We start from the raw sequence: 57671 nt of genomic DNA on the forward strand, positions 1-57671 counted from the left end.
GAGGCGACCTACGAAGGCACCACGATCGCCGGCCCCACGCCCATGACGTTCGATGCCGAAGGCAAGCTGCTCACGCCCTCGCCGGCAAGCATTACCACGGCGGCCCAGACCATCAACGGCGCCGAACTCAGCGAGCTTGAGATCAGCATCGGCGGTTCCAGCCAGCTCGCCTCCCCGTTTGACGTGTCCAACGGCAAGATCAACGGCAATGGCGCCAGCAAGGTCACCGGCTACGAGATCAGCGAGGATGGTGTCGTTTCGCTGAAATATGACAACGGGCAGCTGACGCCGAAATTCCGGATCGCGATGGCATCCGTGCAGAGCCCGGACAACCTGAAGCCGCTGCCGGGCAACATCTATGCGCAGAGCAACGACTCGGGCGTCGTCGTCATGGGCTACGCCGGCACCAACGGTTATGGAGCGATCGTTTCCGGCGCGCTGGAGGACTCCAACGTCGACATCGCGGAAGAACTGACGAGCATGATCGAGTCGCAGCGCAACTACACGGCCAACTCGAAGGTCTTTCAGACCGGTTCCGAGCTGATGGAAGTCCTCGTCAATCTGAAGAGATAAGCCGGCATGACGCCGCGCGTGCATTCGAGAATTAGGTAGATCCGATGTCGCTTTCAGCAGCAATGAAGACTGCTCAGTCCAGTTTCTCCAACGTCGGCCTTCAATCGGCCGTCACGTCGAAGAACATTGCCAATGCAAGCAACCCGAACTACGCGCGCCGCGCCGCGATCCTCGCGACGGCTACCTCCGGTGCCACGGTGGTGGAAACGCAGCGTGCCCAGAACGAGGCCCTGCTGAAGCAGAACCTGCTCTCGATCTCCAAGTCGAGCGGCCAGGACACGCTCCTGGCCGGCCTGACGCAGATGAAGATGATGATGGGCGGCGAGGACTATGAGATCTCCCCCTCCACCTATCTGGCGAAGCTGCGCGACAATCTCCAGACCTTCGCCGACAAGCCGAGCGAGATCTCGCTCGCCGAAACGGTGGTGTCGGACGCGATCGACGTCGCCAATTCGCTGAACAGCACGTCGAATGCCCTGCAGAAGCTGAGGGCCGAGGCGGACGCCGACATCGACACGGCGGTGACGGAACTCAACCGCCTGCTCAGCGAATTCAAGACCTACAACGACAAGGTCCGCCTGGGCACGGCCGCCGGAACGGACGTCAACGACGCGCTCGACCAGCGCGACAAGCTGCTGACCGAGATTTCGGGGATCGTCGGCGTCACCGCGGTCAACCGCACGCACAACGACCTGGCGCTTTACACCAGCGACGGCACGGTGCTGTTCGAGACCGTGCCGCGCACCGTCAGCTTCCAGCCCACGACCACCTTCACCGCTGCCGTCGACGGCAACCAGGTGCTCATCGACGGCGTGCCCGTCCAGGCAGGGGCCGGCGGCAATACCAGCGCGCAAGGCACGATCGCGGCCCTCCTGCAGATCCGCGACTACGTCGCGCCGACCTTCCAGAAGCAGCTCGACGAGGTCGCCCGTGGCGTCATCGAGGTGTTCTCCGAAGGCGGGGTCGAAGGCCTCTTCATCAGCAACGGCCTGCCCGCCGTCACGGATCCGGGCCTCGCTGCGGTCATCAGGGTCAACCCCGACGTCATATCGAGCGAAGGCGGCAGCCCGACGAAGCTGCGGGACGGGATCAACGCCGTCTACAACACGGGCAACAATGCCAGCTTCTCGGATCTTCTGAACGGCTATACGTCCGCCTTCGAGGCGCCGATGTCCTTCGACCCGGACGCATCCATCGAAACGACGACGACGCTCCTTTCCTTCTCGACCAGCTCGGTCGGCTGGCTGGAGGAGATCCGCAGGGCCGCGACGACGGCGGGCGACGACAAGGCCGCGCTGCTCGGGCGTACCCAGGAGGCCCTTCTCAACGTGACGGCCGTCAGCCTCGACGAGGAACTCGCCCTGCTGCTCGACCTCGAGCAGTCCTACAAGGCGTCGGCCAAGCTCGTGGCGGCGGTCGATGAAATGATCGCGGCCCTCCTTCAGGCGGCGGGGTAAGTTATGAAGACTTCTTTCGTTTCCAACATGTCCCTTCAAAATGCGATGCGGCTCACCGTGGCCAGCGCGCAGAAGGAGATGTTGCAGCTTCAGGAGGAAACGGTCACCGGCCGCCATGCGGATGTCGGCGCCGTGCTCGGCGCCAAGACGGCGCGCACGCTGAACCTGCACCGCGATCTCCAGCGCATGGAATCGCTGAAGAGCACCAACGCGCTGACGACGCAGCGCCTCGCCGCCTCGCAGGAGGCGCTCGGCCAGATGTCGACGGCGGCGAACGATGCGATGGGCGTGCTGATCGCGCTTTCCGGCATCACCTCGCAGGACCAGCTGGACCTCGCGAAGGAAAATCTCGGCAACGCGTTCTCGGCCTTCACCTCGGCCGCCAACACCTCGTTCAGCGGCGAATACCTCTTTGCCGGCATCAACACGGACGTGATGCCGCTCAAGGAATATTCCCAGGACCTGCCGCCGCCTGAACAGAATCCGAAGGACGTGTTCGACGATACGTTCTTCGCGCATTTCGGTTTTCAGAAGACGGACGCCGCGGTCTCCGACATCACGGCGTCGGACATGCAGGCCTTCGTCGAGAAGCTCGAAGCTGAATTTGTCGGCCCGACCTCGAGCTGGCAGACGAACTGGTCGAATGCGTCGGACGAGAACATGCAGAGCCGCATCAGCGCCGCGGAGACCGTCCAGAGCTCGACCAACACCAATGTGGACGGCATGCGCTACATGGCGCTTGGTCTCGTCCTGGGGCAGGAGCTGATGGCTCTCGGCATCAGCGAGCAGACCCGCAAGACGGTCAGCGACGCAGCGATCGACTATATGGGCCGGGCGATCTCCGGCATCGACGGCGAACGTTCCAAGCTCGGCATTTCCGAGGCCCGCGTCAGCCAGGCGAACACCTCGCTCAATGCCCAGGTCGCCATCCTGAGCACCAGCATCAAGGACATGGAAAGCATCGATACCTACGAGGCGGCGACCCGCGTCACCACGCTCGAATCGCAGCTTTCGCTCGCCTACACGCTCACGTCGAGGATCCAGAACCTGAGCCTATTGAACTACCTCTGATGAACCAGAGGGTACGGACACACATGAAGGATGTCTGAATGTACCAGTTTTCATATGCCGAGATCATGGAGGAAGGCGTCGCCGTCTCGAAGGATCGGGAACGGCAGGTCCTCGATCGGTCGATTGCGCTCCTGAAAGCGGCAATGGCCAGCGACGGCGGAAACCAGAGCCGGGAGGCGGTGGAGGCGATCTACTTCACCCGCCGCGTCTGGATCCGCTTCATCGAAGATCTCGGAGATCCGGAAAACCAGCTCGAGGCCGAGCTTCGGGCCAACCTCATCTCGATCGCCATTTGGATTCTCAAGGAAATCGAGAAGATCCGCAAACGCGAATCCTCGAATTTCCAGGGCATCATCGACATCACCACCATCATCAAGGATGGCATCAAATGAAAAGTACACTGCGTATATCGCTGAAGTCCGGTGAGCGCATCTTCGTCAACGGCGCAGTCCTGAGGGTCGACCGCAAGGTTGCGATCGAGTTCCTGAACGATGTCACGTTCCTTCTGGAAAACCACGTCCTGCAGCCCGAGCAGGCCACGACGCCGCTTCGCCAACTCTATTTCATCGCGCAGATGTCGCTGATCAATCCGGAGGGCGCCGAGCAGTCGATCGCCATGTTCCGCAAGTCGGTCATCATGCTGCTCTCCTGCTTCAAGAACGAGGAGGTGCTCGCCGAGCTGAAGCGCGTCGACGCCCTCGTCACCCAGGGCCGTGCCTTCGAAGCGCTGAAGGCGATCCGCGCGCTCTATCCGATCGAGGATCGCATCCTCAACAACCAGGAAATGGCACCGGCCACGGTCGAACAGATCCGCAGGGAGATCGCCCCATGGTAACGCCCGTCGGCGCCGCGGGCGCCTCCCAGTCCTATGTGCCGACCGTCACCGGCGCCGAATCCACCACCGACGAGAAGTCGGCGACGATCAACTACGAGAGCTTCCTGAAGCTGCTCGTGGCGCAGATGAAGAACCAGGATCCGACCGAGCCGATGGACGCGACCCAGCAGATGGCGCAGCTTGCGACCTTCTCCCAGGTCGAGCAGACCATCAAGACGAACAAGAACCTGGAAAGCCTGTTGCAGCGCACCTCGCTGCAGGAAGCCAACTCCGTCATCGGCCGCACCGTCACCAGTGAGGACGGCAAGATTTCTGGCGTCGTCACGGACGTCACGCTATATAATGACGGTATCGTCGCGACGCTTGATTCGGGCAAGACGCTCGTCATCGGCCCCGGCGTGAAGGTCAGCGAAACCAAGGCGAGTGAAACCGAAACGTGAATGAGGCAGACGCCCTCGACATCGCGCAGGCCGCCATCTGGACAGTGGTGGTGGCCTCCGGCCCGGCTGTGCTTGCCGCAATGATCGTCGGCGTCGCCATTGCCTTCGTGCAGGCGCTGACCCAGGTGCAGGAAATGACCCTCACCTTCGTGCCGAAAATCCTCGCGATCTTCGTGACGATCGCCATATCGGCGCCCTTCATCGGCGCGCAGATCTCCATCTTCACCAATATCGTCTTCTCCCGGATAGAGAGCGGCTTCTAAGGCCGGCGCCTGGGGCGTGGTTCCTCGGGTCGAGCCCGAGGATGACGACAAAAGGGATGTGGTTCGGTCGTCGGCACCGTCCCGCATGCCGCACCATTTCGTGGTGCCGAGCCTCTCCTCCCCGTCATCCTCGGGCTCGTCCCGAGGTTCCACAGTTCCCAAGCGCCCGAAGCCGCGGGAACCCGCTGCCACCCTCGCGCAAGCTTCGCCGGGTAGGTCATGGGGTGAAATGGGCGACGCGTGTGACGCGCCGCCGCCTCTCATGATGAGACGGGACGCATCCAGATGGCGCAAGTACCGGCAATAAACCTTCCGAAGGTCAGCCCCAGCGGCCGCGATATCGCATTCGCCGTGGGCATCCTGACGATCCTGTCGATCCTCTTCCTGCCGATCCCGGCCTTCATGATCGACATCGGGCTGGCGTTCTCCATCGCCTTCTCGGTGCTGATCCTGATGGTGGCGCTGTGGATCCAGCGCCCGCTCGACTTCTCGTCCTTCCCGACGGTCCTCCTCATCGCGACCATGGTGCGCCTCGCGCTCAACATCGCGACGACGCGCGTCATCCTCTCGCACGGCAATGAGGGGCACGACGCGGCGGGCGGCGTGATCGCCGGCTTTGCCAGCCTCGTCATGTCCGGCGACTTCGTCATCGGTATCATCGTCTTCATGATCCTCATCGTGGTGAACTTCATCGTCATCACCAAGGGTGCGACGCGTATCGCCGAAGTCGGCGCGCGCTTCACCCTCGATGCCATTCCCGGCAAGCAGATGTCGATCGACGCCGACCTTTCCGCCGGCCTCATCGACGAGAAGCAGGCGCAGCTGCGCCGCCGCGAGCTGGAAGAGGAGAGCTCGTTCTTCGGTTCGATGGACGGTGCCTCGAAGTTCGTGCGCGGCGACGCCATTGCGGGTCTCATCATCACCGCCATCAATGTCTTCGGCGGCATCATCATCGGCTACTTCCGTCACGGCATGGAACTGGGCGAAGCTGCCGACGTCTTCGTGAAACTGTCGGTCGGCGACGGGCTCGTCTCGCAGATCCCGGCCCTCATCGTCTCGCTCGCCGCCGGCCTCATCGTCTCGCGCGGCGGAACCGCCGGTTCCACCGACCAGGCGGTCATCAACCAGCTCTCCGGCTATCCGCGTGCGCTCTTCGTCGCCGCCGGCCTGATGATCCTGCTCGCCATCATGCCGGGCCTGCCCTTCCTTCCCTTCATGGTGCTCGGCAGCGTCATGGCCTTCAGCGCCTGGATCATCCCGCGGCGCATCGCGGAGGAAAACCGCGTCAAGCGCGAGCAGGAGGCCCAGCAGGTCCAGCAGAGCCGCGACCAGGAGAAGGATTCGGTCAAGTCGGTGCTCAAGACCGCCGAGATCGAGCTTCTCCTCGGCAAGCAGGTCTCCACCCGCCTTCTCGGCGCGCATCAGGAGCTTGCCTTCCGTGTCGGCAAGATGCGCAAGAAGTTCGCCGGACAATACGGTTTCGTCGTGCCGGAAATCAAGGTTTCGGACGACATCTCCATTCCGGACAAGTCCTACCAGATCCGCATCCACGGCACGACGATCGCCTCCAACATCGTGCGTGTCGGCGAGGTTCTGGTCGTCACCGGCGGCGGGCGCAAGCCGAGCGTGCCGGGCGACGACATCCGCGAACCGGCCTTCGGCATGCCGGCGGTCTCGATCCTCGAAACCTTCGCGGACGACCTGCGTCGCGAGGGCTTCCACCCGATCGACAACGTCTCGGTGGTTCTCACGCACCTGTCCGAGGTCATCCGCAACAACCTGCCGCAGCTTCTGTCCTACAAGGACGTGAAGGCGCTTATCGAGCGGCTTGATCCGGAATACCGCAAGCTGGCCGACGAGATCTGCTCCTCGCACATGTCCTATTCCGGCCTCCAGGCCGTGCTGAAGCTGCTGCTTGCAGAGCGCGTCTCCATCCGCAACCTGCACCTCATCCTCGAAGCGGTCGCCGAACTCGCCCCGCATGTGCGCAAGACCGAGCAGATCGTCGAGCATGTGCGCATCCGCATGTCGCAGCAGATCTGCGGCGACCTGGCGGAGAACGGCGTGCTGCCGGTGCTGCGCCTCGGCAACAAGTGGGACATGGTCTTCCACCAGGCGCTCAAGCGCGACAGCAAGGGCGAAATCGTCGAATTCGACATCGATCCGCGCCAGCTCGAGGAGTTTTCCGAACAGGCGACCCGGGTTATCCGCGAGTTTCTCGATCGCGGCACGCCCTTTGTGCTGGTCACCTCGCCCGAATCCCGCTCTTATGTGCGCATGATCATCGAGCGCCTCTTCGCCACATTGCCGGTTCTCTCGCATGTCGAGCTCGCCAAGGGCATCGAGATCAAGATCCTCGGCTCCATTTCATGATTGCGGACCCGCAGGGCACGGTGCTGGCGCTGTTCGCCGCCTTCTGCCGTGTCGGCGGGTGCTTCATGCTGCTGCCGGGGTTTTCGTCCGCGCGCCTGACGATCCAGATCCGTCTGTTCCTGGCGGTGGCGATCTCCATGGCGGTGCTGCCGATCCTGTGGGATACGATCTACCCGCGCACCTCCGGCACGCTCGACAGCTATCTCACGCTCATCATCTTCGAGACGCTGACCGGCGCCGTCATCGGCCTCATCGCCCGCTACTACGTGCTCGGCCTGCAATTCGCCGGTACGGTGCTGACGATGATGATGGGCTTCAACGCGCCGCCGACGCCCGACGTGCTGGAAGACACGGCGGAGAACCAGCTGACGAATCTTCTCTCCTTCGCCGGCCTGCTGGTGCTCTTCATGCTGGATTTCCACCATGTCGTGATGCGGGCGCTGGTCGAATCCTACAATGTCATGCCGATCGGCGCGGGCTTCAACCCGCAGGGTGCGCTGATCACGCTCACCGACACGCTGAGCCAGACCTTCATGATCATGCTGAGGCTCGCGAGCCCCTTCATCCTCTACGGCCTGGTCTTCAACGTCTCCGTCGGCCTCATCAACAAGCTGGCGCCGCAGATCCCCATCTACTTCGTCTCGCTGCCTTTCATCATCATGGGCGGGCTGCTCCTTCTCTATTTCGGCGTCTCCTCGCTGCTTGAGATCTTTGCGGCCGGCTTCACTCCGGTCTTCCGGGGGGAGTAGCGATGGCGCAAAACCGTTCGGACAAGCTGAAGCGCCTCGTCAGCGTGCAGCGTCATCTGGAGAAGATGGCGGAGCTCGACCTTGCCAACACCACGCGCCAGCGGGAGGAGATCGCCGAGACGATGGAGGTCGTCGCCGGCGCGATCAACTCGCTCGATCCGATCCACCGCAGTTTTTCGCGGCACTATTCCGGCCAGTACAGCAAGTTGCAGCAGCAGGACCAGATGCTGGCCAATGTGCAGCAGATGCACGAGATGCGCGTGGTGCGCGAGCGCACCAAGGGCGACCGCATGGAGGAGCACCGCAAGGAAGCCCGCAGTGCCGAGGAGCGCGAGGCGGCCGACAATTCGATCTACGACCTCATCGACCAGCACATTGCCTACAAGGGCACTGAAGAATAGGCGCTGATGGAATAAGCCGCTGTAACGAAAGGCGATTTACCGCGGCCTTATCAAGCTTGCGTCAAAGTGGAGTGCCTATGCGCCCGCCTCGCGCCTCCATCATCCGCCACCAGCCTCCCGTAAGGTTGAGCAGCGATAGTCGCGTCAGGACGATGACGAGGTTTGTCGAAGCAGCCGCAAGCGCGGCGCGGATGGATCCGATGTCCTGAAAGGTCAGAGGCCGGCGAACCGCCATGAAGACGGGTTCGGCCACGAGGATCACCTGAAAGGCTCAAGGACGTGGCAATTTCTCCCCCCAGCGACCTGGTGCTCGATGTCGTGCGCGCTGCCGACCCGGCCCAGGTTCAGGAAGCGCAGGCCAGGCTGAAATCGAACAGGGCCGCCTTCGAGGCGACGAGCCTTGCCGAGGCAGGCGCCGGTTTCCAGGCCACCGTCGGCAGCATTCTCAACCGCGATTCGGCCGGCGCCCATGCGGCGCAGGGCGTTTCCGCCGCCGGCGGCAAGGCCGTGCCGGAACATCTGCGCAAGTTCGAATCGATGGTGCTGCAGAACTTCGTGAAGTCGATGATGCCGACCGAGAGCGAAGAGATCTACGGCAAGGGCACGGCCGGCGAGATGTGGCGCGGCATGATGGCCGACCAGCTCGGCGAAGCGCTCGCCAAGGGCGGCGGCATCGGCCTTGCCGAGAGCCTCGCCAAGAGCAGCGGCATCGGCGCGGCCTCGCCGGAGAAGGACAAGAACACCGACCGTGTCGCAACCGGCATGGTGCACGCCCTGCAGCGGCAAGCCTTTGCCGACCTGACGCCGGGCATCAAGGAACATGAGACGAAGATCTAAGCGGAGAACAATAAAATGGAACAGGCGACCAACGAATTGCGGATCCGCACCGTCCTCGGCCGGCTCGAAACGATCATCGACAACGAGAACGACAATATCGGCCGTGACCCCGATTTCGACCTGCCGACCTCGAACGCCCACAAGAGCCGCTGCCTCTATGAACTGGCGATGCTGGCGCGCGACGTGCGCCCGGACGAGGTGCCGCAGACCTTCTCCAGCCAGCTCGGCCGCGTGCGCGAGAAGCTCGCCACCAACGCCCAGCGCGTCTCCGCCCATCTGGAGGCCGTGCGTGAAGTCGTCACCATCCTGAAGAATGCCGTCCAGGACCTCGAGGCCGATGGCACCTATTCGCAAGAGCAGTTCCGGCTGGGTTACGGCACATGATCAAGCTCATCGGCACCGGCGTCTGGATTCTCGCCATCACGCTTGCCTCGGTCTATGTCTCGCTGACGATGGCCTCGGCGCCCGAGGTCGATACTGCCGCCGCCGAGCGCGAGGCGGCGCTGGAATTCGTCAGCGGATACACGACGACGGTGCCCGTCATCGGGGAGGGCGGCGTCAACGGCTACCTGCTCACCAGGCTCGCCTACAAGGCGAACAAGGATCTGGCGGCCAAACAGATCGTTCCCCTGCCGCAGATGATCACCGACGAGCTCTATACGCTGCTGGTCGGCAAGAAGATGATCGACGTGGCGACGGTGGGCAGTTTCGATGTCGATGCCTTCCGCGGCATCGTCAAGGAAGGGCTGAACCGCCGCTTCGGGGCAGAGGTCATCGCCGAGGTCTATGTCGAGCAGATCGACTACATCACCACCGCATCGGTACAGGACCCCGCGCCCAAGCGCGGCCAGACCCTCGTCAAGGGCGAGGTTCCGGCCGTGAAGCCGGCGGAGAAGAGCGGCGGCCACTAGAGCATTTCCGGAACCGGAAATGCGCTGGAGTCTTGCTTTTACCGCATTGTCCGACGCCGAAGCGATCTTGCTTCGGCTGGAAATGCTCTGGGCTTGCCGCGTGAAAATGCCCTGTGGCAACGGTTGGCCGGCTCAGAGCGAGCCGGCTTTTGCCGTGTTGCCGCTGCCCCGCGGCATCATCGGGCCGGATAGCTTGTAGCGCAGCACATGGTAGGCGAAAGCGATCTGGGCCTTGCGCTGGGGCAGCCGTGACGGCTCCGCCATCAGCCGGTAGAGCCAGCCGAGCCGGAGCCGGCGAACGGCTTCGGGCATCGGCGGCGTGTTGCCGGCGAGTGTGTCGAACAGCGGGCCGAGGCTGAGCACCAGCCGGGCATGGCCGGGCCCGACATGCCTGTCGATCCATTTCTCCTGGGCCGGGCTGCCCATCGAAACGAGCAGGATGTCGGCATCCGCCGCGCGCACCCGCTCCATGATCGCGTCCGACTGGTCCTGGTCGAAATGGCCGTCGGAAATCGGCAGGAACGCGTGCCAGGGCGTATGCCGGCGAAGCGTGTCGGCGGCCCGCATCAGCGTCGCCGTCCGGGCGCCGATCAGCGCGACGCGCATCGGCTTTGCGATATAGGTCAGGAGGGCCGGAACGAAGGCGATGCTCGTGAGGTTCGCGGGAAACCTGCGGCCGTGGAACACCATCGAGGCGAGATCGACGCCGTCGCCATCGGGCAGAACGACCTGGCGTTCCAGCACGGCGCGGTATTCGGGATCGCGCATCATCAGGTTGGCATTGCCGGCATTGATGAAGGCGATAACGCTCTGGCCGAACGGCATGGTCGCCACCTCCTCGGCGAAGGCAAAGGCGTCCGCCCAGCCGAGATCGCAGACCGGCAGGCCCAGTATGTCCCGCTGCGAAGCGGTGATGTTGCCGGACACGAGGTTCATGGCAGGGGTCCTTTCGAAGCGCCCGAAAGCGGGCAATGGCCGGCCCTAAAGGCCCTCATGGCCTTTCGGGTGGCGTGTTCGACAGGATCCGTGGGAAAGGGCGTCATGCTGCTCCCGCAAGGCTGCTATTGCTGCCTGCCGGTTTAGCAAGTTCCCCTGAAAGGCCGTTTAAGGATTTCCCGAAAAGGCGGCGGACCCTGTTTACATCTCGCTAACCATGGCGCCGTCCTTTCGGGAAAAATTTTGAAAAACAAGCGCTTGCTGTCAATTTTCCGAGCCTCCCGGGCCAGGACCATCCCGCAGCCTGCGTCAAAAAAGGACTTCTTGCCGGGTGATGAGCGACGCCGTCATGCCGCCATCGTGTCTTTCACCGCTGACAGGAAAAGGCATATTCCCGGGCTGACCTGCGCTTTCCCGCAGGATGCGCTTGAAATTATGCGTTTTGGACAGCATAGGGCGTTAAGAGGCCATCCCGCCGCGCGAGCGTCCCACTAGAGTGGGCGCACTTCATTCAGGGAGAGAAATGTGACCACCATTATCGATGGGAAGCAGGTTGCCGCTTCCGTGATTGACACCGTGAAGTCCGCCACTGTCGCCCTGGAGAAGGATGCCGGCGTAAGGCCCGGCCTGGCTGTCATCATCGTCGGCGACGATCCGGCGAGCCACGCCTATGTCTCTTCCAAGAGCCGCATGGCCAAGGAATGCGGCTTCACCTCGATCCAGCACACGCTGCCGGAGGAAACCACGCAGGCGGAGCTGGCCCGCCTCGTCGAGACGCTGAATGCCGACGAGACCATCCATGGCATCCTCGTCCAGCTTCCGCTCCCCAAGCACCTGAAGTCCGAACCGATCATCCAGTCGATCAAGCCGGAAAAGGACGTCGACGGCCTGCACGTCGTCAATGCCGGCAAGGTGGCGACGGGCGACCTCGACGGCGGCCTCGTCTCCTGCACGCCGGCCGGCGCCATGGTCTTCGTGCGCCGCACGCATGGCGACGACCTTTCCGGCCTCAACGCGGTGGTGATCGGCCGCTCGAACCTTTTCGGCAAGCCGATGTCCGCCCTGCTGCTGGCCGCGAACGCGACGGTGACGACCGCCCATTCGCGCACCAAGGACCTCGCCGGCGTGTGCCGCAATGCCCATATCCTCGTCGCCGCCGTCGGCCGCCCGGAAATGGTGAAGGCCGACTGGGTGAAGCCGGGCGCGACCGTCATCGACGTCGGCATCAACCGCATCGCCGCGCCGGAAAAGGGCGAGGGCAAGTCCCGCCTCGTCGGCGACGTCGCCTTCGACGAGGCGGCCAAGGTAGCCGGCGTCATCACCCCGGTTCCCGGCGGCGTCGGCCCGATGACCATCGCCATGCTGATGGCCAACACCGTCATCGCCGCCTATCGCAAGGCCGGGCGCGTGCCGCCGAAATTCTGAGGGGAAGCGTCGTCAGTTCAGGGGGCGGCCCCTCATCCGGCCTGCCGGCCACCTTCTCCCCGCAGGCGGGGAGAAGGGATATGCCGTGCCGTCTTCCTCAAACAACAGCCATTCGTGGGGCACGTCCCCTCTCCCCGCCTGCGGGGAGAGGGTTAGGGTGAGGGGCAACCCCCCGGCGCGATGCCGTTCCCGAGCAAACCTATTTCCCCGCCGGCGCCGGTCCGGTCGAGGCGCGCACGATGAGGTCCGTCTTCCAGAGCTCCTGCTGCGGCAGGGTCTCGAGCGTCAGGATGTCGGCGATGAGGCGGCGGGCGATGCGCTGGCCGGCGGCGCGCAGCGACGAGCGGGTCGTCGTCAGCGGCACCATGAAATTCTCCGGCTTCAGCATGGGCAGCACGTCGTCATGGGCGATGAGCGAGATGTCCGCGCCGAGTTTCAGCCCTGCCTGGTTGATCGCCCGGACGGCGCCGAGCGCCAGGACCGTGCTGGAGCACAGGACCGCGGTCGGCGGCGTTTCGAGCTGGAGGAAGCGCTCCATGGCGCGAAACCCGTGTTCGTCCGTCATCTGCGAATGCTGCACGCACTCCTCGCGCAGCGTGAGGCCGTGTTCTGCCAGTGCCCGCACCGTGCCCTTCTTGCGGCGGATCGAGAAGGCGAGGTAGTCCGGGCCGTTGATCAGCGCGAAATGCCGGTGGCCGAGCTGCGCGAGCAGCCGCGCGGCATCGTAGAAGGCGCCGGTATTGTCGATGTCGAGATAGGGATAGTCCGTCGGCACGCCGATCGACCGGCCGTGCACGACGAAGGGCGTCTTCAGCGTCTTCAGCATGGCGATGCGCGGGTCCTTCTCGCGCATATAGGCGAGGAACAGCGCATCCACATTGCCGCTCGCCACCAGCCGCCGGCAGGTCGCGACCTCCTCTTCCGGATGGCTCGGATTGATGACGAAATGAAAGTCGTGCTTGACCGCCTCGTCGCCGAGGCCGGCGAGGAATTCGCCGAAATGCACGTCGGATTCAATGCCGTCGGCCGTCGGCATGACAAGGCCGATCGAGCCCGCCCGGCCAGTCGCCAGCCGCTGCGCCGCCCGGTTCGGCCGGTATCCGGTCTCCCGGACGGCATCGAGCACGCGCTGGCGCGTCTCGGCATTGACCTCCGGATAGCCGTTCAGCGCTCTGCTCACGGTTGTCTGGGAGAGGCCCAGCAACTGCGATAATTGCTTGAGATTCACATGCTTGGCTTTCTTGAAACATTCGAAGCGCTTTGGATGTCCCTTCTCTTCGTTCCCCGGATCCGTCCCAAAGCGTTTTGGCATCTAACATCAGCAAATCATTTAGGAAAAGCGGATTTGGCCTTTTTGCGCCGCAAAACTACGCTGCACTGCGTTAAACACAGCGATTTTGTCTGCAAGCCCAGGAGGGTACTTGACGAGGCTCGGGGGGAAATGGGATGAAAGGAAATCCAAAGCGCTTTGAATTTTGGGGTATTTTAGAGGATGCCTGCCCCGGGAGAGGGCGGGTTTGCTATGGGAGGCAAATCTCGTGAAAAAGACATTGCTGATGACGGCCGCGCTCGCTCTTTTGATGGCGGGCGGCGCTGCTGCGGCCGACTTGAAATTCAAGCCGGGCGAGGATTCCAAGTTCAACTGGCAGAGCTTCGAGGATTTCAAGAAGGGCCACGACCTCAAGGGCCAGACGCTGACCATTTTCGGTCCCTGGCGCGGTGAGGACGAGGCGCTGTTCAAGGTCGTCTATGCCTATTTCACCGAGGCGACGGGCGTCGAGATCAAATATTCCTCCTCCGAGAACTACGAGCAGCAGATCGTCATCGACACCCAGGCCGGCAGCCCGCCTGACGTTGCCATCCTGCCGCAGCCGGGCCTGATCGCCGACCTTGCCTCCAAGGGTTACCTGACCCCGCTCGGCGACGAGACCAAGCAGTGGCTGCTCGACAACTATGCCGCCGGCCAGTCCTGGGTCGACCTTTCGACCTACAAGGACAAGGACGGCAATGCCGCGCTTTTCGCCTTCCCCTACAAGATCGACGTGAAGTCCCTCGTCTGGTACGTGCCGGAGAACTTCGAGGATGCCGACTACGAAGTGCCGAAGACCATGGAGGACCTGAAGGCGCTGACCGAGCAGATCGTCGCCGACGGCGGCACGCCCTGGTGCATCGGCCTCGGCTCTGGCGGCGCCACCGGCTGGCCGGCGACCGACTGGGTGGAAGACCTGATGCTGCGCACGGCTTCGCCCGAAACCTACGACAAGTGGGTGACGAACGAGATTCCCTTCACCGATGCCTCGGTGGTCGGCGCGCTCGATGAGTTCGGCTGGTTCGCCAAGAACGACAAGTTCGTCGACGGCGGCGCGGCGGCGGTCGCCTCCACCGACTTCCGCGACAGCCCCAAGGGCCTCTTCGCCTCGCCGCCGAAGTGCTACCTGCATCACCAGGCCTCGTTCATCCCGTCCTTCTTCCCGGAAGGCACGGTGGTCGGCGAGGATGCGGACTTCTTCTACATGCCGCCCTATGCCAGCAAGCCGGAGCTCGGCAATCCCGTTCTCGGCGCCGGCACGCTTGCCATGATCACCCGGGACACGCCGGCCGCGCGCGCCTTCATCGAGTTCCTGAAGACGCCGATCGCCCACGAGGTCTGGATGGCGCAGACCAGCTTCCTGACGCCCTATAAGAGCGCCAACAAGGAAGCCTATGCCAATGCGCCGATGAAGAAGCAGGGCGAGATCCTGCTCGATTCGACGACCTTCCGCTTCGACGGCTCTGACCTGATGCCGGGCAAGATCGGCGCGGGCGCGTTCTGGACCGGCATGGTCGATTTCGTCGGCGGCAAGTCCGCGGCCGATGTCGCCGGCGGCGTCCAGAAGGCTTGGGACGCCATCAAGTAACATCCTGGCGAACCGGCCGGCAGCCGCCGGCCGGTTTTTCCGAGCATGCGAAAGTGCAGCTGGACCATGCGGTGGCCAAGCCGCGTGAGCGGTCTACGCCGCGTCAGAGGACGTCAGGCAAGCGACTGAAGCCGCAGTGCTGCGCGAGAAAAGCCGTAGGGGATGTTTCCCAGGGGGAGGGACTGCCATGCAGCAATTGTTATTCGCCATCTTCACGATGGTCGGGGGCGTTCTCGCCTGCGTTGCCTATTTCTTCGGAACGAATTTCCTGCTCGACAAAATGTTCCCCTCCAAGGGGCTGACGGGCGCGCAGGCCTCGAAGAACCTGCGCATCACCAATGCCATCCGGCCCTGGCTGTTCATGGCGCCCGCGCTCTTCGCGCTGACGGTCTATCTCGTCTATCCCGTCTTCGAATCCGTCCGGCTCGCCTTCCACGACCGCTCCGGCCAGCAGTTCATCGGCTTCAGCAACTTCGCGTGGATGATCAATGACGGCGAGTTCCGCCAGTCGATCTTCAACAATTTCCTCTGGCTGCTGGTGGTGCCGGCGCTTTCCACCTTCTTCGGGCTGATCGTCGCCGCACTCACCGACCGCATCTGGTGGGGCAATATCGCAAAGACGCTGATCTTCATGCCGATGGCCATCTCCTTCGTCGGCGCCTCCGTCATCTGGAAGTTCGTCTATGACTACCGCGCCGAAGGGTCCGAGCAGATCGGCATCCTCAATGCCGTCGTCGTCGCCTTCGGCGGCACGCCCGAGGCCTGGATGACCATTCCCTTCTGGAACAACTTTTTCCTGATGGTCATCCTGATCTGGATCCAGACGGGTTTTGCCATGGTCATCCTCTCGGCCGCGCTGCGCGGCATTCCGGAGGAGACGATCGAGGCGGCCGTCATCGACGGCGCCAACGGCCTCCAGATCTTCTTCAAGATCATGGTGCCGCAGATCTGGGGCACGATCGCCGTCGTCTGGACGACGATCACCATCCTGGTGCTGAAGGTCTTCGACATCGTGCTCGCGATGACGAACGGGCAATGGCAGACGCAGGTCCTGGCGAACCTGATGTTCGACTGGATGTTCCGCGGCGGCGGCGATTTCGGGCGCGGCGCGTCCATCGCGGTCGTCATCATGATCCTCGTCATCCCGATCATGATCTGGAACATCCGCAACGCCACCAAGGAAATGGAGGGCCACTGAGATGATCGCCACGTCCCGTTCGCCGCTTCTCGTCGTCGTCCACCTTTCCGTCCTCCTGCTCGTCGCGCTCTGGACGCTGCCGACGGCCGGCCTCCTCATCTCCTCGCTGCGCGACAAGGACCAGCTCGCCGTCTCCGGCTGGTGGACCGCGCTTTCCACCTCCTCGCAGAACCTCACCGGCCGCGCCGCCGCGCCGGAAGCTCAGGTCGAGCGCGACGGCAAGTTCGTCATTTCCGGAAAGTTGATCGAAGGGGGTGACGCGAAGGTCTCCGCCTTCGGCTTCCGCCCCTTGCAGCCGGCCGCCTTCGAGGCGGGCGCCGTCGCCGATATCGGCGAGGGCCAGACGCTGACCGTCAGGGAGGACGGCAGCTACGAGATCGTCTCGCCGACGAAGATGGAAGGCACTCGCGGCCAGCGCATCTTCTACACCGCCTCCGTGCCGCCGCGCTTCACGCTCGACAATTATCGGGAAGTGCTGAATGCCGAGGGCATCGGCGCCTCCTTCATCAATTCGCTGACGGTGGCGATCCCCGCCACCATCATCCCGATCCTCGTCGCCGCCTTCTGCGCCTATGCGCTGGCCTGGATGCCCTTTCCGGGCCGGGCGATCCTGATCGCCGTCATCGTCGGCCTGCTCGTCGTGCCCTTGCAGATGTCGCTGATCCCGCTGCTGCGGCTCTACAACGGCGTCGGCGCCTTCTTCGGCGTGCCGGCGAAAACCTATGTCGGCATCTGGCTCGCCCATATGGGCTTCGGCCTGCCGCTCGCGGTCTATCTCCTGCGCAACTACATGGCCGGCCTGCCGCGCGAGATCATGGAATCGGCCCGTGTCGACGGTGCGTCCGATTTCGATATCTTCGTCAAGATCATCCTGCCGCTGTCCTTCCCGGCACTCGCCTCCTTCGCCATCTTCCAGTTCCTGTGGACCTGGAACGACCTGCTCGTCGCCATGGTCTTCCTCGGTGCGGGCAATGAGGAACTGGTGCTGACCGGGCGCCTCGTGAACCTCCTGGGTTCGCGCGGCGGCAACTGGGAAATCCTCACGGCCTCCGCCTTCATCACCATCGTCGTTCCCCTCATTGTCTTCTTCAGCCTGCAGCGCTATCTCGTGCGCGGTCTGCTGGCGGGCTCGGTCAAGGGCGGGTGACGGCTTTCGAAAACAGGACAAACAGCATGACGATGTCGGATTCCACCCTCCTCGTACCGGACAAGGACTGGTGGCGCGGGGCGGTGATCTATCAGATCTATCCGCGCTCCTACCAGGACACCAACGGCGACGGGATCGGCGATTTGCGGGGCATCACCGAGCGCCTTGCCCATGTCGCCTCCCTCGGCGTGGATGCGATCTGGATCTCGCCCTTCTTCACCTCGCCGATGAAGGATTTCGGCTATGACGTTTCGGACTACCAGGACGTCGACCCGATCTTCGGCGTGCTCGCCGATTTCGATGCGCTGATCGCCGAGGCCCATCGCCTCAACATCCGCGTGATGATCGATCTCGTGCTGTCGCATACGTCCGACAAGCACCCCTGGTTCGTCGAAAGCCGCTCCCGGCGCACCAATCCGCGGGCCGACTGGTATGTCTGGGCCGATTCCAAGCCGGACGGTACGCCGCCCAACAACTGGCTGTCGATCTTCGGCGGCTCGGCCTGGCAGTGGGACCCGACCCGCCTGCAATATTACATGCACAACTTCCTGACGTCGCAGCCGGACCTCAACCTGCACAATCCGGAAGTGCAGGACGCGCTGCTCTCGGTCGCCCGCTTCTGGCTGGAGCGCGGCGTTGATGGCTTCCGCCTCGACACGATCAACTTCTACTTCCATGACAAGGAATTGCGCGACAACCCGTCGCTCGCCCCCGAGCGCCGCAACGCCCAGACAGCGCCGGCCGTGAACCCCTACAACTACCAGGAACATCTCTACGACAAGAACCAGCCGGAGAACCTGGAATTCCTGAAGCGCTTCCGCGCGCTGATGGAGGAGTTCCCGGCGATTGCCGCCGTCGGCGAGGTGGGCGACAGCCAGCGCGGCCTCGAAATCGCCGGCGAATACACGTCCGGCGGCGACAAGATGCACATGTGCTACGCCTTCGAGTTCCTGGCGCCCGATCCGCTGACGCCGGCCTTCGTCGCGGAGACCCAGCTTGCGCTGGAGAAAGCGGCACCCGAGGGCTGGGTCTGCTGGGCCTTCTCCAACCATGACGTCATGCGCCATATCAGCCGCTGGGGCGGTGCCGTCACCGACCATGAGGCCCATGCCAAGCTGCTGGCGAGCCTCCTCATGTCGCTGCGCGGCTCGGTCTGCATCTACCAGGGCGAGGAACTGGCGCTGCCGGAGGCCGAGCTTGCCTATGAGGACCTGCAGGACCCCTACGGCATCCAGTTCTGGCCGGATTTCAAGGGCCGCGACGGCTGCCGCACGCCGATGGTCTGGGACAGCGGCCTGCCGTCGGGCGGCTTCAGTGAAGGACGGCCCTGGCTTCCGGTCTCGCCCGCCCATCTGGAGCGCGCCGTCGACGTGCAGGAGGGCGACGCGGCCTCGGTGCTTGCGCATTACCGGCGCTTCCTTGCCTTCCGCAAGCAGCACGTGGCATTGGTGAAGGGCGAGATCGCGTTTCAGTCGGCCGAGGGGGCGATCCTGTCCTTCGTGCGCACGCACGGCAACGAAAAGGTCTTCTGCGCCTTCAACATGAGCCCGATCGCGCGTCTTGCGGACCTGCCGGCCGGCACGCTGGAGGCGCTGGAGGGCCACGGGTTTGAAAGCATGATGCACGCGGAAAATATCGAACTTCCGGCATGGAGCGGGTTCTTCGCCCGTTTCGTCTGAAGAATTAGAGGGGAGAGAGACATGACAGGGCTGGTACTCAAGGATATCCGCAAGTCCTACGGCGCGGTGGACGTGATCCACGGCATCGATCTCGATATCAAGCAGGGCGAGTTCATCGTCTTCGTCGGCCCGTCCGGCTGCGGCAAGTCGACCCTGCTGCGCATGATCGCCGGGCTCGAGGAGATCACCGGCGGCGACATGACGATCGACGGCGAGCGCGTCAACGACGTGCCGCCTTCCAAGCGCGGCATCGCCATGGTGTTCCAGTCCTATGCGCTCTATCCCCACATGACCGTCTTCGACAACATGGCCTTCGGCATGCGCATTGCCGGCGAAAGCAAGGAGGAGATCGACCGGCGCGTGCGCTCGGCTGCCGATATCCTCCAGCTCACCAAATATCTCGACCGCCTGCCCAAGGCGCTCTCCGGCGGCCAGCGCCAGCGCGTCGCCATCGGCCGCGCCATCTGCCGCAACCCGAAGGTCTTCCTGTTCGACGAGCCGCTGTCCAACCTCGACGCGGCGCTGCGCGTCGCCACCCGCATCGAGATCGCCAAGCTCAACGAGCAGATGGCCGACACGACGATGATCTACGTGACGCACGACCAGGTGGAGGCGATGACGCTCGCCGACCGCATCGTCGTGCTCTCGGCCGGCCATATCGAGCAGGTCGGCCCGCCGCTGGAGCTCTATGAGCGCCCGGCGAACCTCTTCGTCGCCCGCTTCATCGGCTCGCCGGCCATGAACATCATCCCCGCGAAGATCACCTCGGCGGGCGCCTCGACGGCGCTGGAGCTGACGGGCGGACGCAGTTCCAGTGTCGATATCCCGACGGCGGCCTCCGAGGTCGGCAAGACGGCGAGCTTCGGTGTGCGGCCGGAGGACCTCCAGATCACGACGGGCGATGATTTCCTCTTCGAGGGCACGGTGTCGATCGTCGAGGCGCTGGGCGAGGTGACGTTGCTTTATATCGACGGCCTCGTGCAGGGCGAGCCGATCATTGCCAAAATCCCCGGCATCCTCGACGTCAAGCGCGGCGACCGGGTGCGGTTCACCGCGGACAAGGCGAAGCTGCATCTCTTCGATGCAGCCGGCAAGAGCTATCGCGCGTCCTGAGCGGGAGGGGAGGCGGCAGGATTTCGCCCTGCCGCTCAACCCGATGTTAAGCGTTGTTCCCCTAGGCTTCTGCCGAAAGCAGACAGTGCCGGGGGGCAACAGGCCGATGGGTATTCAGGGATCCGTACCGCGTAACAACTACCTGAACAAGGAAGAGTCCTTCATGTACGATCGGGAGAAGAGCTTCCCGATGGAGGACACCTGCAACGAGGCCCGCATCGAGTTCACCGAGAATGGCGGCCTCGTCAACCTCGTCTCCCGGCGATGCCTGATCACCAAGCTCTCGCGCAGCGGCGCCATCATCACGATGACGACGAAGTTCCAGCTGCCGCGCAACTTCTACCTCGACATCGTCAGCGCCCGCCTGCCGATGATCGGCTGCCTGACACAGCGCGTCTATACCAACGACGTCGTCGAAGCCCGCTTCCTGCGCCTGCTGTCCGACAAGGACCTGCAGCGCATCTTCGTCTATTCGACGCACCGCAACCACCAGGGCCGGACGCTGGATATCTATAGCTGACGGGTTAGGGCTGCCCCTCATCCCGCTGCCGCGACCTTCTCCCCGTAAACGGGGAGAAGGGGAGGGTGGCGCTGCTTTTCCCAAACAGTGAGCCGGGAGAAATAGCGAGGCTTGGCCTCTTGTTTCCTTCTCCCCGCTTGCGGGGAGAAGGTGGCCGGCAGGCCGGATGAGGGGCGGCAGCCCCCGCCACCTCAAGCAAACAAGACGCTCGCCCCATGATCGGCCGGCCCCGCGATGGCCCGGAAGGGCGCGAAGAGCTCTCGGCCCATGCCGAATTCGTTGCCGGAGAGATCGGCCGTCGCCTGCGGGCGCGCGGCGAACTCGGCGGCGTTCACCAGAACCTCGATCGTACCGTGGGTGGCGTCGAGGCGGATGATGTCGCCGTTGCGGATGCGGCCGATCGGGCCGTTGTCGACCGCCTCGGGCGTGACATGGATGGCGGCCGGCACCTTGCCCGACGCGCCGGACATGCGCCCGTCCGTGAGAAGCGCCACGCGCTGGCCGCGGTCCTGCAGGATGCCGAGCACGGTGGTCAGCTTGTGCAGCTCCGGCATGCCGTTCGCCTTCGGGCCCTGGAAGCGCACGACGGCGACGAAATCGCCCGTCAGCTCGCCGGCCTTGAAGGCGGCGTTCAGCTCGAGCTGGTCGTGGAACACTTTTGCCGGCGCCTCGATGACATGGCGCTCGGGCTTCACCGCCGAGATCTTGATCACGGCGCTTCCGATATTGCCGGTCAGCATCTTCAGGCCGCCGGTCGGCTGGAAGGGCGTCTCGATGCTGGCGAGCACCTTCGGGTCGTGGCTGACTTTCGGGGCCTTGTCCCGCACCACCGCGCCATCCGCGCCGAGCTTCGGATCGATCGTATAGGCCTGCAGACCCTGGCCGTAGACGGTGCGCACGTCGTCATGCAGCATGCCGGTCTTCAGTAGTTCCTGGATGAGGAAGCCCATGCCGCCGGCGGCGTGGAAATGGTTCACGTCGGCAAGGCCGTTCGGATAGACGCGGGCGAGCAGCGGCACGACGTCGGAGAGGTCCGAAATGTCCTTCCATGTCAGGACGATGCCGGCGGCGCGCGCCATGGCGATGAGATGCAGTGTGTGGTTGGTCGAGCCGCCCGTGGCGTGCAGGCCGACGACACCGTTGACGATCGAGCGTTCGTCGATCATCTCGCCGGCCGGGGTGAACTCGTTGCCTTGCGCGGTGATGGCGAGCGCGCGCTTCGCCGCCTCCTTGGTGAGAGCGTCGCGCAGCGGCGTGCCGGGGTTGATGAAGGAGGCGCCGGGCATGTGGAAGCCCATGATCTCCATCAGCATCTGGTTGGAATTGGCGGTGCCGTAGAAGGTACAGGTGCCGGGGCCATGATAGGACTTGGATTCGGCCTCCAGCAGTTCCGCGCGCCCGGCCTTGCCTTCCGCATAGAGCTGGCGCACGCGGGCCTTCTCGTCGTTCGGCAGGCCCGAGGTCATGGGACCTGCGGGAATGAAGACGGCGGGCAGGTGGCCGAAGGTCAGTGCCGCGATGGTCAGGCCCGGCACGATCTTGTCGCAGACGCCGAGATAGACGACCGAATCGAACATGTTGTGCGACAGGCCGATGCCGGCGGCCATGGCGATGAGGTCGCGCGAGAAGAGCGACAGCTCCATGCCCGGCTGGCCCTGGGTGACGCCGTCGCACATGGCGGGCACGCCGCCGGCCACCTGCGCCACGCCGCCTGCCTCCCGCGCGGCCTCGCGGATCAGCGCCGGATAGGTCTCGAATGGCTGATGGGCCGAGAGCATGTCGTTGTAGGAGGTGATGATGCCGAGGTTCGCGACACGGTCGCCGGCGAGCGCGTCCTTCTCGGCGGGGGAACAGACGGCAAAGCCGTGCGCGAGGTTGCCGCAGGAGAGCACCGAACGATGCACGCCCTTGGAGATGGCGGTGCGCACGCGCTCGAGATAGGGCAGGCGATGCGGCTTCGAGCGCTCGACGATGCGGGCTGTAATGGCTTCGATGCGTTTGTCGGCGGACATGGGAGTATCCTTACCTCTCTCGATGGCATTTTCGCAGGAAACGGCGCGCGGGAAAGCTGCGCTGTCCGCTTCAGTCGTCGGCGTCGTGCGCCGGGTGAATCCGGTGCTACCCGGCAGGGTGCTTCAGGGCGCCCAGTAGATATCGACCGGCGTCGCCGCGCGGCGCAGAATGGCGCGGATCGGCATGTCGGTTTCCGGCCCGTCCGCTTCGGCTGCGGCCAGCACGTCCTTCTTGCCCTGGCCTTCGATATGCAGCACCAGGAGGCGCGCATCCTGGAGGCTGGCGAAGGTGAAGGTGAGGCGGGGCTCGCCCGCACCTTCCGCCTCCATGGTGATCACGCCGCGCGGCGTTTCCGCCGAAATCGCCTCGGCCAGCCGGCTGCCGCCGGGGAAGAACGAGGCCGTATGGCCGTCCGTTCCCATGCCGAGGATCACGACGTCGAAGGGATGGCCGAGCGCTTCGGCGTCCGCCGAAACGATCTTCGCTGCCTCTTCCGCGCTGCCGGCGTCGCGATAGAGCGGCAGGATGTTCGCGGCCTTCGCCCTGTCCTGCAGCAGGTTGTCGGCGACGAGCAGGTGGTTCGAGCGCGGATTGTCTGCCGGCACGAACCGCTCGTCTACGAGGGTGATCGTCACCTTGCCCCAGTCGATGTCGCGGCGCGACAGCGCCTTGAAGAAGGCTTTCGGCGTCGAGCCGCCGGAGACCGCGATGCTGGCGCGGCCCCGGCTGGCAACGGCGTCGGCCAGCGCGCCGGAAACCCGCTCCGCCAGCCCTTCGGCCAAGGCTGCGCCGTCCTTGAATTCATGCAGTCTCGCGCTCATCGGGCTTCCTTACGTTTCATGCCAGGTGCGGCCGTCGCGCTCGATGAGGGCGATGGCCTGACTGGGACCCCAGGTGCCGGCGGTGTAGCCCTGCGCCTGCTGGCCGGTCGCTTCCCACGCCTTCAGGATCGGGTCGATCCAGCGCCATGCGGCTTCCACTTCGTCGCGGCGCATGAAAAGCGTCTGGTTGTTCCGGATGACGTCGAGCAGCAGGCGCTCGTAGGCGTCCGCATTGCGGGCGTCGAAGGCTTCGGCAAAGCTCATGTCGAGCGAGACGTTGCGCAGGCGCATGCCGCCCGGACCCGGGTCCTTGATCATCAGCGACTGCTTGACGCCTTCGTCCGGCTGCAGGCGGATGATCAGCTGGTTTGCCTCGATGCGGCCGGCCGAGGGGTCGAAGATCGAATGCGGGATCGGCTTGAAGGTGATGACGATCTCCGACATGCGCGCGGCAAGGCGCTTGCCGGTGCGGATGTAGAAGGGCACGCCCGCCCAGCGCCAGTTGCCGATCTCGGCCTTGATGCCGACGAAGGTCTCCGTGTTGGAGACGCCGCCTTCCAGCTCCTCGAGATAGCCCTTGACCGGGCCGCCGGCCGAGGCGCCCGCGCGGTACTGGCCGCGAACGGTAAGGCGCTCGACATTGTACTGGTCGATCGGCTTCAGGGCGCGCAGCACCTTCAGCTTCTCGTCGCGCACGGCCTCCGCGTCCATGGAGGAGGGCACCTCCATGGCGACGAGGCAGAGCAGCTGCAGAATGTGGTTCTGCACCATGTCGCGCAGCGCGCCGGCCTTGTCGTAATAGCCCGCGCGGCTTTCGAGGCCGACCGATTCGGCCACCGTGATCTGCACATGGTCGATATGGGCGGAGTTCCACAGCGGCTCGTAGAGCGCGTTGGCGAAGCGCAGCGCCATCAGGTTCTGCACCGTCTCCTTGCCGAGATAGTGGTCGATGCGGAAGATCTGCTCCTCGCGGAACACCTTGCCGATCGTGTTGTTCAATTCGTTGGCGGAGGCAAGGTCGCGGCCGATGGGTTTCTCGACGACGATGCGGGTCTGCTTGGTGATGAGCTTGTGGTCGCGGATCTTTTCCGAGATGTCGCCGAAGATGGCGGGCGCGACGGCGAGGTAGAAGGCGCGCACGCGCTCCTTGCCCTCGTCGAGAAGCTCCTTCAGCTTGTCCCAGCCCTGGTCGGACTTGGCGTCGACGGCGACGTAGAACAGCCGGTCGCAGAAGGTTTTGACCTGCTCGTCGTCGAATTCGCCGGGCTTCAGGTGCTCCTTCAGCGCATCGACGGCGAACTTGCGGTATTCGGCGTCCGTATAGGCGGTGCGCGACGCGCCGATGATGCGCGTCGGGTCGGAAAGCTGGCCGGCGAGCTGCCGGTGATAGAGGGCCGGAAGGAGCTTGCGTTCCGCAAGGTCGCCGGTTCCGCCGAAGACGACATAGTCGAAGGGTTCAACGGGAATGATCTGGCTGCTCATCGGATGTCTCGATCTCGTTCTGTTGCCGGGTGTTATAATCTAATCGATTTAAAAACACCAGAGTGCAACGCAACAAAATCGGTGCTTCCGACTCGATCAGAGCTTGTCGCGTAGCGCGTACCACGTCATGGCGAGGAACAGAAGCGGCGAGCGGAACCGGGCTCCGCCGGGAAAGGCCGGGATTTTCAGGGCCTTCAGCTGGTCGAGTTCCGCGCTGCCGCCGGTTGCCTCCTCCGCATAGAGCTTGCCGCAATAGTTCGACAGCATGACGCCGTGGCCGGAATAGCCGCCGATCGAGGTGATGCCGGGCATGACCTCGCGCACATAGGGCTTGCGCGGCATGGTGATGCCGACGGAGCCGCCCCAGGCATGGGTCAGCTCGATGCCCCTCAGCTCCGGATAGACCTCCTCGATCTGCCGGCGGATGGGCGGCGTCATGTCGTCGAGATTTTCCGAATAGGCCTCCCGGCCGCCGAAAAGCAGGCGGCCGTCGCGGGTCTTGCGGAAATAGCGCACGACGAAGCGCGTGTCGGCGATCGCCTCGCCGCCGGGAATGATCGACGGGAACTTGTCGAGCGGCACGGTCGCACCGATGAAGGAGCGGATCGGCATGACATGCGCGGCCGTCTTCGGCTCCAGGTTGCCGATATGGGCGTTGCAGCAGATCAGCGCCTTGTCGGCGCGGATCGTGCCCTTCGCGGTGGTGATGATGGCCTTGCCGCCCGTCCGTTCGATCTTCAGGGCAGGGGTCTTCTCGTGCAGGCCGGCGCCGGCGGCCCTGGCTGCGCGGGCGACGCCGACGAGGAGTTTCAGCGGGTGGATATGGCCGGTGCCGGTATCGCGCATGCCGAAGAAGAAGCGCTTCGAGCCGACGCGCTCCTCGGTCTCCGCCCGGTCCATGTAGCTCAGGTGCTTGTAGCCGAAGCGGGTCGCGGCGATCTCGATATGGTCGCGGAATTCCTTCTCGTAGCTTGCCTTGTGGCTGACATTGAGCTGGCCCGGAACATAATCGATGTCGAGGGCCTGGCTTTCGGCGAAATCGTGGATGTAGCGTTTGGCGTTCTCCGCAAGGTCGAACAGCGCCTTGGCGCGCTCGAAGCCGAGCTCGGCTTCCAGGCTCTCCGCCTCGGCGCGCTGGCCGGTGCCGAGCTGGCCGCCGTTGCGGCCCGACGCGCCGTCGCCGAAGCGGTGCGCCTCGATGAGCACGACATTGACGCCCTTCTTCGCAAGGTTGTAGGCAGCCTGCAGGCCGGTGAAACCGCCGCCGACAATGGCGACGTCGGCCTCGACGGAGCCGTCGAGGGGGGCATATTCGGGGCGCTCTCCGACGGTCGCTTCATACCAGGAGATGCCGGGGGAAATCGGGCTTTGCCAGGGCATTCAACACACTCGTGAATCAAGAGGGTGCGGCGGCGCGCCGGGGCGCCGGCCGCTCTCGGGAGATGATCTCTTCAGGCGGCCCGGACCGCCGGGCCGCTCAGACGTTGAGCAGCAGGAACTCGCGTTCCCAGGGGCTGATCACCTGCATGAAGGTCTCGAACTCGCCGCGCTTGACGCCGGCATAGAGACCGATGAACTCGGCGCTCAGCACCTCGGCCAATGCGGGGTCGGATTCGAGCAGCGACACGGCTTCGAGAAGCCCGCGCGGCAGGTCGATCGACCCTTCGTTGGCGGTGTCTTCCGTCGGCTCGCTCGGCTCCACCTCGTTCATGATGCCGAGCAGGCCGCAGCCGAGCGAGGCCGCCAGCGCGAGATAGGGATTGGCGTCCGAGCCGGGCAGGCGGTTTTCGATGCGACGGGCGTTGGCGTCCGACACCGGCACCCGGAAGGCCGTCGTGCGGTTGTCATAGCCCCAGGCATTGTTGACCGGCGCCGACATTTCGGGTGTGAGGCGCCGGTAGGAGTTCACATAGGGCGCCATCATGACCAGCGTCTTCGGCACATAGGCCTGCATGCCGCCGATGAAGTGGAAGAACTCCTTCGAGGCCGAACCGTCCGGATTGGAGAAGACGTTCTTCCCCGTCTCGATCTCCACCACCGACTGGTGGATGTGCATCGCCGATCCCGCCTGGCCCTGCATCGGCTTTGCCATGAAAGTGGCATAGATGCCGTGCTTCAGCGCCGCCTCGCGGATCGTGCGCTTGAACAGGAAAACCTGGTCCGCCAGCTCGATCGGATCGCCGTGGCGCAGGTTGATCTCAAGCTGCGCCGGCCCCTCCTCGTGGATCAGGGTGTCGATCTCCAGCCCCTGCTTTTCGGAGAAGTGGTAGATGTCGTCGATCAGCTCGTCGAACTCGTTGATGCCCGCGATGGAATAGCCCTGGCCGCCCTGGATGGAACGGCCGGACCGCCCTTTCGGCGGGTGCAGCGGATAGTCCGGGTCGTCGTTGACGGCGACGAGATAGAACTCGATCTCGGGCGCCACGACCGGTTTCCAGCCGCGGTCGCGATACATCTGCACCACGTTCTTCAGGACGTTGCGCGGCGTATAGGGCACGTTCTCGCCGGTCGAGCCGACGATGTCGCAGATGACCTGCGCGGTCGGGTCTGTCTCCCACGGCACGACGGACAGCGTCGAAAGGTCGGGCAGCAGCTTCAGGTCGCTGTCGCGCGGCTCATAACGGAAATTGCCGGTCTCCTCCGGATAATCGCCGGAAATCGTGTGGCGATAGAGGGCGGAGGGCAATGCGAGCGATGTGTTGGAGGTAAACTTCGACGACGGCATCATTTTCCCGCGCGGAACCCCCGCGAGGTCCGGCGTGATGCATTCGATGTCTTCGATGCCGCGGGCGCGAAGCCAGTCTGCGGCGTCCTTCCAGGTCTTTACCCCGCGCGGCACGCTGATGGCGGGAGGGATTTTGGTAGAGCGTGCGGCTTTTTCGATTGTGGGGGTAACGACTTTCTTTTTGGACGGCATGAGACACCGGGTTTGGTTGACGATGAAGCCATCATAGACGGAGTTTATTCCTTGGCTAGCTCCCCCCGGGGGGTGAAAAACGCGAATTTTTCAAGAAGATCTGTTTTTCCCGTCCCGATTGACTTTCGGCCGCGTTGGCGGAAAGGAGGGGCAAACGAGGATTGCATACGTGGCAGAGCGGCGGGACGTCGTCATCATCGGGGCAGGTGCGGCAGGCATGATGTGCGCCATCGAGGCGGGCCGGCGCGGACGCCGCGTGCTCGTCGTCGACCATGCGCGCGCACCCGGCGAGAAGATCCGCATCTCCGGCGGCGGGCGCTGCAACTTCACCAATATCCATGCCGGGCCGAAGAATTTCCTCTCGGCCAATCCGCATTTCTGCAAGTCGGCGCTCGCCCGCTACACGCCGCGCGATTTCCTCGATCTCGTCGAGCGTCACCGCATCCCCTGGCATGAGAAGACGCTGGGCCAGCTTTTCTGCGACAACTCGGCGAAGGACATCATCGCCATGCTGCTCGCCGAGATGAAGGCGGCGGACGCGGAGCTCAGGCTGTCCACGCCGATCGGTGCCGTCGAGCACGACGGCCGGGCCTTCCGCGTGGTGACGGAGCACGGCACGGTCGAGGCTTCCTCGCTGGTCATCGCCACGGGCGGCAAGTCGATCCCGAAGATGGGGGCGACCGGCTTTGCCTATCGCATCGCCGAGCAATTCGGCCTTGCCGTCACCGAAACGCGCGCCGGCCTCGTGCCCCTGACGCTCGATCCCGCGACGCTCGCCGCCCATGAGGGCCTGCCGGGTGTGGCGGTCGATGTCATCGCCCGCCATGGCAAGACGGAGTTCCGGGAGGCGGCGCTCTTCACCCACCGGGGTCTCAGCGGCCCGGCCATCCTGCAGATCTCCTCCTACTGGCGGGAGGGGGAGGAGATCGCGCTCACCCTCTGTCCCGACGTGGACTTTGCCGCCGTCGTCGCGGCGGCGCGACGGGAAAACGGCCGGCAGGCGATGCAGACGGTCCTTGCCGAGCACATGCCGAAGAAGCTCGCCCAGCTTCTCGTCGCCGAGCTCGGCATCGACGGGCCGCTCGCCGAACAGCCGGGCCGCCGCATAGACGCGCTTCTCCAGCGTCTCGGGGATTGGCGCCTGCGCCCGCCGGGCTCCGAGGGCTACCGGACCGCGGAGGTCACGCTCGGCGGCGTCGACACCGCCGCGCTCGATTCCCGCAGCATGGCGGCCAAGGCGGTGCCGGGGCTTTATTTCATCGGCGAGGCGGTGGACGTCACGGGCTGGCTCGGCGGCTACAATTTCCAATGGGCCTGGGCGTCAGGCCATGCCGCGGGTGGGTACGCCTGAGATCGCGCGGCGGTCTTTACCGTCTTTTAAGACCTCGGGGCGGATGCTCTCGCAATGTCGGCGTTTCCGGCCTCCCGCCGAGGGGGGTGGAGGCAACATGATGTGGGCCGGCTGGCCGGATCATCCGGGTGTCTGTTTCCGCGTAACGGAGTATCGCCGCATGCCTGCAAGACGCCGCCCCGCCCGTGCCATCGCCATCGCCGCCGCTCTGGAAAGCCGCCGCCGCCTCTTTGTCATCGGCATCCATTGCACGCTTGCCGCAGGTCTCGTCGTCGCCCTCGCTGTCGCCGCGCTCTGACGATCGACTGTTAAAAATCGGTTTAGATAGTGATGGAATTTTAAAGATTGCCGCCGATCATCCGCCGCATAGGGTTCCGGATGCCGCGTCCCCATGACGGATGTCGACACGGCTGGCAATGACTGCTCCCCCGGATGCGCGGCATTGCTGCCGCATGAAGTCGGTAATCCGGCGTCCGAATCCTGGGGAGGTCCCGAAAGGGCAGGGGTGGAGCACGCCGACAACGGATGTTCCGCCATGTTCATTGACAAGATTCTCGCCCGTTTCAAGATCCAGACCAAGGTCCTCGTCTTCATCCTGCCCTTCGTGCTCAGCATCTGCGCCGTGGGCTTCACCGGGCTCTACGCGTCCGGCCTGCTGCAGGGCCGCATGGAGATTTCCAACAGCGTCCTCCAGTCGCTGAGCGGCTTCAAGGATGTCTATGCCGGCATGAACCGGTTCCTGCAGAACACCAGCGAGGAGAACCGCGATGCCGTGCACGAGCGCCTGAAGGCGCAGGATGCCGTGCTCCAGGCGACGATCGACGGCCTTGCGCCGGACGCGGACAAATCCAAGCTGGTGGATGCGCAGGCGCAGACCAAGGACATCGAGGCCCGCATGGACGGGCTCTGGTCGCTCTATGTCAGCGAGACCGGCCTGCACGAGACGATGGGGAAGAACCTCAACTATCTCTCCAGCGAGCAGGTGAAGATCCTCGACGAGGCGACGAAGCTCCAGCGCACGGTGCGGCAGAACGAGAACGCCGCGAAGAGCATGCTGCGCGAGGCCGAGCGCCTGACCAATGCCAGCAAGTTCTTCGGCGATCTCCTCTCCGAGTTCAGCCGCGGGGCAACGCCGGAGGATCAGCTGAAGCTCGTCAAGGAGCGCTATCCGTTCATTTCCAAGACCGAGCGCTCGATCGCTATGATCCTGCCGAAGAACCAGAAGGTCGTCTCGGTCACCATCCGCAACACGATCGACGAACTCGGCGGCTTCCTCTCCTCCTCGGAGCCGGCGAGCGTCACGGTGCCGGAAATCGCCCGCCGGGTGAATCGTTTCCGCCAGGTCACCATCCAGCTGCAGGGCGCAGCGGCGGAAAAGATGCGCGAGGCGACGCGCATCTTCAGCGAGCTCGACGAGCCGATCATCAAGTCCGAGGCGGTGCTTTCCGCCACGCGCAAGCTGGTGTCCTCGATCGACGACATCGAGATCGCCGCCGCCCGGTTCCTCGGCCAGACGTCGGAGCAGAATCGCGTCAAGCTGCTCGGCAACCTGTCCATCCTGCGCATCGACATGAAGGCGCTCGGCGGCAGCGCCAGCGGTCTCGCCTTCTTCGACGCGGTCGACGACGCGCTGCGGCCGGTGCTCGACCGGATCGACGCGGACAGCGCCGCGCTGGTGAAGATCAGCACCGAACGGGCGGCCGATTTCGAGGCCGCCGGCCAGTCCATCGACACGATCTGGAATCTTCTCAGCCAGTTCGCCGAAGAACAGAAGACCAGCGCCGGCACCGAGCGTGAAAAGGCCAACCAGGTCTCGATCCTCGCGACCGTCGCGGGCGCTGCGATCGCCATCCTTGCCGGCATCGCGCTGGTGCTGACGCTGAAGGGGCCGATCAGCCAGATCACCGGCGCCATGCGGCGCCTGGCGGATGGTTTCCTCGACACCGGCATTACCGGAGAAGGCCGCGCCGACGAGATCGGCGACATGGCCCGCGCGCTCGGCGTCTTCAAGGAGAACGCCCTGTCGAAGATCCGCGTGGAGGCCGAAAGCGAAGAGCAGCGCAACGCGGCGGAAGCCGAACGCGCCCGCAACGATGCGGAAAAGCAGGCCTTCGACCGCGAGATCGACTTTGCCGTCAACGCGCTGGCCGCCGGTCTCGAACGCCTGGCGCAGGGCGACCTGTCGCGCCAGATCGACACGCCGTTCTCCGGGCGCCTGGAACAGCTCCGCCAGGACTTCAACGTCTCGCTGACGCGCCTCCAGGATACGCTCGGCCAGATCCGCAACAATGCGCTGTCCATCCAGCGCAGCGGGGCGGAGATGCTGCAGTCGGGCGATGCGCTGGCCAAGCGCACCGAATCCCAGGCCTCCTCGCTGGAGGAGACGGCAGCCGCCGTCGAACAGATCACGGCGACCGTGCGCTCCTCCGCCGAGCGGGCGCACGAGGCGAACATCGTCGTCGGCACGACCAAGCGCAGCGCCGACAGCTCCGCCGCCGTCGTCAGCAATGCGATCGCCGCCATGGGGCGCATCGAGGGCGCCTCGCGCCAGATCGAGCAGATCATCGAGGTGATCGACGACATCGCCTTCCAGACCAACCTGCTCGCCCTCAATGCCGGCATCGAAGCCGCCCGTGCGGGCGAGGCCGGCAAGGGCTTTGCCGTCGTCGCGCAGGAAGTGCGCGAGCTTGCCCAGCGCTCGGCCAGCGCCGCCCGCGAGATCAAGGGCCTCATCGAGAAATCGACGAGCGAGGTCAGCGCCGGCGCCCACCTCGTGCAGGAAACGGGCGCGGTGCTCGCCGCGATCAGCCAGCAGATCGTCACCGTCAGCCAGCATGTGGACATGATGGCGACGGCGAGCCGCGACCAGGCGGCAGCGCTCCAGGAGGTCAACGGCTCCGTCAACCAGATGGACCAGATGACCCAGCAGAACGCCTCGATGGTGGACCTCACGACGGCGGCGAGCCGCAAGCTGGCCAACGAGGCCGATACGCTGATGATGCTCGTCGAGCAGTTCCGCCTGGAGGCGGACGAGCAGGGGACGTATCGCGCTGCCTGAGGCCGGCGCGTCGCGGGCGCGCGCGCCGCTCGCGCCCGGCTGGATCGCGGCGGAGTTGCCGAGCCGCGTTCCCTGTGATCCGATGGCCGGCATGACCCAGAGCACGATACTGGCCACGCTGCGGCAATGTGCGAGGCGGCACAGCCGCGTCGATCACGAGGCGGACGACCTGATGCAGGACGTCCTGTTGTCGGCGCTCGCGGGCGGACGCCGGATCACCGATCCGGGATTCGTGGCCTGGGCGAAAGGCGCGATCCGCAATCACGCCCGCTTCACCGCACGGACGGCGGTACGGCGGCGGGTGCGCGAGGCCGCCTGGGAGATGCCGAGGGATATGCCTGATGCGTCGCCCCGTTTCTCTGCGGCCTTCACCTCGTCGCTGCCGCCCGCCCAGCGCGTCGTGGCGCTCCTCGTGAACCTTGGCCTCGGCCGCGCGGAAATCACGCACCTGCTCGGGGTGAGCGACATGGCGTTCCGTCAGCGACTTGCCGGGTTGCGCAAGGCCTTTTCCGCATTCGGAGGCGAGGCTGCCTCCTTCGACGGGTTCGTTCCGTCTTCGGCCGATGGCCCCGCACGGCGTTCCCTGAGAGAGACCCTCAAGCCGCATGCCGCGCGCGCCTTCGCCATTCGCGACCCCGATGGCATTCCGCTTTTCTTTTCGCGGCGCGATCACGTTTCGCCCGGCGGCGGCAACTGACCGGCGCAACAACAGGAGGCTTGCATGACGATGAACTTCAACGGCGTCACCATCATCTTCAACGTCGCCGACATCGAGCGCACGCGAAAATTCTACGGCGAATTTCTCGGAATCGAGTTCGAACGCCACGAGGACGAGGATGCCGGTGCCTTCCTGATGACGAAGATCGGCACGGAGGTCGATCTCATGGTCTTCAAGGGCGATCCGAAACCCGGCAACACGCCCAATGTGGTCTTCGGCCTTGCCGATGGCGGCATCGACACGGTGATCGCGCGGCTGGCGGCGGCCGGCGTCGAGATCGTCACGCCGGTCTCGCATGCGCCGGACGGCTGGTTCGCCGACTTTCGCGATCCGGACGGCCAGATCGTGTCGTTCTACCAGTCGGCGGAGGTGCCGCGCGCCCTGACCTAGGCCGCCGCCGCCGAACGAAAATCCCCGGCGCGCAGGGAGCGCCGGGGAGCCTTGCTTCGACTGGATTTGCCTGTCAGCCGCGACCCTGCGTGACGATCACGGGGATCAGGAGGTCGCCCCAGTTGCCCTCTCCTCCGTGGTGGCGGGCGGAGCGGACGAGCTCTACCGAGACCCCGGCCTCGACCGCCTTCATGACGGACTGGTTGAGGCGGTGCAGGTCGTTGGCGACCATGCGGATCATGGCCTGCTGGTCGGGGGTCATGGCGGAAGCCTGTTCTTCCGCGCGCTCCTTGACTCGGGTCTGGACTGTCATGGCATTTCTCCTCTTATTTGAGCATTTTGCAGGCAGGCGGTAGGCCTGCCGTCGCAGGAAATGCGGCTCTGTTGGGGGTTCTTGAAAGGTTGACGGGACGGGTTATTCGGCGGCCGGGCGGAACTGCTCGTGCTCGGTCGATTCATGCATGGCGGTCGTGGAGGACTGGCCGCCGGTGATGGCCATCGAGACGGCGTCGAAGTAGCCGGTGCCGACTTCGCGCTGGTGCTTGGTGGCGGTGTAGCCGTTGACCTCGGCGGCGAATTCCGCTTCCTGCAGCTCGGAATAGGCGGCCATCTGGCGCTCCTTGTAGCCGCGGGCGAGCTCGAACATGCCGTAGTTCAGCTGGTGGAAGCCGGCGAGCGTGATGAACTGGAACTTGTAGCCCATCGCACCCAGCTCGCGCTGGAACTTGGCGATCGTCGCGTCGTCCAGGTTCTTCTTCCAGTTGAACGAGGGCGAGCAATTGTAGGCGAGCAGCTTGCCCGGATGTGCCTTGTGCACGGCCTCGGCAAATTTGCGGGCCTGTTCGAGGTCCGGCTTGCCGGTTTCCATCCAGATCAGGTCGCAATGCGGCGCATAGGAGATCGCGCGAGCGATGCACGGCTCGATGCCGTTCTTGACCTGATAGAAACCTTCGACCGTGCGGCCCTTGTCCTTGTCGACGAAGGGCTGGTCGCGCTCGTCGATATCGGAGGTCAGCAGCTTGGCTGCCTCGGCGTCGGTGCGGGCGACGATCAGCGTCGGCACGCCCATGACGTCGGCGGCAAGGCGCGCGGCGTCGAGGTTGCGGATATGCGCGGCGGTCGGGATCAGGACCTTGCCGCCGAGGTGGCCGCACTTCTTTTCAGACGCGAGCTGGTCCTCGAAGTGAACGCCGGCCGCGCCTGCCTCGATGAAGGCCTTCATGATCTCGAAGGCGTTGAGCGGGCCGCCGAAGCCGGCTTCCGCATCGGCGACGATCGGGGCGAACCAGGTGTCGACCGAAAGGCCGTTGCCTTCCGCCGTCTCGATCTGGTCGGCGCGCTGCAGCGTGCGGTTGATGCGTTTCGCCAGTTCCGGCGCGGCGTTTGCCGGATAGAGCGACTGGTCGGGATACATGGCGGACGCCGTGTTGGCGTCGGCGGCGACCTGCCAGCCCGAGAGATAGATCGCCTTCAGGCCGGCGCGGACCATCTGCATGGCCTGGTTGCCCGAGAGCGCGCCGAGCGCGTTGACGAAGTCCTCCTCGTGGATGAGCTTCCACAGCCGGTTCGCACCATTTTCGGCGAGTGTGTGGCGGATCTGGACCGAGCCGCGCAGCTTCTCGACCGTCTCGGCCGTATAGGGGCGCTCGATGCCATCGAACCGGCCCTCCGGCGCGCTCGGGACAAGGTTGTAAAAATCGGTCATAATATCCTCCGGTGCGATGTCTCGGGATCGGGCTTGGCTTTCTTCATTGCCCGATTTCATGTGACATTATTTACATCGCAGCGCACAATAGGGCGAGAGAAAACCGGAAAATCAGCAGGATAATCGGGTAATGATGTCTTGTCTTTGACAGGCGCGCTCTGTAAAAAAGTAAATGTTGTAAATCTTTCGATTGCGTCGCGCGTGTAAAGGATTTGACATATGGCGGAGAACAAGATCTTTGCCGGCCCGAAGGTCCGGCGCATCCGCAACACGCTCGGTCTCACCCAGACGGCGATGGCCGAGGGCCTGTCGATCTCGCCCTCCTATCTCAACCTCATCGAGCGCAACCAGCGGCCGCTGACGGTGCAGCTCCTCCTGCGCCTTGCTTCCGTGTACAAGGTGGACCTCGACGAGCTGCAGGGCGAAAGCGCCGGCAATGCGCGCCAGCTGCGCGAGGTCTTCGCCGATCCGCTGCTTTCGGGAGAGTTGCCCGGCGATGACGAACTGGTGGAAATCGCCGACGCCGCGCCGAACGTGGCGAGCGGCATCCTGAAGCTCTACCGCGCCTATCGCGAGCAGGCCGCGCGGCTCACCGACCTGGCCGACCTTCTCGCCCGCGAGGGCCATGCGACGACGCTGTCGGGCACGCTGCTGCCGATGGACGAGGTGCGCGACAGGCTGGAGGGGCGCCCCAACTATTTCGGCGCCATCGACGAGGCGGCGGAGCGGTTTCACGCGGCGCTGGCGCCGGGCGACGAGCTTGCCGCCGCGCTGAAGGGCTGGCTGCGCAAGGAGCATGGCGTCGTCGTGCGCCTGCTGCCCGTCCACACCATGCCGAACCTGCGCCGCCGCTTCGACCGCCACTCGATGCGGCTCTTCCTGTCGGAGCGCCTGTCGCCCTTCGATCAATTGCGCGAGATCGCCATGGAGACGGTGCAGCTTGCCCTCCAGGACGAGATCTTCGCCGAGCTCGACCAGCTCGCCTTCTCGACGGCGGAGGCGAAGCGCATCGCCCGCTTCGAGCTGGCGCGCTATGCCGCGCACGCGCTGATGATGCCCTACGAGGCCTTCCATTCGACGGCCCAGCGCGTGCGCTACGATATCGACGTGCTGCGCTCCCGCTTCGGCGTCTCCTACGAGCAGGCGGCGAACCGGCTGACCATGCTGCAGCGGCCGGGCAGGGCGGGCGTGCCCTTCTTCATGCTGGAGATCGACAATGCCGGCAATCGCTTCCGCCGCGCGGGCGCGCAGGGCTTTCCGCAGGCGCGCTTCGGCGGCGGCTGTCCGAAGCTCGGCGTGCATTCGGCCTTCTCGCAGCCGGGACAGATCCTCGTCGACCGCGTGGAAATGCCGGACGGTGCCGCGTTCCTGGCGATTTCGCGCACGCTGGAAGGGCCGCAGGGCGTCTTTGCCGAGCGGGTGCGCCGCACGGCATTGCTTGTCGGCTGCGACGCGGCCCATGCGGAGGAGACGGTTTACGGCGAGGCGGTGCGTCGGGAGGGGTCGGTTGCGGTCGGCGCGGCCTGCCGGCTCTGCGAGCGGCAGGGCTGTCTTGCCCGCGCCGAGCCGCCGGTAACGCGCCCCCTCGGGCTCGACGAAATGGTGGCCGGCTTGAGCCTTTTCGACTTCCAGTGACTTTTTGCTTGATTTCCGCCGCTGTTAGGGCTTCAAATCTGATAGGAATGAGAAAAATGTGATATCAAAATTCGCCCTGTGTTTGCGTAGAATGCCGCTTGTCGCCTCTTGAAAAACATCCATAATCGGCGACTGTTCTTCATACGAACTCATAGGCCCGAAAGAAAAACTGGGAGATAAATCAATGATAAAGCGTACTCTTTTGGCGACCGCTGCCACGCTCGCGCTGTTTGGTGCCGGCGGCGCGCTCGCGCAGGAAAAAGTCGTTAACGTCTACAACTGGTCCGACTATATCGATAGCTCGATCATCGACGATTTCACCAAGGAAACCGGCATCAAGGTCGTCTACGACGTCTACGATTCGAACGAGATCCTGGAAACCAAGCTCCTGGCCGGCGGCACGGGCTATGACGTGGTTGTGCCCACCAACACCTTCCTGCAGCGCCAGATTTCGGCGGGCGTCTACCAGAAGCTCGACAAGTCGAAGCTGCCGAACCTCAAGAACATGTGGGACATGGTCGCCGCCCGCATGGAGCCCTTCGATCCGGGCAACGAATATTCGATCAACTACATGTGGGGCACGATCGGCATCGGCTATAACAAGGCCAAGATCAAGGAAGCGCTCGGCACGGACGCGATCGACAGCTGGAGCGCGATCCTCGACCCGGCCAATGCCGAGAAACTGAAGGATTGCGGCATCAACATGCTGGATTCGCCGACGGATATCATTCCGGTCGTGCTCGCCTATCTCGGCCTCAATCCCGACAGCCATGATCCGGCCGACATTGCGAAGGCCGAGGAAGCCCTCATGAAGGTGCGCCCCTTCGTGCGCAAGTTCCACTCCTCCGAGTTCATCAACGGCCTTGCCAACGGCGACATCTGCATCGCGATCGGCTGGTCGGGCGATATCTTCCAGGGCCGCGACCGCGCGGAAGAGGCCGGCAACGGCGTCGAGGTCGGCTACGTGATCCCGAAGGAAGGCACGCAGATGTGGTTCGACCAGATGGCGATCCCCGCCGATGCGCCGCATGTCGAAGAGGCGCACGCCTTCCTCGACTATATCATGCGCCCGGAAGTGATCGCGAAAGCCTCGACCTACATCCACTATGCCAATGGCAACAAGGCGGCACAGGCCGTCATGCCGAAGGAGATCCTGGAAGACACCACGATCTATCCGGATGAGGCGACGCTGGCGAAGCTCTTCACCAACACGACGCTGGATGCGAAGACGCAGCGCCTGTTCACACGGACCTGGACCAAGATCGTGACCGGTCAATAACCGGCCCGCAACGAATTGCCCGGAAGCCTCTTCCGGGCAATTTCATTTGTGCTGCCAAGAAAAGAGATGGGGACAGGCAATGAAATCTCTCGGCAATATCCGTCGTTCCTTCGCACCGTGGACGGATCCGGACGCAAAGCCATTCATCACGTTCCGCAATGTCACGAAGAGGTTCGGCGATTTCACTGCCGTCGATGATCTCACCCTCAACATCTACCACCGCGAATTCTTCGCCCTGCTCGGGGCATCCGGCTGCGGCAAGTCCACGCTCCTGCGCATGCTCGCCGGCTTCGAGCGGCCGACCTCGGGCGAAATCATCCTCGACGGCCAGGACATCGCCGGCATCCCGCCCTACAAGCGGCCGGTCAACATGATGTTCCAGTCCTACGCGCTTTTCCCGCACATGACGGTGGAGAGCAATATAGGCTTCGGCCTCAGGCAGGACGGCATGCCGAAGAACCAGATCGCCGAGCGCGTCGCCCAGATGCTGAAGCTGGTGAAGCTCGAGAAATTCGCGAAACGCAAGCCGCACCAGCTCTCCGGCGGCCAGCGCCAGCGCGTGGCGCTCGCCCGCTCGCTCGCCAAGCGCCCGAAGGTGCTGCTGCTCGACGAACCGCTCGGCGCGCTCGACAAGAAGCTGCGCGAGGAAACCCAGTTCGAGCTGATGGACCTGCAGCAGGAACTCGGCCTCACCTTCGTCGTCGTCACGCACGACCAGGAGGAGGCGATGACCATGGCCGACCGCATCGCCGTCATGAGCCATGGCAAGGTCATCCAGGTCGCCACCCCGGCGGAAATCTACGAAGCGCCGAATTCCCGCTTCGTCGCCGACTTCATCGGCGATGTGAACATCCTCGACGGCAAGGTCTCGGCGAGCGGCAACGGCAAGATCGAGCTTGCCACCAGCGACGGCTTCACGGTCCGCACCGCGGCTGGCCATGCGCCCGCGGCGGGCAGTGCAGCCGGCTTTGCCATCCGCCCGGAAAAGCTGAAGGTGACGCGCGCCGCGCCCGTGGATGCCTCCGTCAACGCGGCCGAGGGCGAGATCTGGGACATCGGCTATCTCGGCGACATGACGGTCTTCTACGTCAAGCTCGGCAGCGGCAAGGTCGTGAAGGCATCGATGCTGAATGCCCAGCGCGAGGTGGAGGATCCGATCGCCTATGACGAGAAGGTCTGGGTCTCCTTCGGCGAGACGGCCGGCGTCGTGCTGAAGGATTGACCCGATGACAAAGCTCGGCTCCGCCATCTTCAGCCGCCTCGTCATCATCATTCCCTATGCCTGGCTGCTGTTCTTCTTCCTCATTCCCTTCTTCATCGTCTTCCGCATATCGCTCTCGACGACCGCGATCGCCCAGCCGCCCTACGAGCCTGTCTTCGCGCTGGCGGACGGCCTTTCCGGCCTCTTGGCGAAGATCGGCCAGTTCAGCTTCGACAATTACGTCTGGCTCACCGAGGACGCGCTCTATCTGAACGCCTATCTGTCGAGCCTCTGGATCGCCGGCGTCTCGACCCTGATCACGCTCCTGATCGGCTATCCGATCGCCTACGGCATGGCGCAGGCGCCGCGCATGCTGCGCCCGACGCTGCTGATGCTCGTCATCCTGCCGTTCTGGACGAGCTTCCTGATCCGCGTCTATGCGTGGATCGCCATCCTGAAGCCGGAGGGCCTGCTCAACCAGTTCCTCATCGGCATCGGCATCATCGATACGCCGCTGATCATCATCGGCACCAACTGGGCGATCTATATCGGCATCGTCTATTCGTACCTGCCCTTCATGGTGCTGCCGCTCTATTCGGCGCTGGAGAAGATGGACAACACGCTGATCGAGGCGGCGCAGGATCTCGGCTGCCCGCAGATCTCCGCCTTCTGGAAGGTGACCTTCCCGCTCTCCATCCCCGGCATCGTCGCGGGCTGCATGCTCGTCTTCATCCCGGCCGTCGGCGAATTCGTCATTCCGGACCTGCTCGGCGGGTCGCAGACGCTGATGATCGGCAAGACGCTGTGGAACGAGTTCAACGCGAACCGCGACTGGCCCGTCTCGGCCGCCGTCGCCACCATCCTGCTCCTCATCCTGGTCGTGCCCATCGTGTTCTTCCAGAACGCGCAGGCGAAAGCCGAAGAGCAGGGGAGGTAAGCCCATGAGCACCTGGTCACGTTTCAACATCGTCTCGGTCGTTCTCGGCTTCGCCTTCCTCTACCTGCCGATCGTGCTCCTGGTCATCTTCTCCTTCAACGAGTCGAAGCTGGTCACGGTCTGGGCCGGGTTCTCGACCCGGTGGTACGTCTCGCTCTTCAACAACCAGGGCCTGATGGATGCGGCCTGGGTGACGATCCGCGTGGCGCTGCTGTCGGCCACCGTCGCCACCGTCCTCGGCACCATGGCGGCGCTGGCGCTGACGCGCTACACGCGTTTCCGCGGCCGGCTGCTGTTCTCCGGCATGGTCTACGCGCCGCTCGTCATGCCGGAGGTCATCACCGGCCTTTCGCTGCTCCTGCTCTTCGTCGCCATCGGTTTCGACCGCGGCTTCGTGACGGTCATGCTGGCGCACATCACCTTCTCGATGTGCTTCGTCACGGTCGTGGTGCAGTCGCGCCTGCTCTCCTTCGACCGCTCGATCGAGGAGGCTGCGATGGATCTCGGGGCGACGCCGGTGAAGACCTTCTTCGAGGTGACGCTGCCGGTCATCGCGCCGGCCGTGCTGTCCGGCTGGATGCTGGCCCTCACGCTCTCGCTCGACGACCTCGTCATCGCGAGCTTCACCTCGGGACCCGGCGCCACGACCCTGCCGATGAAGATCTACAGCCAGGTGCGTCTCGGCGTGACGCCGGAGATCAACGCGGCCTGCACGCTGCTTATCGGCCTCGTCGCCATCGGCGTCCTCATCGCCTCGCTCATGACGAAACGCCGCGAGGTCCAGCGCCAGCGCGACGAGCAGGCGGCCTTCGCCGGCCGTTAAGCCTGGACGGGAGCCCTACTGGCGGGGCTGCTGCCCCGTCAGGATGGAGATCGGCGAGATCACCGGCTCCGGCCAGGAACCGCCGACGAAGAAGCTGATCGCCGGCGTGACGACGGGAGTTTCCGCCTGCTGCCGGTCGGCGAGCGTGCCGGCCAGCGCGACGCTGCCGCTGCGATAGGGGATCATGCCGGAGAGCGTCAGCAGCTTCTCGTTGCCTTCGATCTGCGCCTTGGTCAGCTCCGCCAGGCCCCGGTCGAGCCGGGCCTCCACGTCGGCCCGGACGAAATCGAAGGATCCGTTCGACGCCTCGGAGAAGTTGAAGAAGGCGTTCTTCGCCGCCCGCTCCTCGAAGGCCTGGCGGTTGAAATGGGTGAGCGTGCCGGGTCCCATGGCCAGCCGGAAGTGGCCGGACATGTCGGACGCCGTCGTCGCCCAGAGCGGCCGGTCCGTCGACAGCTCGAAATCGGCCGAGCCGCGTCCTGCCGGCAGCGGCCCGGGCAGGGCGAGCGTGTTGACGATCGCGCCGATATCGACATTGCTCAGCGACATCTGCAGGCGCCCGCCGCCGCGGAACCCCTGCTCGGTCAGCGCGATGCGCCCGGTCAAGCGGCCGTCCATGAACTGGCTGTCGCCGATGTCGAACGAGGCGCGGCCGTTCTCGATGCGCATGCCGGCGGCGAGGTCCTGCAGGGAGAAGGGCGAGAAATCCGCGCTCTTGGCGGAAAGCCGCAGGTCCATGCCGAATTGATGGATGAAGGCGGTGTCGATGCCGGTGGTCGCCTGGTCGGCGCCGGGAAGCGGCGAGAAGGCGGTCAGGAAGGCGTGAAGGTCGATCCGGTCGAAGGCCAGCGTGCCGCCCACCTGCGGCAGGCCGTCCGGCGGCATGTTGACGTCGAGCACGCCGGTCGCCCGCGCATTGTCGAGGGTCAGCTTCAGGTCTTCCAGCTTGGCCGTGTATCCCGCCGTCGTCACCTTCGCCTCGGCGGTGATATGGCCGAGATTGCCGACGGAGGGAATGTCCTTTCCCTGCCAGGCGAGCAGGTGGCCGAGCGACGGGGTCGACAGCGTCATGTTGCCGGCGATGAAGGCGTTTGCCGAAAGATTGGCAATCCCCTCGAAGTTCATCGTCGTCGGATCGGCGGAAAGATTGGTGCGCACATTGGCGTTGTGTCCGGCGAGCAGGGCAAGCGGATGATCGCTGTCGAAGGTCCAGCGCGTCATCTCGCCGTTGACGACGCCCGAAAGCGCGAGATCGAGCGGCCGCCGCAGGGCCGGCCAGCCGATATTTCCGTTGATGTCGGAAATGCGGTAGGGCGCGGTCCCGTCGCCCTGCGTGACCTCGATGACGCCGTCGAGCAAGTTGATCGTGCCGATGCGCTCATCCGGAAGTTCCGGTATCGCCTGGCCCTCAGGCGCGGATTTGGTCGCGTCGATCGCCTGCATCAGCCAGCCGCTGTGGCGCCAGTTGAAGACGCCATCGGCATCCCAGCCCACGCGGATCGTCGGCCGCATGAGGTCGAAATCGCTGAACACTGGCTTGCCGCGCACCGCACCGAAGAGGTCGAAGCTCGCCGATATGGCGTCGACATGGGCAAGCTCGCTCCTGTCGGCCGCGTCGACCATCCGCACATTGCCGAGCGTCACCCGCGGATAGGGCCAGAAGGAGAACGCCGCCTCCTGGCCGATCTCGACGTCGGCGCCCGTCCAGGCTTCGAGCGTCCTTTCGATCTCCTTGCCGACCGTGTCGGTCTGGATGAGGAAGGGAAAGCCGATGCGCACGGCGGCGAAGAGCACCAGAACGACAAGAGTTCCCCGCACGAGATGCCGTGACTGGATGAAACGGGAAAGGGTCATTCGGGTGCGGGTCCTCTACCGGCAGCGTTCACATCACTTCAAGCGAACGGGGATAGGCGCTTGGGCAGAAGAAATCAAATGGGCCATGGCGGAATTGCGTCCGGCAGCGGCGCGAACCGGCGTTCGCCACTTTATACTGCGACGCAACATGCTATACGAAGGCCATGGAGTGGAGGAAAGCATGACGTCAGAAATGCCCTTGTGGAAACCTTCGGCGGACATCCTGGCAAGGAGCCCGATGGCCCTGTTCATGAAGGCCGGCAGTCGCATCGCCGGGCGCGACCTGAAATCCTACGACGACTTGCACGCCTGGTCGGTGGAGGACCGCGCGGCGTTCTGGACCGCGGTCTGGGACGACGGCGAGGTCATCGGCGAAAAGGGCGGCGTGGCGCTCGAAAACGGCGAGCGCATGCTGGAGGCCCGCTTCTTCCCCGAGGGCCGGCTGAACTTTGCGGAAAACCTCCTGAAGACGACCGGCCCGGACGATGCCATCGTCTTCCGCGGCGAGGACAAGGTATCCTACCGCTGGTCCTGGGACGCGCTTCGCGCCCGGGTCTCGAAACTCCAGCAGGCCTTCGCGGCGATGGGCATACGCGAGGGAGACCGCGTCGCCGCCATGATGCCGAACATGCCGGAAACCATCGCCTGCATGCTCGCCGCCGCCTCGCTCGGCGCCATCTGGTCCTCCTGTTCGCCCGATTTCGGCGAGCAGGGCGTGCTCGACCGCTTCGGCCAGATCGAGCCGAAACTCTTCATCGCCTGCGATGCCTACTGGTATGCCGGCAAGCTGCAGGACGTCTCCGCCAAGGTGAAGGCCGTCGCCGGCAAGCTGGGTGTCCCCGTCGTGGTGGTGCATTATGCCGGCGATGCCGAGGCGCTTGCCGGTGCGCTGCCGGATGGCCGCACGCTCGATGCGCTGATGGCGCCCTATGAGGCCAAGCCGCTCACCTTCGTGCCGCTGCCGTTCCGCCATCCGCTCTATATTCTCTTCTCGTCGGGCACGACGGGCGTGCCGAAATGCATCGTGCATTCGGCCGGCGGCACGCTGCTGCAGCATCTCAAGGAACACCGCCTGCATTGCGGCCTCGTTGCAGGCGAGCGGCTGTTCTACTTCACCACCTGCGGCTGGATGATGTGGAACTGGCTGGTCTCCGGCCTTGCCGTCGGCGCCACGCTCTGCCTGTTCGACGGCTCGCCCTTCCATCCCGACGGCAATGTGCTGTTCGACTATGCGCGAGACGAAAAGTTCGCCGTGTTCGGCACCTCCGCCAAATATATCGATGCCGTGCGAAAGGGTGGCTTCACGCCGCTGACGACGCATGACCTTTCGAGCCTTCGCCTGCTGACCTCCACCGGCTCGCCGCTTTCGCCGGAAGGTTTCTCGTTCGTCTACGAGGGCATCAAGCCCGACGTGCAGCTCGCCTCCATTTCCGGCGGCACGGATATCGTCTCCTGCTTCGTGCTCGGCATTCCGCTGCGCCCCGTCTGGCGCGGCGAGATCCAGGGCCCGGGCCTCGGCCTTGCCATGGACGTCTGGGACGAGGACGGCCATCCGGTGCGCGGCGAGAAGGGCGAGCTGGTCTGCACCAGGGCCTTCCCTTCCATGCCGGTCATGTTCTGGAACGACCCGGACGGTGCGAAATATCGCGCGGCCTATTTCGAGCGGTTCGACAACATCTGGTGCCATGGCGACTTTGCCGAATGGACCAGCCATGACGGTATCATCATCCACGGCCGCTCGGATGCGACGCTGAACCCCGGCGGCGTGCGCATCGGCACGGCGGAGATCTACAACCAGGTCGAGCAGCTGGAGGAGGTCGTCGAAGCCCTCTGCATCGGCCAGGACTGGGATGACGACGTGCGCGTCGTGCTGTTCGTGCGCCTTGCTCCCGGCAAGGTGCTGGACGAGGCACTGGAAAAGACGATCCGCACGAAGATCCGCACCGGCGCCTCGCCGCGCCATGTGCCGGCGAAGATCATCGAGGTCGCCGATATCCCGCGCACCAAGTCGGGCAAGATCGTCGAGCTTGCCGTGCGCGAGGTCGTTCACGGCCGGCCGGTCAAGAACAAGGAAGCGCTCGCCAATCCGGAGGCGCTGGAGCTCTTCGCGGACCTGGAGGCGCTGAAATCGTGAGCGCCTTCGACGTTAACGATTTCCGACTGCCGCATTAACCAAGTTTTTGAAGTTGTGAACGAAAGGTTTGTGCCGGAACCGGTCAGGTAAGGTTTTGTTAAGCCGGAATGACGCAAGGTCGTGCCAACTTGAGCGCGCCCGATGATGGGCGTTCCGGTCGCACCCGACCCGATGGCATGAGGCCGTTCACCACGCTTTTGTTGGACAGCATTCAACTATCGGGGCGGCTTATGCCGCCCCCTTTTTTGCCCCGAACGCGGTTTAGCCGTCCTTGCGGTCCAGCGACCGCGAGACGAGGAAGACGGGAATGAGCCCGACGGCGACGATGATGACGGCCGGCACGCCGGCATCCTCCACCTTCGCCCGCGAGGCGTCCTCGTAGACCAGTGTCGCCAGCGTGTTGAAGTTGAACGGGCGCAGCATGATCGTCGCTGAAAGTTCCTTCATGCTTTCGATGAAGACCAGCAGCGCCGCCGTCAGCGTCGCCGGCCGCATCATGGGCAGGAGCACGCTCCAGAGCGTCTGGCTGCTGGTGCGCCCGAGCGTGCGCGCGGCCATGTCGAGATGGGGCGAGAGCTTGTGGAAGCCGGCATCGATCGTGCCTTCCGCCATGGTGAGGAAGCGCACCGTGCAGGCATAGATGATGGCAAAGCCGGTGCCGGAGAGCAGCAGCCCGGTCGAGATGCCGAACTGCGCCCGCAGGAAGGCATCGACCGCATTGTCGAAATTGGCGAGCGGGATGAGCACGCCCATGGCCAGCACCGTGCCCGGCACGCCATAGCCGAAGGACGCGAAGCGGCCGGCGGCGGCATTCAGCCGCGAGCGCGTGGTGCGCGCGGCATAGGCGAGCAGGAAGGCGAGCAGCACCGCGACGAGCGCCGTCGAGCCCGAGACGAGGACACTGTTCCAGAGCGCGGAGAGAAGGCGCGTGGAGGCGAACTGCTCCAGCCGGCGCGCGGCATAACCGCCGAGCACGAAGACGGGAATGGCAAAACCGATGACCGGCGGCAGAAGGCAGGCAAGCGTTGCGGCCCATTTCTTCCAGCCTGAAAGCTTGAGGCGCACGGAATCGTGCACGGCCGCCGTCGTCTTCTGGCTGGAAAACCGCTGCCGGCGGCGTGCGGCGCGCTCCACCATCATCAGGCAGATGACGAAGACCAGCATGATGCAGGCGATCTGCGCCGCGCCGGCAAGGCTGCCGCGGTTGAGCCAGGTGTCGAAGATCGAGAAGGTGAGGGTCTGCACGCCGAGATATTCCACCGCGCCGATATCGTTCAGCGTCTCCATGGCGACCAGCGTCAGCCCCACCATGATCGCCGGCCGCGCCATGGGGATCTGGATCCTGGCGAAGACCTTGAGCGGGCCCGCGCCGAGCGTGCGCGCCACGTCGGCCGCCGCCCGGCCCTGCATCAGGAACATCGAGCGGGCAGAGAGGTAGATGTAGGGATAAAGCACGCTGGACAGGACCAGCATCGCCCCGCCCGTGGTGCGCACTTCCGGAAACCAGTAGTCGCGGCTCGTCTGAAAGCCGAAGAGCGCGCGATAGGCTGTCTGCACCGGGCCGGTGAAGGAGAAGAACTCCGCAAAGGCATAGGCGCCGAGATAGGCGGGAATGGCGAGCGGCAGCACCAGCAGGCCGGAGAGCAGGCGGCGCCCGGGGAACTCGCAGCTCGCCACCAGCCAGGCCGTGACGACGCCGACGATCACCGTGATCGCGCCGACGCCGGCAAGCAGGATCAGCGTGCGCAGCATCGCGCGCGGAATGACGTTGCTGATGAGATGCGGCCAGTTGTCGGTGCCGCCCGTCAAGGCGATGACGACGATGGCGATGGCCGGTATCAGCACGATGACGGCCGCGAGCACGGCGGAGGCCGACAGGAGCGGATGGCGCCGCATGCCCGTCCTGCGGCCGAGCATCTGTGCCGGTAGACTTTCGGAAGATACCTGCAAGGCGTTCACCTCGGGAAAAGGGGTCCTTCGGCAGGCAGGCGCCCGAGCGGTTTCCCTCATCCCGCTTCACGCGGGAACCTCGCCGGGGAGGTGCGGGAGCCGGATGAGGGGCCGTCGATGCGCCTTGCCCTCGTCCTCCCGCTCTAATCCAATCGGCTCAATCTGCCAACACGCGCGGCGAGGGAAAGATCACTTCGACCAGCGTGCCCTCGTTCGGCGTGGAGCTGATGGCGAAGTTCGCCCGGTTGGCATCGACCATCGCCTTGGTCAGCGGCAGGCCGAGGCCGGTGCCGTCGCCGCGCTTGCGCGCGCCCGTCGTCACCTGCCGGAAGGGTTTCATCGCCTGTTCCAGTTCGCTGCGCGTCATGCCGACGCCGGTGTCGCGGATGCGCAGCACGACGCTGCCGTTCGCCTCATAGGCCGTCGACACGACGATCTGTCCGCCCGACGGGGTGAAGCGGATGGCGTTCGACAGGATGTTGAGCGCGATCTGCTTGATCGATCGCAGGTCGGCGACGATCTGCGGCACGTTGGCCGAAAGCGAGGTGCGGATGATGACGCGCTGGGCGTTCGCCTGCGGCTGCACCAGCGAGACCGCCTCGGCGAGCGTCTCGTTGAGGCCGACGGCGGTGAATTCCAGCTCCATCTCGCCCGCCTCGATCTTCGAAATGTCGAGCAGGTCGTTGACGATGTCGAGCACATGGCGGCCGGAGCGGCCGATGTCGTTGGCATATTCGATATAGCGCGGATGGCCGATCGGCCCGAAGCGCTCCGTCGCCATCATGTCGGAAAAGCCGATGATGGCATTGAGCGGCGTGCGGATCTCGTGGCTGACGCGGGCGAGGAAGTCGCTCTTGTGGGCATTGGCCGTCTCGGCGGCCCGCTTGGCGTTGCGCAGCTCCTCTTCCGTGCGCTTCCATTGGGTGATGTCGCGGATGACCGCGCAATAGCCGGCGGAGGAGGAGAGGCGGCCCATGGTCATGAAGAGCGGGATGAAGCCGCCGGCCGCCTCGCGGCCGATGACCTCGCGCCCGTCGTTGAGCACGCTGGCGACGCCGTGGCCGGCAAGTCCGGCGAGATAGTCGAGCACCGCCTTCTGGCTTTCATGGGCGAAGAGCATGGCGAAGGGCCGGCCGCGCGTCTCGTCCTCGTCATAGTTGAAGAGGGCGCTGGCCGAGCGGTTCATCGAGCGGATGTCGCCGTCCTGCCCGACGACCACGACGCCGTCGGTCGCCGTTTCGAGGATCGAGCGCAATTCGCTGACCTCGATGCGCAGCGCCGCGGCCGCGGCCTGGTCGGCATTGCGATCCTCGGCCTCCGCCGCTGGAGCCGGCGCGGTCTCGACCAGCGAAAGCGCGGGCTTCGTGTGCAGCGGCGTCAGCGCCAGCATCAGCGCCGTGCCGTCCTCCCAGCGGATCGACTGGAGGCGGGCGTGCACGGCGCTCGTGCTCTCGCCGTCGGCATGGCGCAGGGTCATGGTGCCGTCGCCGTCTTCCGCGTCCTCGTCGGGGCCGGCCAGGAGGATGTCGAGCCCGCCCGAGGCTTCGAGATCATCGAGACCGCCATAGCCCGTCAGGCGGAAGAATTCCGGATTGGCATGGATGAGCCGGTCGCCGACATGAACGAGCAGCGCGACGGGCAGCACGTCGACCACGGCGGCGGTAAGGCCATAGTCCATCTGCCGGCGCGGCGGCGCGATGGCCGTGCGCCCTTCGGCATGCGCCTCGTTCAGGAGGTCGTCGGCATGCGGGCCGATTTCGAGGCCGGGCACTTCCGCGTCGGTTTCATCGGCGGCAGGCGCGATGGCGGTTGCCTCGGCGCTCTCCGGAATTTCCGGGCGGGCGTCACCGGTCGTCTCGTCCGTTTGTTCGCCGCCAGCCGCCGTTTCCACGGGCTCGGCCGACGGACGGTCCTCCGGCTTGCGCTTGCCGAAGGTCTCGCCAAGCTGGCGGGCGATCTCGCGGAAGGCGGCCTGCTCGCCGGTCGAAAGGCCGTCGAAGAGACCACCGCGATTGCGTCGGGTCTCGAGCTGCACGATCTTGTCGGATTGCCGGCGGGCCGGGGTCTCGACGAGGCGCAGCGCCGGGCGCTCGCCGCGGAAGGCATCCTCTTCGTCCTCGGCGGGCGTGGCCTGCATGTCCTCGCCATCTTCCGCAGGGGCTTCCGCTGCCGCCTCCGTTTCGACGGTGTCCTGCGCTACCGGGTCCCCCCCCTCTATATGATCGGCCTCGTCCGGCATGACGGAGACGTCGTCCGCCGTGTCTGTGGCGTCCGCGACAGGCTGCGTCGTCGCCTCGGTGGTGTCGTCCAGCTCCTCGGCCGCGCTCTCCAGGAGCGTGCCGGCTTCCTCGGCGAAGACTTCCTCCATCTCGGCCGCCTGGTCATCCGCAGCGTTGGCAAGCATCAGGCCGCGGGCGTGCGGATCCGGGGCTGCATCGGCGATGCGCACGATGCCGAAGCCGCGGAAGCCGTCGAATTCCCGGTTGCGCGAATAGGTCGGCAGGGCCGCGAGGTCGACGGGCACGACGAGGTTGGTGCCCTCGGCCGGCCACAGGATCGTCTTGCCGGACCAGGTGTCGCGGCGGCGCAGGAGGTCGCCGATCTTGCCCTCGGGGTCGAGGTCGAAGCGGGTGGCGACGTCGGAGAAGCGCTCGCCGGCAATCGCGGCGGCATGCGGGCCGACGGCGGCGGCGAACTCCTCCGAAATCTCGCTGAACCGGCCCTCCGCATCGATCTTCCAGACGAACCGGATCGGCCGGCCCTGCGGATTGAAGGTAAAGCCGTCCGTGTTGCGATCCGCCCCGTCATTTTCGGCCGCGACCGGAACGGCCTCGGCCCTTTCGGCTTCGGTTCCGACGGTCTCCTCCGTGGCGGCATCCGGCAGGTTCGCGGCCGGTTCGTCCGCCGTCGGCAGGATGTCGGAAGCCGTCTCGACGATCTCTTCGGCGGAAACCGCGGCCTCCATGCCGTCCTCCGGTGCGGCGCCGTCGTCGACCATGGGCTCTGCTTCGATGGCAACGGGCTCGCAGACCGGTTCTACCACGCCGGCGATCCGTTCAGCCTGCTCCTGCGTCTCCTCCACCGCCGGCGCGGGGCGCTCGGCGTCCAGGACGGTTTCTGCCGGCGTCTCGGCAACGGGTTCCGCCGCGGTTTCATCCGGGTCGAGATGGCCCAGGATCGTTTCGACGGCGAAGAGCAGGTGGAGCGGCGGGTCGGCGGCGATGCGGCCGATGGCGGCGGGCAGATGGCCGCGGCCGGTGGCGATCGGGCGCTTGACGAGGCGCTCGGTGCTGCGCCCGGCGGCCTCGACGAGGGCGCGGCGCGTCTCCGGGCTGATGGAAAGGCCTTCGAAACCGTCCGAGGCGGCGATGATCGTGCCGGCGCCGTCGAGCACGGCCATGTGCGTGTCCGGATCGTCGAAGCCGGTCAGCATGGCAGCGGCGGCCTCCTGCGGGCTCTGCCGGCCGGCGCCGACCGGCGCGCTGAACAGGATCGCCTCGTCGCCGGGGCGGATGGTGACGTCCTCGACGGCGGCCGTCACCGGCACGCTGCGAAAGCCGCTGCCGACGCGCATGAGAAAGCTGCGGCGATCGCCCGGCGCCTGCACCTGGCGGGCGGTTGCCGCCAGCTGGCGGAAGGCGACGTCGGCGCGGTCCGGCCCGGCATCGAGGAAATCGTAGATATTGTCATGGCCGAAGAGGGCCGCGCCGCGGCCGTTGGACCAGAGCACGCGCGCCATGTCCCTGGAAAACAGCACGACCGCCTCGCCCCTGGCGAAGGGCAGGCGCACCCGTTCATGGACGGCGACGTCGATAAAGGGATACTGCTTTGCGGACATGTTCAGGCCTGTCTCAATCCGGCGTCCCGGCTTTCCATTAACACTTTATTAATAGCGGCGCACCGGCGGAGGGTCCAGCGCCCGGCCCGCAAAGCCCCGGGCTTTCGGGCAGAAGGGTTAACGGCCTCATGATTTATTGTGCGATGCACAATTTTGTTGCAATGCGAAATAAGATCGCCTATATAGAGGCCATCCAAGAACACGGCGCCTCTAGAGAGGGCCAAACCAAGGAGCGCAGACAATGGCTACCAAGAAGACCGACGACGTATTCTCCATCGCATCCATCGACCCGAGCAAGTTCTCCGAGAGCTTCCGCGAATTCGCCGAAAAGGGCGCCGCGCAGACCAAGGAGGCCTATGCCAAAATGAAGGAAGCTGCCGAAGACGCCACCAAGACCGTCGAAGCGACGCTTGAAAGCGCGCAGGCCGGCTCCGTCGAACTCGGCCTCAAGGCCATCGAAGCGCTCCGCACCAATGCCGAGAACTCGCTTTCGCACATGGAAGCCCTGCTCGGCGTGAAGTCCGTTTCCGAACTCTTCGAACTGCAGACCGCCTTCCTGCGCAAGCAGGCCGAAGTCGCCGTCGAGCAGGCCAAGACCCTGCAGGAAACCTCCAAGAAGGTTGCCGAGAAGGTCGCCGCTCCCGGCAAGTCGGCCGCCGAGAAGGCCATGAAGTCCTTCAAGACCGTCTGAGCACCGTCTGGTGCGGGGCTGGACCCCATGATAAAATGGCCGGGCAATCGCTCGGCCATTTTCATTTGAGCGCTTGCAAAAAACGCTTGAAAAATGGTGCGGCTCCCCTTATGTGACGCACCAAGCGCGCAGGACGCGCCGTGTGCGGTTGTAGCTCAGTTGGTTAGAGCGCAGGTTTGTGGCACCTGAGGTCAGTGGTTCAACTCCACTCAACCGTACCACTTCTTCTCCCTTGAAATCCGGATGGTTGCAGCTTTCCCGCGGGACGGCGCCGTTTTGGCGATGCCTTGCCCATGCCCTCTTGACTTGCGTAGAAAATAGGTAGATCGGTCTACATATTTATTGGAGGGCGCAATGGGTAAACGGGTGCCTGCGCGGGAGCGCCTGCTGAAGGCGGCGGCCGAGCTGTTTTACCGGGATGGGGTCGGGGCGACGGGGATCGATACGATCACCGCGCATGCGGGCGTCGCCAAGATGAGCCTTTACAACAACTTCTCCTCCAAGTCCGATCTCGTGAACGCCTACCTGGAGGCGCGCCTTGCGGAATGGCATGCGCTCTACGGCGAGCGGCTGGCCAAGGCCGCGACGCCGCGCGAGCGGCTGCTGGCGGTCTTCGATTCCTATGTCGACCATGCCGAACGCGCCTATGGCTGGGGGTTTCGCGGCTGCGGCCTGCTGAATGCCGCCGCAGAGCTTCCCGTCGGCGATGCCGGCCGGGCGACGGTGGCCCTGCAGAAGGAAGAGGTCGAGCAGCTCTTCAGGGCCTGCCTGCGCGAAATGAAGCCCGATGGCGGCGCTGCGATCGACGCGATGGCGGAACACCTGTCCTTCGTGCTGGAGGGCGCCATGGCCCGTGCCGGCCTCGACGGGCATGACGGTCGGCTGAAGACGGCCCGCAGGATCGCCGTCTCGATCATGGACCAGCTATGAGCGCCAGCGATCTTGCGGCACTGCCTTCCGTCCGTGCGAACCGGCTCTGGTCGCTCGGCGTCCTCGTCCTTCTTGAAGCGGCATTGGTCGTGTGCTGGAGCGCCGGCTTCATCGGCGTGCGCTTTGCCAGCGACCATGCGCCGATCTTCCTCATCCTCTTCTGGCGAAGCCTCGTGTCCGGGCTGGTGCTGCTGCCCTTCGCGCTTGCCCTGGGACCGAGGATGCGCGGCAGGGACGTCGCCTTCCAGATGCTGCTCGGCGCGCTGGCCATGGCCGGCTATCTCTCCGGCTTCGCGCTGGCGATCGGCCTCGGCGTGCCCACCGGTCTCGTCGCGCTCATCACCGACATGCTGCCGCTTGCCGTCGCCTTCCTGTCCTGGCCCATTCTCGGCCAGGCGCTGACGGGGCGCCAATGGACCGGTTCGTTCATCGGCCTTGCCGGCGTGCTCATCGCCTCCGGCTGGTCGCTGGAGATCGGCCACGTGCCGCTCTGGGCCTATGGCCTTCCCGTTCTCGGCACCCTGTCCCTGGCGCTGGCGACGCTCTTGCAGAAGCGCAGCCCGGTCAATGCCATGCCGGTCTATCAGAGCCTCTGCATCCAGTGCCTGTCGGCAGCCGCGATCTTCGCCGTGCCGGCCTGGCACGAGGGCGGCGTGCTTCCGGTTCTCGACCGGGGCTTCATCGGCGGCATCCTCTGGCTCGTCTTCGTCGCGACCTTCGGTGCCTGGAGCCTCTACTATCTCGCGCTGCGCAAATCCTCGCCCGCCCGGGTGACCGCCGTCCTCTATCTCAGCCCGCCGGTGACCATGGTCTGGGCCTGGCTGATGTTCGGCGAGCCCCTGCCCTGGGCCATGGCCGGGGGGCTCGCCGTGTCCCTCGCCGGTATCCTCATCGTGGCGAAATCGCAGGCGCCCGCCCACCGCTGACGCGGCGTAAACCCTTCCTTTACCACGCTTTTGACGCCATTCCCGTTTTGGCACTCCATTAGGAAACCGTTGACCAATGAATCCCTAATGTCCTCCCGTTCCTGTGTGGGACCGGTCCGCATGACGCGCTGCCGCGATGCAAATGGGGTTCTTCAAATGCACATGACGTGCGTCAAATGGCTGGCGGTTCCCGCCGGCATGTTCGGGCTGTTCCTTCTCTGGCTGCCGATCAGCCTTCAGGCCCAGCTTATCTTGAGTTTTGCCGTGCTCGGCGTGATGTTCCTGGCGATGACCCGCCCGAAGAGCGCCACATTCCGGCTCGTCACCTTCGTTTTTGCCGGCATCCTCGCCATGCGCTACGCCTTCTGGCGTACCACCGAGACGCTGCCGAGCATCTATGAGCCGCTGAACTTCATTCCCGGCCTGATCCTCTATCTCGCGGAAATGTACTGCCTCGCCATGCTGGCGATCAGCTTCTTCATGCTGGCCGATCCGGTAAAGCGCGAAAGCCCGGAGACGGGCGATGCGGCGAGCCTGCCGACCGTCGACGTCTTCATCCCGTCTTACAACGAGGAGCCGGAGCTGCTTGCCGGCACGCTCGCCGCGGCGAAGTCGATGCTCTATCCCAAGGACAAGCTGAACGTCTATCTGCTCGACGACGGTGGCACGGAGGCCAAGCGCAACCACAAGGACCCGCGCATCTCGATCGCGGCGATCCGCCGCCACGAGCAGCTGAAGGCGCTCTGCGCCTCGCTCGGCGTGCATTATCATGCCCGCAAGCAGAACGACCACGCCAAGGCCGGCAATCTCAACGAGGGCCTGAAGGTCTCGAAGGGCGAGCTCGTCGTCGTCTTCGACGCCGACCATGCGCCGGTGCGCGAGTTCCTGCGCGAGACGGTCGGCTACTTCCGGCAGGACAAGAAGCTCTTCCTCGTCCAGACGCCGCACTATTTCCTCAACCCGGATCCGCTGGAAAAGAACCTCCAGACCTTCGCGTGCATGCCTTCGGAAAACGAGATGTTCTATTCGATCCTGCAGCGCGGGCTCGACAAGTGGAACGCCTCGTTCTTCTGCGGCTCGGCGGCGGTGCTGCGCCGCTCGGCGCTTGCGGCGGCGAACGGCTTTTCCGGCCAGTCGATCACCGAGGACTGCGAGACGGCGCTGGCGCTGCATTCCAAGGGCTGGCACAGCCTCTATGTCGACAAGCCGCTGATCGCCGGCCTCCAGCCGGAAACCTTCGTGTCCTTCATCGGCCAGCGCGCCCGCTGGTGCCAGGGCATGCTGCAGATCCTCATCCTCAACCGGCCGTTCCTCGCCAAGGGCCTGACGCTCGCCCAGCGCATCTGCTATGCCGGGATCAACCTGTTCTGGCTGTTCCCGCTGTCGCGGCTCGCCTTCGTCTTCTCGCCGCTTCTCTACATCTTCTTCTCGCTGGAGATCTACCAGGCGAACATCCTGGAATTCGCCTCCTACGCGGTGACCTACCTCATCGGCTCCTTCGCCATGCAGAGCTATCTCTATGGCCGCGTGCGCTGGCCCTGGGTCTCCGAGCTCTATGAATATGTGCAGTCGGTGCTGCTCTTCGGCTCGATCGTCAGCGTCATCCGCAGCCCGAGGAAGCCGACCTTCAACGTCACGGCAAAGGGCCAGACGCTCGACCGCAGCATGCTGTCGCCGCTCGCCCGGCCCTACTTCCTTATCTTCTTCGTGCTGCTCGCGGCCGCGCTCTATTCCGGCTACCGCTTCCTGACTGAGCCGGTCGCGACCGAACTCCTGACCATCGTCGCCGGCTGGAACCTCATCAATCTCGGCCTTGCCGGGGCTGCGCTCGGCGTCGTCGCCGAGCGGCGGGAGCTGCGCCGCAACCAGCGCCTGCCCGTCAAGCGCCATGCGCTGATGAAGGCCGAGGGCAAGCTCTCCAACATCATCATCCAGGATGCCTCCTTCGGCGGTGTCTCGGTGGAATTCGTCGAGACGGCACCGGAGATCGACCTTGAAAACCCGCTCGAAGCGTCCATCCAGCTCCGCCGCGCCGGCCAGGTCATCACCTTCGACGTCGTCTATCGTTCCAGCCGCGATGCCGGTGCGGGCGCGGTGCACGGCTTCGCCTACAAGGAGCGCACGCCGGAAACCTTCCTGGCGATCGCCGAACTGATGTATTCCGACCAGGCTGTCCTGCAGGAGCGCATCACCCGCCGCCAGGTGCGCCGCAGCTTCTTCTGGGGCACCTCGCGCTTCGCCCTCTGGAGCATCCGCGAGACGCTCCGCGCGCTCCGCTACTCCGCCGGCCTCATCCGCGAAAGCACCGTCAAATCCTTTGCCGACGCGCCCATCGTCGTGAAGGACAACAATGCCCAGATCTCCGGCCGCACCACCGAATTGCCGCCGGTCCTGACAGGAGCCCAGGCCTATGGCTAACCCCACGCTTCTCAAGATCCTGGCGCTCGTCTTCCTCGTTGCCTCGGCCGGCGCCGGCCGGGCCGAGGGGCTGGTGGCCGATGCCGTCAAGCCGCTTCTCGAGGGCACGGCGCTGACCAGCGGCCTCCTGCCGCACCCCGTCGAGACGAAGAAGATCGCGTCCGAAGGCGCCGCGGCCGAAAACCTCGTGCCCTTCGAGCAGTCGGCGGAGGCCTACACGCTTTCCGGCGAGGACGACGTCGCGACCTTCACCTTCCAGCTTAACGGTCCGCAGGTTGCCGCCGGCGGCACGCTGAACCTTGCTTATGTCAACGCGGTCTCAGTGCTGCCCGACACGGCGAAGGTGGATATCGAGGTCAACGGCCGCGACCTCGGCGGTTTTCCCATCGCCTCGCCGAACGGCGTCAAGACGGAGAAGGTCGTGGTCGCCTCCGAATTCCTGCGGGCCGGCCGCAATGTCGTGCGCCTGCGCGCCCGGCAGCACCATCGCGTCGATTGCTCGCTCGACGCCACCTATGAGCTCTGGACGAAGCTCGATCCGGCGGCAAGCGGCTTCGCCTCTCCCGTTTCCACCGACTTTGCCGATTTCGACAGCCTGCTCGCCGTTCGCCGTACGGCGGAGCAGCGCACGGATATCCGTGTCGTCCTTCCCGCCTTGCCCGATGCCGAGACGCTGAACGAGGCCGCGCCCGTCCTGCAGGCGCTCGTCCTGTTCCTGAACCGGGATGACGTGACGGTCTCGGTCGCCGACAGGCCGGGCACGGGGCCGGGCATCGATCTCGTCATGGCGATGGACCGAAACGGTTCCGCCACGCTTGCGAAACTCGGCCTCGCCGGCGCCCAGCGCGGGCTTTCCGTGCAGGCCGGCGCCTCGGCCGAGCGGGCGCGTGTCGTCATGCGCGCCGCCAATGCCGGCGATATCCGCGCGGCCGTGCTCGCTGCCGTGAAGGGATCGATGGCCGATGGCCTGAAGACCGGCATCTTCGGAACGGGCAGGGACGTGCTCGCCGTCGATGCCGGCGATCGTCGCACGCTGAAGGATGCCGGCTACGAGACCCGCGTCTTCTCCGGCCGCCTGTCGCGCACCGATTTTTCGGTCGAGATGCCGGCGGACTTCTATCCGGCGGAATATGCGACGCTCGACCTTCGCCTTTCCGCCGCCACCTCGCCGGGCCTCGACCAGACGGCGCAGCTTCTCGTGCGCGTCAACGACCGAGTGGTGAAGAGCTATCCCTTCCGCAACCGCACCGGCGAGCAGTTCGACGGCAAGCGGATCGAGCTGCCGCTGCGCGCCTTCCGGCCGGGCGTCAACCGGATCGAACTGCTGGCGGAGCTGCCGATGGCGGCGGACGCCGCCTGCCGCCCGGAAGAGCGCGATGACCGCAAGCCGCGCTTCATCCTGCTCGACACGACCGCCATCGAGGTTCCGGCGCTCGCCCGTGTCGGCCGGCTGCCCGATCTTTCGGCGCTGGCCGGCAAGGCCTATCCCTATGGCGGCGGCAAGGCCTTCGACCTCGTCATCGACCGGACGGACAGCCAGTCGGTCGGTGCCGGCCTCACGCTTCTGTCCCGCCTGGCGCGCTCCGCCCGTGCGCCGCTGAATGCCAGGATCGCCATCGGCCTGCCCGCGCAGGGCACCGGCCGCGACGCCCTGGTGATCTCCTCGCGGAACGACTTTGCCGAACTCGGCGCCGCGGGCAAATCGGCTTTCCCTGCCGAAGCCGATATCGGCGCTTCCGTCGCCGACCTGCTGAAGCCCGACCCGGTGCTCACCG

The 57671-nt window shown here is 65.0% G+C and carries 48 protein-coding genes and 1 tRNA gene (2 of these 49 running past the window's edge); 37 read left to right on the top strand and 12 right to left on the bottom strand.

Annotation, left to right across the window (positions count from 1 at the left end; genetic code table 11):
* The 13 genes from WMC41_RS01935 to WMC41_RS01995 form a co-directional block, all read left to right on the top strand.
* Positions 1-573: the 3' portion of a flagellar hook protein FlgE gene (locus WMC41_RS01935; protein WP_432346872.1), read on the top strand. Its footprint begins 627 nt before the window's first position; only the last 573 of its 1200 coding nucleotides appear in the window; its start codon lies beyond the left edge, outside the window; it ends in the stop codon at positions 571-573.
* A gap of 44 nt (positions 574-617) precedes the next feature.
* Positions 618-2030 carry a flagellar hook-associated protein FlgK gene (gene flgK / locus WMC41_RS01940; RefSeq protein WP_432346873.1) on the top strand — a complete coding sequence of 471 codons (1413 nt, stop codon included), beginning with the start codon at positions 618-620 and terminating at the stop codon, positions 2028-2030.
* A 3-nt stretch (positions 2031-2033) separates the two neighbouring features.
* Positions 2034-3101 (top strand): flagellar hook-associated family protein, encoded by a 1068-nt coding sequence (locus WMC41_RS01945; RefSeq protein ID WP_244767550.1) that lies wholly within the window; start codon positions 2034-2036, stop codon positions 3099-3101.
* Between the two features lie 38 nt (positions 3102-3139).
* A complete protein-coding gene (gene flaF / locus WMC41_RS01950) occupies positions 3140-3493 on the top strand; it encodes a flagellar biosynthesis regulator FlaF (RefSeq protein WP_244767551.1) in 354 nt (117 codons plus the stop codon).
* The gene (flbT, locus tag WMC41_RS01955) at positions 3490-3936 is read left to right on the top strand and encodes a flagellar biosynthesis repressor FlbT (RefSeq protein WP_244767552.1); all 447 of its coding nucleotides are present in this window, start codon (positions 3490-3492) and stop codon (positions 3934-3936) included. The genes flaF and flbT overlap by 4 nt, the downstream gene beginning before the upstream one ends.
* Positions 3930-4376, top strand: coding sequence for a flagellar hook assembly protein FlgD (flgD, locus tag WMC41_RS01960; protein WP_244767553.1), 447 nt, complete (start codon positions 3930-3932; stop codon positions 4374-4376). The genes flbT and flgD overlap by 7 nt, the downstream gene beginning before the upstream one ends.
* Complete coding sequence (fliQ, locus tag WMC41_RS01965; protein ID WP_244767554.1) at positions 4373-4639, top strand: flagellar biosynthesis protein FliQ; 267 nt, start codon at positions 4373-4375, stop codon at positions 4637-4639. The genes flgD and fliQ overlap by 4 nt, the downstream gene beginning before the upstream one ends.
* 285 nt (positions 4640-4924) lie before the next feature.
* Positions 4925-7012 (top strand): flagellar biosynthesis protein FlhA, encoded by a 2088-nt coding sequence (gene flhA, locus WMC41_RS01970; protein WP_244767555.1) that lies wholly within the window; start codon positions 4925-4927, stop codon positions 7010-7012.
* The gene (fliR, locus tag WMC41_RS01975) at positions 7009-7761 is read left to right on the top strand and encodes a flagellar biosynthetic protein FliR (protein WP_432346874.1); all 753 of its coding nucleotides are present in this window, start codon (positions 7009-7011) and stop codon (positions 7759-7761) included. The genes flhA and fliR overlap by 4 nt, the downstream gene beginning before the upstream one ends.
* 2 nt (positions 7762-7763) lie before the next feature.
* A complete protein-coding gene (locus tag WMC41_RS01980; RefSeq protein ID WP_272804425.1) occupies positions 7764-8162 on the top strand; it encodes a hypothetical protein in 399 nt (132 codons plus the stop codon).
* 279 nt (positions 8163-8441) lie between these two features.
* Positions 8442-8999, top strand: coding sequence for a rod-binding protein (locus WMC41_RS01985; RefSeq protein ID WP_272804426.1), 558 nt, complete (start codon positions 8442-8444; stop codon positions 8997-8999).
* A gap of 15 nt (positions 9000-9014) precedes the next feature.
* Positions 9015-9383, top strand: coding sequence for a hypothetical protein (locus tag WMC41_RS01990; RefSeq protein ID WP_432346875.1), 369 nt, complete (start codon positions 9015-9017; stop codon positions 9381-9383).
* Entirely contained in the window at positions 9380-9910 is a 531-nt protein-coding gene (locus WMC41_RS01995) for a hypothetical protein (RefSeq protein WP_244767560.1), read from the top strand. Before WMC41_RS01990 ends, WMC41_RS01995 begins: the two co-directional genes overlap by 4 nt.
* A gap of 132 nt (positions 9911-10042) precedes the next feature.
* Here WMC41_RS01995 and WMC41_RS02000 read toward each other — a convergent pair whose 3' ends face one another.
* Positions 10043-10846, bottom strand: a complete 804-nt coding sequence (locus tag WMC41_RS02000; RefSeq protein ID WP_272804429.1) for a WecB/TagA/CpsF family glycosyltransferase — start codon at positions 10844-10846, stop codon at positions 10043-10045.
* Between the two features lie 525 nt (positions 10847-11371).
* Here WMC41_RS02000 and folD point away from each other — a divergent pair.
* Positions 11372-12271, top strand: coding sequence for a bifunctional methylenetetrahydrofolate dehydrogenase/methenyltetrahydrofolate cyclohydrolase FolD (folD, locus tag WMC41_RS02005; RefSeq protein WP_432346876.1), 900 nt, complete (start codon positions 11372-11374; stop codon positions 12269-12271).
* 199 nt (positions 12272-12470) lie between these two features.
* On the opposite strand, the gene WMC41_RS02010 is transcribed toward folD, so the two are convergent.
* Positions 12471-13499: a LacI family DNA-binding transcriptional regulator gene (locus WMC41_RS02010; RefSeq protein ID WP_432346877.1), complete on the bottom strand. Its 1029-nt coding sequence runs from the start codon at positions 13497-13499 to the stop codon at positions 12471-12473.
* A 328-nt stretch (positions 13500-13827) separates the two neighbouring features.
* On the opposite strand from WMC41_RS02010, the gene WMC41_RS02015 reads away from it, so the two are divergent.
* The 6 genes from WMC41_RS02015 to WMC41_RS02040 all read left to right on the top strand — a co-directional run bounded on the left by WMC41_RS02015 (position 13828) and on the right by WMC41_RS02040 (position 20825).
* Complete coding sequence (locus WMC41_RS02015; RefSeq protein WP_432348232.1) at positions 13828-15168, top strand: ABC transporter substrate-binding protein; 1341 nt, start codon at positions 13828-13830, stop codon at positions 15166-15168.
* 187 nt (positions 15169-15355) lie between these two features.
* Complete coding sequence (locus WMC41_RS02020; RefSeq protein ID WP_244767566.1) at positions 15356-16366, top strand: carbohydrate ABC transporter permease; 1011 nt, start codon at positions 15356-15358, stop codon at positions 16364-16366.
* Position 16367: 1 nt separating this feature from the next.
* Positions 16368-17513 (top strand): carbohydrate ABC transporter permease, encoded by a 1146-nt coding sequence (locus tag WMC41_RS02025; protein ID WP_432346878.1) that lies wholly within the window; start codon positions 16368-16370, stop codon positions 17511-17513.
* A gap of 26 nt (positions 17514-17539) precedes the next feature.
* Positions 17540-19192, top strand: coding sequence for an alpha-glucosidase (locus tag WMC41_RS02030; protein ID WP_244767568.1), 1653 nt, complete (start codon positions 17540-17542; stop codon positions 19190-19192).
* Between the two features lie 21 nt (positions 19193-19213).
* Positions 19214-20305 carry an ABC transporter ATP-binding protein gene (locus WMC41_RS02035; protein WP_432346879.1) on the top strand — a complete coding sequence of 364 codons (1092 nt, stop codon included), beginning with the start codon at positions 19214-19216 and terminating at the stop codon, positions 20303-20305.
* Positions 20306-20411: 106 nt separating this feature from the next.
* Positions 20412-20825 (top strand): hypothetical protein, encoded by a 414-nt coding sequence (locus tag WMC41_RS02040; RefSeq protein WP_244767570.1) that lies wholly within the window; start codon positions 20412-20414, stop codon positions 20823-20825.
* A gap of 191 nt (positions 20826-21016) precedes the next feature.
* Here WMC41_RS02040 and edd read toward each other — a convergent pair whose 3' ends face one another.
* From edd to WMC41_RS02065, 5 genes are all read right to left on the bottom strand, one after another.
* Positions 21017-22837, bottom strand: coding sequence for a phosphogluconate dehydratase (edd, locus tag WMC41_RS02045; protein ID WP_288078069.1), 1821 nt, complete (start codon positions 22835-22837; stop codon positions 21017-21019).
* A 123-nt stretch (positions 22838-22960) separates the two neighbouring features.
* Positions 22961-23659 carry a 6-phosphogluconolactonase gene (gene pgl / locus WMC41_RS02050; RefSeq protein WP_244767572.1) on the bottom strand — a complete coding sequence of 233 codons (699 nt, stop codon included), beginning with the start codon at positions 23657-23659 and terminating at the stop codon, positions 22961-22963.
* Positions 23660-23668: 9 nt separating this feature from the next.
* Positions 23669-25141: a glucose-6-phosphate dehydrogenase gene (gene zwf, locus WMC41_RS02055; protein ID WP_272804437.1), complete on the bottom strand. Its 1473-nt coding sequence runs from the start codon at positions 25139-25141 to the stop codon at positions 23669-23671.
* Between the two features lie 96 nt (positions 25142-25237).
* On the bottom strand, positions 25238-26521 hold the full coding sequence (locus WMC41_RS02060) for an NAD(P)/FAD-dependent oxidoreductase (protein ID WP_432346880.1): 1284 nt from the start codon (positions 26519-26521) through the stop codon (positions 25238-25240).
* A gap of 97 nt (positions 26522-26618) precedes the next feature.
* A complete protein-coding gene (locus WMC41_RS02065; RefSeq protein ID WP_244767575.1) occupies positions 26619-28058 on the bottom strand; it encodes a glutamine synthetase family protein in 1440 nt (479 codons plus the stop codon).
* 169 nt (positions 28059-28227) lie between these two features.
* Between WMC41_RS02065 and WMC41_RS02070 the strand changes: the two genes are divergently transcribed.
* The 5 genes from WMC41_RS02070 to WMC41_RS02090 all read left to right on the top strand — a co-directional run bounded on the left by WMC41_RS02070 (position 28228) and on the right by WMC41_RS02090 (position 33575).
* Positions 28228-29409: an NAD(P)/FAD-dependent oxidoreductase gene (locus WMC41_RS02070; protein ID WP_432346881.1), complete on the top strand. Its 1182-nt coding sequence runs from the start codon at positions 28228-28230 to the stop codon at positions 29407-29409.
* 160 nt (positions 29410-29569) lie between these two features.
* Positions 29570-29707: a hypothetical protein gene (locus WMC41_RS02075; protein ID WP_432346882.1), complete on the top strand. Its 138-nt coding sequence runs from the start codon at positions 29570-29572 to the stop codon at positions 29705-29707.
* 237 nt (positions 29708-29944) lie between these two features.
* Positions 29945-32467 carry a methyl-accepting chemotaxis protein gene (locus WMC41_RS02080; protein WP_244767578.1) on the top strand — a complete coding sequence of 841 codons (2523 nt, stop codon included), beginning with the start codon at positions 29945-29947 and terminating at the stop codon, positions 32465-32467.
* Positions 32468-32558: 91 nt separating this feature from the next.
* Positions 32559-33164, top strand: coding sequence for an RNA polymerase sigma factor (locus tag WMC41_RS02085; RefSeq protein WP_432346883.1), 606 nt, complete (start codon positions 32559-32561; stop codon positions 33162-33164).
* Positions 33165-33188: 24 nt separating this feature from the next.
* The gene (locus WMC41_RS02090) at positions 33189-33575 is read left to right on the top strand and encodes a VOC family protein (RefSeq protein ID WP_272804441.1); all 387 of its coding nucleotides are present in this window, start codon (positions 33189-33191) and stop codon (positions 33573-33575) included.
* Positions 33576-33648: 73 nt separating this feature from the next.
* Here WMC41_RS02090 and WMC41_RS02095 read toward each other — a convergent pair whose 3' ends face one another.
* Both WMC41_RS02095 and aceA read right to left on the bottom strand, forming a co-directional pair.
* Positions 33649-33888 (bottom strand): SMc00767 family acetate metabolism repressor, encoded by a 240-nt coding sequence (locus tag WMC41_RS02095; protein ID WP_023516665.1) that lies wholly within the window; start codon positions 33886-33888, stop codon positions 33649-33651.
* A 102-nt stretch (positions 33889-33990) separates the two neighbouring features.
* Positions 33991-35280, bottom strand: a complete 1290-nt coding sequence (aceA, locus tag WMC41_RS02100; RefSeq protein WP_244767581.1) for an isocitrate lyase — start codon at positions 35278-35280, stop codon at positions 33991-33993.
* 219 nt (positions 35281-35499) lie between these two features.
* On the opposite strand from aceA, the gene WMC41_RS02105 reads away from it, so the two are divergent.
* The 5 genes from WMC41_RS02105 to WMC41_RS02125 all read left to right on the top strand — a co-directional run bounded on the left by WMC41_RS02105 (position 35500) and on the right by WMC41_RS02125 (position 41155).
* Positions 35500-36915 carry a helix-turn-helix domain-containing protein gene (locus WMC41_RS02105; RefSeq protein ID WP_432346884.1) on the top strand — a complete coding sequence of 472 codons (1416 nt, stop codon included), beginning with the start codon at positions 35500-35502 and terminating at the stop codon, positions 36913-36915.
* Positions 36916-37099: 184 nt separating this feature from the next.
* Complete coding sequence (locus tag WMC41_RS02110; RefSeq protein WP_432346885.1) at positions 37100-38194, top strand: polyamine ABC transporter substrate-binding protein; 1095 nt, start codon at positions 37100-37102, stop codon at positions 38192-38194.
* A 79-nt stretch (positions 38195-38273) separates the two neighbouring features.
* Positions 38274-39416 (top strand): ABC transporter ATP-binding protein, encoded by a 1143-nt coding sequence (locus WMC41_RS02115; protein WP_244767584.1) that lies wholly within the window; start codon positions 38274-38276, stop codon positions 39414-39416.
* Positions 39417-39420: 4 nt separating this feature from the next.
* Positions 39421-40332, top strand: a complete 912-nt coding sequence (locus tag WMC41_RS02120; RefSeq protein ID WP_432346886.1) for an ABC transporter permease subunit — start codon at positions 39421-39423, stop codon at positions 40330-40332.
* Positions 40333-40336: 4 nt separating this feature from the next.
* Positions 40337-41155 carry an ABC transporter permease subunit gene (locus WMC41_RS02125; protein WP_432346887.1) on the top strand — a complete coding sequence of 273 codons (819 nt, stop codon included), beginning with the start codon at positions 40337-40339 and terminating at the stop codon, positions 41153-41155.
* A gap of 15 nt (positions 41156-41170) precedes the next feature.
* Here the strand turns inward: WMC41_RS02125 and WMC41_RS02130 are convergent, their stop codons facing one another.
* Positions 41171-43009: an AsmA family protein gene (locus WMC41_RS02130; protein WP_432346888.1), complete on the bottom strand. Its 1839-nt coding sequence runs from the start codon at positions 43007-43009 to the stop codon at positions 41171-41173.
* Between the two features lie 181 nt (positions 43010-43190).
* On the opposite strand from WMC41_RS02130, the gene WMC41_RS02135 reads away from it, so the two are divergent.
* Positions 43191-45143: an acetoacetate--CoA ligase gene (locus WMC41_RS02135; protein WP_432346889.1), complete on the top strand. Its 1953-nt coding sequence runs from the start codon at positions 43191-43193 to the stop codon at positions 45141-45143.
* A 261-nt stretch (positions 45144-45404) separates the two neighbouring features.
* Here WMC41_RS02135 and WMC41_RS02140 read toward each other — a convergent pair whose 3' ends face one another.
* The gene (locus WMC41_RS02140) at positions 45405-47060 is read right to left on the bottom strand and encodes an ABC transporter permease (RefSeq protein ID WP_432348234.1); all 1656 of its coding nucleotides are present in this window, start codon (positions 47058-47060) and stop codon (positions 45405-45407) included.
* A gap of 190 nt (positions 47061-47250) precedes the next feature.
* Complete coding sequence (locus WMC41_RS02145) at positions 47251-50931, bottom strand: ATP-binding protein (protein WP_432346890.1); 3681 nt, start codon at positions 50929-50931, stop codon at positions 47251-47253.
* 241 nt (positions 50932-51172) lie between these two features.
* On the opposite strand from WMC41_RS02145, the gene WMC41_RS02150 reads away from it, so the two are divergent.
* The 6 genes from WMC41_RS02150 to WMC41_RS02175 form a co-directional block, all read left to right on the top strand.
* Positions 51173-51622, top strand: coding sequence for a phasin (locus WMC41_RS02150; RefSeq protein WP_272804448.1), 450 nt, complete (start codon positions 51173-51175; stop codon positions 51620-51622).
* A 144-nt stretch (positions 51623-51766) separates the two neighbouring features.
* Positions 51767-51843: transfer RNA gene (locus tag WMC41_RS02155), tRNA-His, on the top strand.
* 133 nt (positions 51844-51976) lie between these two features.
* Entirely contained in the window at positions 51977-52552 is a 576-nt protein-coding gene (locus tag WMC41_RS02160) for a TetR/AcrR family transcriptional regulator (protein ID WP_432346891.1), read from the top strand.
* Positions 52549-53478, top strand: a complete 930-nt coding sequence (locus tag WMC41_RS02165) for a DMT family transporter (RefSeq protein WP_432346892.1) — start codon at positions 52549-52551, stop codon at positions 53476-53478. The genes WMC41_RS02160 and WMC41_RS02165 overlap by 4 nt, the downstream gene beginning before the upstream one ends.
* 156 nt (positions 53479-53634) lie before the next feature.
* Positions 53635-55896: a UDP-forming cellulose synthase catalytic subunit gene (gene bcsA / locus WMC41_RS02170; RefSeq protein ID WP_432346893.1), complete on the top strand. Its 2262-nt coding sequence runs from the start codon at positions 53635-53637 to the stop codon at positions 55894-55896.
* Positions 55889-57671, top strand: partial view of a cellulose biosynthesis cyclic di-GMP-binding regulatory protein BcsB gene (locus WMC41_RS02175; protein ID WP_432346894.1) — the 5' portion only. Its footprint extends 563 nt past the window's final position; only the first 1783 of its 2346 coding nucleotides appear in the window; its start codon is at positions 55889-55891; the stop codon falls past the right edge of the window. Before bcsA ends, WMC41_RS02175 begins: the two co-directional genes overlap by 8 nt.

The organism is Shinella yambaruensis (genome assembly GCF_050859155.1).
GTDB classification, from domain to species: domain Bacteria; phylum Pseudomonadota; class Alphaproteobacteria; order Rhizobiales; family Rhizobiaceae; genus Shinella; species Shinella yambaruensis.

Coding starts and splice junctions, on each gene's coding strand:
- WMC41_RS02165 (WP_432346892.1), top strand. CDS start 52,549: ATGAGCGCCAGCGATCTTGCGGCACTGCCTTCCGTCCGTGCGAACCGG.
- WMC41_RS02135 (WP_432346889.1), top strand. CDS start 43,191: ATGACGTCAGAAATGCCCTTGTGGAAACCTTCGGCGGACATCCTGGCA.
- flhA (WP_244767555.1), top strand. CDS start 4,925: ATGGCGCAAGTACCGGCAATAAACCTTCCGAAGGTCAGCCCCAGCGGC.
- WMC41_RS02125 (WP_432346887.1), top strand. CDS start 40,337: ATGAGCACCTGGTCACGTTTCAACATCGTCTCGGTCGTTCTCGGCTTC.
- WMC41_RS02160 (WP_432346891.1), top strand. CDS start 51,977: ATGGGTAAACGGGTGCCTGCGCGGGAGCGCCTGCTGAAGGCGGCGGCC.
- WMC41_RS02080 (WP_244767578.1), top strand. CDS start 29,945: ATGTTCATTGACAAGATTCTCGCCCGTTTCAAGATCCAGACCAAGGTC.
- flaF (WP_244767551.1), top strand. CDS start 3,140: ATGTACCAGTTTTCATATGCCGAGATCATGGAGGAAGGCGTCGCCGTC.
- WMC41_RS02085 (WP_432346883.1), top strand. CDS start 32,559: ATGACCCAGAGCACGATACTGGCCACGCTGCGGCAATGTGCGAGGCGG.
- WMC41_RS02065 (WP_244767575.1), bottom strand. CDS start 28,058: ATGCCGTCCAAAAAGAAAGTCGTTACCCCCACAATCGAAAAAGCCGCA.
- WMC41_RS02115 (WP_244767584.1), top strand. CDS start 38,274: ATGAAATCTCTCGGCAATATCCGTCGTTCCTTCGCACCGTGGACGGAT.
- WMC41_RS02020 (WP_244767566.1), top strand. CDS start 15,356: ATGCAGCAATTGTTATTCGCCATCTTCACGATGGTCGGGGGCGTTCTC.
- WMC41_RS02130 (WP_432346888.1), bottom strand. CDS start 43,009: ATGACCCTTTCCCGTTTCATCCAGTCACGGCATCTCGTGCGGGGAACT.
- WMC41_RS01945 (WP_244767550.1), top strand. CDS start 2,034: ATGAAGACTTCTTTCGTTTCCAACATGTCCCTTCAAAATGCGATGCGG.
- WMC41_RS02025 (WP_432346878.1), top strand. CDS start 16,368: ATGATCGCCACGTCCCGTTCGCCGCTTCTCGTCGTCGTCCACCTTTCC.
- WMC41_RS02090 (WP_272804441.1), top strand. CDS start 33,189: ATGACGATGAACTTCAACGGCGTCACCATCATCTTCAACGTCGCCGAC.
- WMC41_RS02015 (WP_432348232.1), top strand. CDS start 13,828: ATGACGGCCGCGCTCGCTCTTTTGATGGCGGGCGGCGCTGCTGCGGCC.
- WMC41_RS02140 (WP_432348234.1), bottom strand. CDS start 47,060: ATGCTCGGCCGCAGGACGGGCATGCGGCGCCATCCGCTCCTGTCGGCC.
- WMC41_RS02105 (WP_432346884.1), top strand. CDS start 35,500: ATGGCGGAGAACAAGATCTTTGCCGGCCCGAAGGTCCGGCGCATCCGC.
- WMC41_RS02030 (WP_244767568.1), top strand. CDS start 17,540: ATGACGATGTCGGATTCCACCCTCCTCGTACCGGACAAGGACTGGTGG.
- WMC41_RS02035 (WP_432346879.1), top strand. CDS start 19,214: ATGACAGGGCTGGTACTCAAGGATATCCGCAAGTCCTACGGCGCGGTG.
- WMC41_RS01980 (WP_272804425.1), top strand. CDS start 7,764: ATGGCGCAAAACCGTTCGGACAAGCTGAAGCGCCTCGTCAGCGTGCAG.
- pgl (WP_244767572.1), bottom strand. CDS start 23,659: ATGAGCGCGAGACTGCATGAATTCAAGGACGGCGCAGCCTTGGCCGAA.
- WMC41_RS02145 (WP_432346890.1), bottom strand. CDS start 50,931: ATGTCCGCAAAGCAGTATCCCTTTATCGACGTCGCCGTCCATGAACGG.
- edd (WP_288078069.1), bottom strand. CDS start 22,837: ATGTCCGCCGACAAACGCATCGAAGCCATTACAGCCCGCATCGTCGAG.
- WMC41_RS02060 (WP_432346880.1), bottom strand. CDS start 26,521: ATGCCCTGGCAAAGCCCGATTTCCCCCGGCATCTCCTGGTATGAAGCG.
- zwf (WP_272804437.1), bottom strand. CDS start 25,141: ATGAGCAGCCAGATCATTCCCGTTGAACCCTTCGACTATGTCGTCTTC.
- WMC41_RS01990 (WP_432346875.1), top strand. CDS start 9,015: ATGGAACAGGCGACCAACGAATTGCGGATCCGCACCGTCCTCGGCCGG.
- WMC41_RS02110 (WP_432346885.1), top strand. CDS start 37,100: ATGATAAAGCGTACTCTTTTGGCGACCGCTGCCACGCTCGCGCTGTTT.
- aceA (WP_244767581.1), bottom strand. CDS start 35,280: ATGACCGATTTTTACAACCTTGTCCCGAGCGCGCCGGAGGGCCGGTTC.
- WMC41_RS02040 (WP_244767570.1), top strand. CDS start 20,412: ATGGGTATTCAGGGATCCGTACCGCGTAACAACTACCTGAACAAGGAA.
- bcsA (WP_432346893.1), top strand. CDS start 53,635: ATGCACATGACGTGCGTCAAATGGCTGGCGGTTCCCGCCGGCATGTTC.
- WMC41_RS02095 (WP_023516665.1), bottom strand. CDS start 33,888: ATGACAGTCCAGACCCGAGTCAAGGAGCGCGCGGAAGAACAGGCTTCC.
- WMC41_RS01995 (WP_244767560.1), top strand. CDS start 9,380: ATGATCAAGCTCATCGGCACCGGCGTCTGGATTCTCGCCATCACGCTT.
- flbT (WP_244767552.1), top strand. CDS start 3,490: ATGAAAAGTACACTGCGTATATCGCTGAAGTCCGGTGAGCGCATCTTC.
- WMC41_RS02150 (WP_272804448.1), top strand. CDS start 51,173: ATGGCTACCAAGAAGACCGACGACGTATTCTCCATCGCATCCATCGAC.
- WMC41_RS02000 (WP_272804429.1), bottom strand. CDS start 10,846: ATGAACCTCGTGTCCGGCAACATCACCGCTTCGCAGCGGGACATACTG.
- flgD (WP_244767553.1), top strand. CDS start 3,930: ATGGTAACGCCCGTCGGCGCCGCGGGCGCCTCCCAGTCCTATGTGCCG.
- WMC41_RS02075 (WP_432346882.1), top strand. CDS start 29,570: ATGCCTGCAAGACGCCGCCCCGCCCGTGCCATCGCCATCGCCGCCGCT.
- WMC41_RS02120 (WP_432346886.1), top strand. CDS start 39,421: ATGACAAAGCTCGGCTCCGCCATCTTCAGCCGCCTCGTCATCATCATT.
- fliR (WP_432346874.1), top strand. CDS start 7,009: ATGATTGCGGACCCGCAGGGCACGGTGCTGGCGCTGTTCGCCGCCTTC.
- flgK (WP_432346873.1), top strand. CDS start 618: ATGTCGCTTTCAGCAGCAATGAAGACTGCTCAGTCCAGTTTCTCCAAC.